Origin of the sequence: Kitasatospora sp. NPDC101176, from assembly GCF_044768035.1 — a bacterium.
Taxonomy (GTDB): domain Bacteria; phylum Actinomycetota; class Actinomycetes; order Streptomycetales; family Streptomycetaceae; genus Kitasatospora.
In genome coordinates this window covers 1-56,871 of the sequence record NZ_JBIWPA010000038.1, presented here as the reverse complement: position 1 = coordinate 56,871, position 56,871 = coordinate 1, and the positions used below count along the sequence as shown (strand labels likewise).

At 74.6% G+C, this 56,871-nt stretch carries 50 protein-coding genes and 2 pseudogenes (1 of these 52 only partly in view); 31 read left to right on the top strand and 21 right to left on the bottom strand.

All coding sequences use genetic code 11. The features are described from left to right. Positions 1-1,093, bottom strand: the 5' portion of a protein-coding gene (locus tag ACIRS1_RS34015; protein ID WP_402846101.1) for an FAD-binding dehydrogenase. It extends 563 nt beyond the left edge of the window; 1,093 of the gene's 1,656 nt are visible here — the first part of the coding sequence; its start codon is at positions 1,091-1,093; its stop codon lies off the left edge, out of view. Between the two features lie 343 nt (positions 1,094-1,436). Between ACIRS1_RS34015 and ACIRS1_RS34010 the strand changes: the two genes are divergently transcribed. Further along, a complete protein-coding gene (locus tag ACIRS1_RS34010; RefSeq protein WP_402846042.1) occupies positions 1,437-2,366 on the top strand; it encodes an SGNH/GDSL hydrolase family protein in 930 nt (309 codons plus the stop codon). A gap of 244 nt (positions 2,367-2,610) precedes the next feature. Here the strand turns inward: ACIRS1_RS34010 and ACIRS1_RS34005 are convergent, their stop codons facing one another. Continuing rightward, complete coding sequence (locus ACIRS1_RS34005; protein ID WP_360213032.1) at positions 2,611-3,711, bottom strand: HoxN/HupN/NixA family nickel/cobalt transporter; 1,101 nt, start codon at positions 3,709-3,711, stop codon at positions 2,611-2,613. 238 nt (positions 3,712-3,949) lie between these two features. On the opposite strand from ACIRS1_RS34005, the gene ACIRS1_RS34000 reads away from it, so the two are divergent. The 5 genes from ACIRS1_RS34000 (at position 3,950) to ACIRS1_RS33980 (ending at position 9,427) form a co-directional block, all read left to right on the top strand. Beyond that, the gene (locus tag ACIRS1_RS34000; RefSeq protein ID WP_402846040.1) at positions 3,950-4,909 is read left to right on the top strand and encodes a hydrolase; all 960 of its coding nucleotides are present in this window, start codon (positions 3,950-3,952) and stop codon (positions 4,907-4,909) included. Between the two features lie 224 nt (positions 4,910-5,133). Further along, on the top strand, positions 5,134-7,002 hold the full coding sequence (locus ACIRS1_RS33995) for a CocE/NonD family hydrolase (protein ID WP_402846038.1): 1,869 nt from the start codon (positions 5,134-5,136) through the stop codon (positions 7,000-7,002). Positions 7,003-7,049: 47 nt separating this feature from the next. After that, positions 7,050-7,754 carry an aspartate/glutamate racemase family protein gene (locus ACIRS1_RS33990; protein ID WP_402846036.1) on the top strand — a complete coding sequence of 235 codons (705 nt, stop codon included), beginning with the start codon at positions 7,050-7,052 and terminating at the stop codon, positions 7,752-7,754. Positions 7,755-7,881: 127 nt separating this feature from the next. Continuing rightward, positions 7,882-8,178 (top strand): hypothetical protein, encoded by a 297-nt coding sequence (locus ACIRS1_RS33985; RefSeq protein ID WP_402846034.1) that lies wholly within the window; start codon positions 7,882-7,884, stop codon positions 8,176-8,178. 34 nt (positions 8,179-8,212) lie between these two features. Next, complete coding sequence (locus ACIRS1_RS33980) at positions 8,213-9,427, top strand: DUF5958 family protein (protein WP_402846032.1); 1,215 nt, start codon at positions 8,213-8,215, stop codon at positions 9,425-9,427. A gap of 42 nt (positions 9,428-9,469) precedes the next feature. Here ACIRS1_RS33980 and ACIRS1_RS33975 read toward each other — a convergent pair whose 3' ends face one another. The 8 genes and pseudogenes from ACIRS1_RS33975 to ACIRS1_RS33940 all read right to left on the bottom strand — a co-directional run bounded on the left by ACIRS1_RS33975 (position 9,470) and on the right by ACIRS1_RS33940 (position 15,782). Beyond that, on the bottom strand, positions 9,470-10,141 hold the full coding sequence (locus ACIRS1_RS33975; protein WP_402846030.1) for a tetratricopeptide repeat protein: 672 nt from the start codon (positions 10,139-10,141) through the stop codon (positions 9,470-9,472). Between the two features lie 16 nt (positions 10,142-10,157). Continuing rightward, positions 10,158-10,487, bottom strand: coding sequence for a cupin domain-containing protein (locus ACIRS1_RS33970; protein ID WP_402846028.1), 330 nt, complete (start codon positions 10,485-10,487; stop codon positions 10,158-10,160). 158 nt (positions 10,488-10,645) lie between these two features. Next, positions 10,646-11,545, bottom strand: a complete 900-nt coding sequence (locus ACIRS1_RS33965) for an aminoglycoside phosphotransferase family protein (RefSeq protein WP_402846099.1) — start codon at positions 11,543-11,545, stop codon at positions 10,646-10,648. 173 nt (positions 11,546-11,718) lie between these two features. After that, the gene (locus ACIRS1_RS33960; RefSeq protein ID WP_402846097.1) at positions 11,719-12,111 is read right to left on the bottom strand and encodes a hypothetical protein; all 393 of its coding nucleotides are present in this window, start codon (positions 12,109-12,111) and stop codon (positions 11,719-11,721) included. 4 nt (positions 12,112-12,115) lie between these two features. Further along, positions 12,116-12,781, bottom strand: a complete 666-nt coding sequence (locus ACIRS1_RS33955) for an HAD family hydrolase (RefSeq protein WP_360213012.1) — start codon at positions 12,779-12,781, stop codon at positions 12,116-12,118. Positions 12,782-12,946: 165 nt separating this feature from the next. Then, positions 12,947-13,672 (bottom strand): annotated as a pseudogene (locus ACIRS1_RS33950) (putative Ig domain-containing protein); the annotation flags it as partial. A gap of 204 nt (positions 13,673-13,876) precedes the next feature. Next, a pseudogene (locus ACIRS1_RS33945) lies at positions 13,877-14,473 on the bottom strand (serine protease); the annotation flags it as partial. 337 nt (positions 14,474-14,810) lie between these two features. Next, positions 14,811-15,782, bottom strand: coding sequence for a hypothetical protein (locus ACIRS1_RS33940; RefSeq protein WP_402846026.1), 972 nt, complete (start codon positions 15,780-15,782; stop codon positions 14,811-14,813). A gap of 161 nt (positions 15,783-15,943) precedes the next feature. Here ACIRS1_RS33940 and ACIRS1_RS33935 point away from each other — a divergent pair, with 161 nt between their 5' ends. Beyond that, positions 15,944-17,065, top strand: coding sequence for an alpha/beta hydrolase-fold protein (locus tag ACIRS1_RS33935; protein WP_360213008.1), 1,122 nt, complete (start codon positions 15,944-15,946; stop codon positions 17,063-17,065). 173 nt (positions 17,066-17,238) lie between these two features. After that, positions 17,239-19,824, top strand: a complete 2,586-nt coding sequence (locus tag ACIRS1_RS33930; protein ID WP_402846024.1) for a glycosyltransferase family 39 protein — start codon at positions 17,239-17,241, stop codon at positions 19,822-19,824. 103 nt (positions 19,825-19,927) lie between these two features. Here ACIRS1_RS33930 and moaA read toward each other — a convergent pair whose 3' ends face one another. Further along, on the bottom strand, positions 19,928-20,923 hold the full coding sequence (gene moaA, locus ACIRS1_RS33925) for a GTP 3',8-cyclase MoaA (RefSeq protein ID WP_360213004.1): 996 nt from the start codon (positions 20,921-20,923) through the stop codon (positions 19,928-19,930). A gap of 146 nt (positions 20,924-21,069) precedes the next feature. On the opposite strand from moaA, the gene ACIRS1_RS33920 reads away from it, so the two are divergent. The 5 genes from ACIRS1_RS33920 to ACIRS1_RS33900 all read left to right on the top strand — a co-directional run bounded on the left by ACIRS1_RS33920 (position 21,070) and on the right by ACIRS1_RS33900 (position 26,102). Continuing rightward, positions 21,070-21,681 carry an NTP transferase domain-containing protein gene (locus tag ACIRS1_RS33920; protein WP_402846022.1) on the top strand — a complete coding sequence of 204 codons (612 nt, stop codon included), beginning with the start codon at positions 21,070-21,072 and terminating at the stop codon, positions 21,679-21,681. A gap of 161 nt (positions 21,682-21,842) precedes the next feature. Beyond that, on the top strand, positions 21,843-22,703 hold the full coding sequence (locus ACIRS1_RS33915; RefSeq protein WP_360213000.1) for a hypothetical protein: 861 nt from the start codon (positions 21,843-21,845) through the stop codon (positions 22,701-22,703). A gap of 201 nt (positions 22,704-22,904) precedes the next feature. Beyond that, positions 22,905-23,747, top strand: a complete 843-nt coding sequence (locus ACIRS1_RS33910) for a hypothetical protein (RefSeq protein ID WP_360212998.1) — start codon at positions 22,905-22,907, stop codon at positions 23,745-23,747. A gap of 167 nt (positions 23,748-23,914) precedes the next feature. Continuing rightward, a complete protein-coding gene (locus tag ACIRS1_RS33905) occupies positions 23,915-24,850 on the top strand; it encodes a (2Fe-2S)-binding protein (protein ID WP_402846020.1) in 936 nt (311 codons plus the stop codon). A 214-nt stretch (positions 24,851-25,064) separates the two neighbouring features. Next, entirely contained in the window at positions 25,065-26,102 is a 1,038-nt protein-coding gene (locus ACIRS1_RS33900; RefSeq protein ID WP_360212994.1) for a DUF2637 domain-containing protein, read from the top strand. Positions 26,103-26,229: 127 nt separating this feature from the next. Here ACIRS1_RS33900 and ACIRS1_RS33895 read toward each other — a convergent pair whose 3' ends face one another. Together ACIRS1_RS33895 and ACIRS1_RS33890 are read right to left on the bottom strand one after the other, a co-directional pair. Then, positions 26,230-28,530 carry a SpoIIE family protein phosphatase gene (locus tag ACIRS1_RS33895; RefSeq protein WP_402846018.1) on the bottom strand — a complete coding sequence of 767 codons (2,301 nt, stop codon included), beginning with the start codon at positions 28,528-28,530 and terminating at the stop codon, positions 26,230-26,232. A gap of 376 nt (positions 28,531-28,906) precedes the next feature. Further along, positions 28,907-29,422: an ATP-binding protein gene (locus ACIRS1_RS33890; RefSeq protein WP_402846016.1), complete on the bottom strand. Its 516-nt coding sequence runs from the start codon at positions 29,420-29,422 to the stop codon at positions 28,907-28,909. Between the two features lie 531 nt (positions 29,423-29,953). On the opposite strand from ACIRS1_RS33890, the gene ACIRS1_RS33885 reads away from it, so the two are divergent. The 4 genes from ACIRS1_RS33885 (at position 29,954) to ACIRS1_RS33870 (ending at position 34,203) form a co-directional block, all read left to right on the top strand. Next, positions 29,954-30,664 carry an urease subunit gamma gene (locus tag ACIRS1_RS33885; RefSeq protein WP_402846014.1) on the top strand — a complete coding sequence of 237 codons (711 nt, stop codon included), beginning with the start codon at positions 29,954-29,956 and terminating at the stop codon, positions 30,662-30,664. Further along, the gene (locus ACIRS1_RS33880) at positions 30,661-32,376 is read left to right on the top strand and encodes an urease subunit alpha (RefSeq protein ID WP_387904817.1); all 1,716 of its coding nucleotides are present in this window, start codon (positions 30,661-30,663) and stop codon (positions 32,374-32,376) included. The genes ACIRS1_RS33885 and ACIRS1_RS33880 overlap by 4 nt, the downstream gene beginning before the upstream one ends. A gap of 32 nt (positions 32,377-32,408) precedes the next feature. Further along, a complete protein-coding gene (locus ACIRS1_RS33875) occupies positions 32,409-33,455 on the top strand; it encodes an agmatine/peptidylarginine deiminase (protein WP_402846013.1) in 1,047 nt (348 codons plus the stop codon). 148 nt (positions 33,456-33,603) lie between these two features. Further along, positions 33,604-34,203, top strand: coding sequence for a TetR/AcrR family transcriptional regulator (locus ACIRS1_RS33870; RefSeq protein ID WP_402846011.1), 600 nt, complete (start codon positions 33,604-33,606; stop codon positions 34,201-34,203). Positions 34,204-35,046: 843 nt separating this feature from the next. On the opposite strand, the gene ACIRS1_RS33865 is transcribed toward ACIRS1_RS33870, so the two are convergent. After that, positions 35,047-36,825, bottom strand: coding sequence for a protein phosphatase 2C domain-containing protein (locus ACIRS1_RS33865; RefSeq protein WP_402846010.1), 1,779 nt, complete (start codon positions 36,823-36,825; stop codon positions 35,047-35,049). Between the two features lie 399 nt (positions 36,826-37,224). On the opposite strand from ACIRS1_RS33865, the gene ACIRS1_RS33860 reads away from it, so the two are divergent. From ACIRS1_RS33860 to ACIRS1_RS33840, 5 genes are all read left to right on the top strand, one after another. Beyond that, complete coding sequence (locus ACIRS1_RS33860; RefSeq protein ID WP_402846009.1) at positions 37,225-37,725, top strand: hypothetical protein; 501 nt, start codon at positions 37,225-37,227, stop codon at positions 37,723-37,725. Positions 37,726-37,828: 103 nt separating this feature from the next. Beyond that, entirely contained in the window at positions 37,829-38,494 is a 666-nt protein-coding gene (locus ACIRS1_RS33855; RefSeq protein ID WP_360212978.1) for a DUF3105 domain-containing protein, read from the top strand. Positions 38,495-38,598: 104 nt separating this feature from the next. Further along, positions 38,599-39,231, top strand: coding sequence for a DUF305 domain-containing protein (locus ACIRS1_RS33850; protein WP_402846095.1), 633 nt, complete (start codon positions 38,599-38,601; stop codon positions 39,229-39,231). Between the two features lie 190 nt (positions 39,232-39,421). Beyond that, positions 39,422-40,042, top strand: a complete 621-nt coding sequence (gene pth, locus ACIRS1_RS33845; RefSeq protein ID WP_402846007.1) for an aminoacyl-tRNA hydrolase — start codon at positions 39,422-39,424, stop codon at positions 40,040-40,042. 2 nt (positions 40,043-40,044) lie between these two features. Then, the gene (locus ACIRS1_RS33840) at positions 40,045-40,563 is read left to right on the top strand and encodes a hypothetical protein (RefSeq protein WP_402846005.1); all 519 of its coding nucleotides are present in this window, start codon (positions 40,045-40,047) and stop codon (positions 40,561-40,563) included. 92 nt (positions 40,564-40,655) lie between these two features. Here the strand turns inward: ACIRS1_RS33840 and ACIRS1_RS33835 are convergent, their stop codons facing one another. After that, entirely contained in the window at positions 40,656-41,441 is a 786-nt protein-coding gene (locus tag ACIRS1_RS33835; protein ID WP_360212972.1) for an alpha/beta fold hydrolase, read from the bottom strand. A 333-nt stretch (positions 41,442-41,774) separates the two neighbouring features. Then, entirely contained in the window at positions 41,775-43,349 is a 1,575-nt protein-coding gene (locus tag ACIRS1_RS33830; protein WP_402846003.1) for an MFS transporter, read from the bottom strand. Between the two features lie 178 nt (positions 43,350-43,527). Between ACIRS1_RS33830 and ACIRS1_RS33825 the strand changes: the two genes are divergently transcribed. Both ACIRS1_RS33825 and ACIRS1_RS33820 read left to right on the top strand, forming a co-directional pair. Beyond that, complete coding sequence (locus ACIRS1_RS33825) at positions 43,528-44,034, top strand: MarR family transcriptional regulator (RefSeq protein ID WP_360212968.1); 507 nt, start codon at positions 43,528-43,530, stop codon at positions 44,032-44,034. A gap of 142 nt (positions 44,035-44,176) precedes the next feature. Further along, positions 44,177-44,695, top strand: a complete 519-nt coding sequence (locus ACIRS1_RS33820; RefSeq protein WP_402846001.1) for a GNAT family N-acetyltransferase — start codon at positions 44,177-44,179, stop codon at positions 44,693-44,695. A 92-nt stretch (positions 44,696-44,787) separates the two neighbouring features. On the opposite strand, the gene ACIRS1_RS33815 is transcribed toward ACIRS1_RS33820, so the two are convergent. Both ACIRS1_RS33815 and ACIRS1_RS33810 read right to left on the bottom strand, forming a co-directional pair. Then, positions 44,788-45,297, bottom strand: a complete 510-nt coding sequence (locus ACIRS1_RS33815) for a methylated-DNA--[protein]-cysteine S-methyltransferase (RefSeq protein WP_402845999.1) — start codon at positions 45,295-45,297, stop codon at positions 44,788-44,790. Next, positions 45,294-46,865 carry a DNA-3-methyladenine glycosylase 2 family protein gene (locus ACIRS1_RS33810; RefSeq protein ID WP_402846093.1) on the bottom strand — a complete coding sequence of 524 codons (1,572 nt, stop codon included), beginning with the start codon at positions 46,863-46,865 and terminating at the stop codon, positions 45,294-45,296. Before ACIRS1_RS33810 ends, ACIRS1_RS33815 begins: the two co-directional genes overlap by 4 nt. Positions 46,866-47,059: 194 nt before the next feature. Between ACIRS1_RS33810 and ACIRS1_RS33805 the strand changes: the two genes are divergently transcribed. Beyond that, entirely contained in the window at positions 47,060-47,524 is a 465-nt protein-coding gene (locus tag ACIRS1_RS33805) for an ASCH domain-containing protein (protein WP_402845997.1), read from the top strand. A 46-nt stretch (positions 47,525-47,570) separates the two neighbouring features. Here ACIRS1_RS33805 and rsgA read toward each other — a convergent pair whose 3' ends face one another. Next, a complete protein-coding gene (gene rsgA / locus ACIRS1_RS33800; protein WP_360212960.1) occupies positions 47,571-48,719 on the bottom strand; it encodes a ribosome small subunit-dependent GTPase A in 1,149 nt (382 codons plus the stop codon). A 386-nt stretch (positions 48,720-49,105) separates the two neighbouring features. Next, positions 49,106-50,101 (bottom strand): cytochrome c oxidase assembly protein, encoded by a 996-nt coding sequence (locus ACIRS1_RS33795; protein ID WP_387904798.1) that lies wholly within the window; start codon positions 50,099-50,101, stop codon positions 49,106-49,108. A gap of 315 nt (positions 50,102-50,416) precedes the next feature. Here ACIRS1_RS33795 and ACIRS1_RS33790 point away from each other — a divergent pair, with 315 nt between their 5' ends. Further along, positions 50,417-52,051 (top strand): FtsW/RodA/SpoVE family cell cycle protein, encoded by a 1,635-nt coding sequence (locus tag ACIRS1_RS33790; protein WP_402845995.1) that lies wholly within the window; start codon positions 50,417-50,419, stop codon positions 52,049-52,051. 223 nt (positions 52,052-52,274) lie between these two features. Here the strand turns inward: ACIRS1_RS33790 and ACIRS1_RS33785 are convergent, their stop codons facing one another. Beyond that, on the bottom strand, positions 52,275-53,570 hold the full coding sequence (locus ACIRS1_RS33785; RefSeq protein WP_360212954.1) for a YihY/virulence factor BrkB family protein: 1,296 nt from the start codon (positions 53,568-53,570) through the stop codon (positions 52,275-52,277). A 177-nt stretch (positions 53,571-53,747) separates the two neighbouring features. Between ACIRS1_RS33785 and ACIRS1_RS33780 the strand changes: the two genes are divergently transcribed. From ACIRS1_RS33780 to ACIRS1_RS33760, 5 genes are all read left to right on the top strand, one after another. Then, positions 53,748-53,831 (top strand): putative leader peptide, encoded by an 84-nt coding sequence (locus tag ACIRS1_RS33780; protein WP_317621159.1) that lies wholly within the window; start codon positions 53,748-53,750, stop codon positions 53,829-53,831. A gap of 198 nt (positions 53,832-54,029) precedes the next feature. Beyond that, a complete protein-coding gene (locus tag ACIRS1_RS33775; protein WP_360212952.1) occupies positions 54,030-55,754 on the top strand; it encodes a nitrite/sulfite reductase in 1,725 nt (574 codons plus the stop codon). Between the two features lie 28 nt (positions 55,755-55,782). Further along, a complete protein-coding gene (locus ACIRS1_RS33770) occupies positions 55,783-55,965 on the top strand; it encodes a hypothetical protein (protein WP_360212950.1) in 183 nt (60 codons plus the stop codon). Next, the gene (locus ACIRS1_RS33765; protein WP_360212948.1) at positions 55,946-56,647 is read left to right on the top strand and encodes a phosphoadenylyl-sulfate reductase; all 702 of its coding nucleotides are present in this window, start codon (positions 55,946-55,948) and stop codon (positions 56,645-56,647) included. Before ACIRS1_RS33770 ends, ACIRS1_RS33765 begins: the two co-directional genes overlap by 20 nt. Positions 56,648-56,724: 77 nt before the next feature. Continuing rightward, positions 56,725-56,871, top strand: a 147-nt coding sequence (locus ACIRS1_RS33760; protein WP_402846091.1) for an adenylyl-sulfate kinase, incomplete at its 3' end; no start/stop codon positions are given.

Below are 56,871 nucleotides of genomic sequence, written 5' to 3'. Positions count from 1 at the left end.
CCGTCAGGTCGGGGTTCTGTTCCGAGCCGGAGAGGGTGAACTCCTTCTCGATGATGCGCTGGTTGAGCACGAACCAGGTGTGTTCGTGCCCGGTGGACATGATGTGCTCGAGGGCGCCGAGGGTGTCGAAGCCGGGGAAGAGCGGGACGGGCAGCCGCTCGCCGCGGGCGTCGAGCCAGAGCGAGGAGGGGCCGGGCAGGATGCGGATGCCGTGCCGGGCCCAGATCGGGTCCCAGTTCTCGATGCCCTCGGTGTAGTGCCACATCCGGTCGCCGTTGATCAGGTGGCCGCCGGCCTCGCCGGTGATGCCGAGCATCAGCCCGTCCACGTGCGCGGGGACGCCGGAGAGCAGCCTGGCGGGCGGGGTGCCGAGCCGGGCCGGCCACGCCTTGCGGACCAGGTCGTGGTTGCCGCCGATGCCGCCCGAGGTGACGATCACGGCCTGGGCGCGCAGTTCGAAGGTGCCGGCGGTCTCGCGCGAGCTGGCCTCGCCGCGGGCGGCCGGGCTGGGCACCAGCACCTCACCGGTGACGGTGTCGGTGACGCCCGCGGTGGCGGCGAGGCCGGTGACCCGGTGCCGGAAGCGCAGGTCGACCAGACCGCGGGCCGCCGCGGCCCGGACCCGGCGGACGAAGGGCTCCAGCAGGCCGGGGCCGGTGCCCCAGGTGATGTGGAAGCGCGGCACGGAATTGCCGGGCCCGTCGGCGAGGAATCCGCCGCGTTCGGCCCAGCCGACGACCGGGAAGAAGCGCACGCCCATGCCGTGCAGCCAGGAGCGCTTCTCACCGGCCGCGAAGTCGACGTAGGCCTCGGCCCACCGCCGGGGCCAGGCGTCCTCGGGCCGGTCGAATCCGGCGGTGCCGAGCCAGTCCTGCCGGGCGAGGTCGTGCGAGTCGCGGATCCGCATCCGGCGCTGTTCGGGCGAGTCGACCAGGAAGAGGCCGCCGAAGGACCAGTGCGCCTGGCCGCCGAGGGAGGCCTCGGGCTCCTGGTCGAGCAGGATCACCCTCCGTCCGGCGTCGGCGAGTTCGGCGGTGGCGGCGAGGCCGGCGAGTCCCGCTCCGATGACGATGACGTCGGCGTCCAGGGCCATTGCGCAGTCCTCCGTCGCGGTGGGCACGGACGGCGCTCCGGGGCGGGCGCCGTGGCGGGGCGGCGCACGGGCGGGCGGCGTCGCCGTGCGCCCGATACTGCGGCCTGCGGCGACGCCCGGTCAACCGGCGGGTAACAACCGACGGCGGCAATTCCGCTCCACGGCGTTTCGGAAATGCCTCCGATACGCGGTGGAGCGTAATTCGAAATACCACCTGACGGAATTTCGGGAATTTCTGCGCATGCCATGGACGTGCGCGAAACCTGACAGTAACTTACCTGTGAGTAGCTGTGGCCCGGCTGGCACGACCCCCACCCGTCGTTTCTCTCCCCCAGGAGGAACCGTGCTCCGCCCTGCCCGGAAACTCCGCCGCTCCACCGCGCTCGCCGCGGTAGCCGTCGGCGCCGCCCTCGCCCTCACCTCCACCAGTGCGCAGGCCGCGACCCCGGCGCCGAAACACATGGTGGCGCTCGGCGACTCCTACGCCGCCGGCGCCGGCGTGCCCGGCCAGTCGGCCGGCCTGTGCCTGCGCTCCGACCGCAACTACGGCCACCTCGTCGCCGGCGCACTCAAGGCCGCCGCGTACACCGACGTCACCTGCGCCGCCGCCAAGGTCAAGGCCATGACGCAGCCGCAGTACGACGCCTTCATCAGGGTCAACGACCCGCAGCTGGACGCGGTGACCCCCGACACCGACCTGGTCACCCTCGGGATCGGCGGCAACGACCTCGCGGCCAGCGACCTCGGCCTCGGCGAGCTGGTCGCCACCTGCATCGCCGGCGCCGTCGTCAACCCGCTCGGCACGCCCTGCAAGGACGTCTACCACCACGGCTACTGGGACTGGAGCACGTGGTCCTGGCAGTACGGCAACGACGACCTCGCCGAGCGGATCACCACCACCATCGCGCCGCAGATCGCCGACACGCTCAAGCGCATCCACGCCAAGGCGCCGGGCGCCCGGATCCTGCTGGTCGGCTACCCGTCGGTGCTGCCCGCCGACGGCTCGAAGTGCATCCTGCGCCAGCCCGTCACCCCGGGCGACGTCGAGTACATGCACGGCGTGCTCACCAAGCTGAACGCGGCCCTCAGGTCCACCGCGGCGGCGAACGGCGCCACCTACGTCGACACCGCGACGCCGACCCTCGGCCACGACGTCTGCTCGGACGACCGCTGGATCGAGGGCGCGCTGCCCGGCTCGCCCGCCGTGCCGTTCCACCCGAACGCCACCGGCGAGAAGGTGATGGCGGACGCGGTGCTCGCCGCGGTGCGGTAGGACGCCCGGAGGGCACCGGCCGCACCGGCCGCAGGGCCCGCCGCACCGGCCGCGGCGACCTGCCGGCGCACGGAGGCGACCCCCCGGCGCGCCGGCCGGCCAAGGCGCCGGGGCCGCGCGCTCTGCGCCTGGCCACCGGCGCCCCGCGTCCCGCGGCCCACGCCCTGCGGGGGCCCGTCCGGAAAGCCCCGAGGGGGCGGTGACCAGACCCCGGTCACCGCCCCCTCGGTCCGCGCGCCGCGGGCTACTCGGACTCGGCGGCCGCCGCGGCCAGCCCGGCCGACCACTTCTCCTCCACCTTGCCGAACTTCCAGAACGCGATCGCGCCGGCCCAGGTCACCACGAAGAGACCGACGATCGCGTAGCCGACGAAGTTGAGGTCCAGCTCGCCCACCCAGGCGATCGGCCCGCTGGTGATGTCCAGCTTCTCGCCGAGCAGGCCGACCAGCTCGACCAGGCCGATCACCAGCGCGACCAGCACCGACAGGCCGGTGACGGTCAGGTTGTAGTAGATCTTGCGGACCGGCTTGGAGAACGCCCACTCGTAGGCGAAGTTCATGAACGAGCCGTCGATGGTGTCCAGCAGGCTCATCCCCGCCGCGAACAGGATCGGCAGCGTGAGCAGCGCGTACCAGGGCAGCGAGAACGCCGCCGCGCCGCCCGCCAGCACCAGCAGCGACACCTCGGTGGCGGTGTCGAAGCCGAGGCCGAACAGCAGGCCCACCGGGTACATGTGCCAGGGCTTGGTGACGGCCCTGGTCACCCGGCCGAGGATGCGGTTCATCAGCCCGCGCTTCTCCAGCTGGCGCTCCAGCTCGGCCTCGTCGTACTCGCCGACGCGCATCCGGCGGAACACCTTGAGGATGCCGTTGAAGGCGCCCAGGTTGATCAGGCCGAGCAGCAGCAGGAACGACCCGGAGACGGCGGTGCCGATCAGGCCGGTGGTCGCGTGCAGGGTCGAGTCGTCCGACTCCACCTGGCCGGCGAGCGACCTGACGCCGAAGGCGAGCAGCGCACAGAGGCCGAAGACGATCGAGGAGTGGCCCAGCGAGAACCAGAAGCCGACCGACAGCGGACGCTTGCCCTGGCCCATCAGCTTGCGGGTGGTGTTGTCGATCGCCGCGATGTGGTCCGCGTCGAAGGCGTGCCGCATGCCCAGGGTGTAGGCGGTCATCCCCATGCCGGCGCCGAAGACCTGCCCGCCGACGTCGTAGTGCTCGGGCGCCACCAGGGCGAGCAGGGTGAACCAGCCGACCACGTGCAGCGCGAGGATGAAGCCGCCCATTCCGGCCAGGCGCATCCACTCGTCCCGGGTGAGCCGGTCACGCCATCTGGGGGCGGTCATCGTGGTGTTTCCTCTCGGCGGGCGGTCGAAGCTGGGCCATCTTTCCGCCTCGGCCTCCGCAGTTGCAAGTCATACGCAGGTACGGAATGTTCTCCCCCCTCCTCCGGAGATCGTCACGAGCCGTACAGGGCGCCGTAACCTCCCGGGGCTTCCGACCGCCGCCCGACCGGCGGATACTCCCGTTCTACGCGCGAAAACTCGAGCGCCGAAACCTCGACTCCCCACGGAGGAACGGCACATGACGATCCGCATGCGAGCCGCCACGGCCCTCGCCGGCACCGCCCTGCTCGCGGCCGGCCTGATCACCCCCACCGCCGTCGCCGCACCCGCCCCCACGCCCGCGCCCGCCTCGGCCGCCCCGGTCGCCGCCACCCCGCACCGGGTGCTGTTCGACAACAGCAAGGCCGAGACCGCCGGGAACGCCGACTGGATCATCAGCACCAGCCAGCCCGACCCGCTCGCCCAGAACGCCAACCCCACCACCGAGAAGAGCTGGACCGGCGCCCTCTCCGCCTGGGGCGTCGCCCTCCAGAGGACCGGCCAGTACAGCCTCAAGACCCTCCCCGCCGGCTCCACCATCAGCTACGGCACCGGCGCCGCCCTCGACCTCGCCAACTTCGACACCTTCGTCCTCCCGGAACCCAACATCCGGCTGACCGCGGGCGAGAAGAGCGCGCTGATCCGCTTCGTCCGCAACGGCGGCGGACTCTTCCTGATCTCCGACCACACCAGGAGCGACCGCAACAACGACGGCTGGGACTCCCCCGCGATCATCAACGACCTGATGACCGCCAACGGGGTCGACGACAACGACCCCTTCGGCTTCTCCGTGGACCTGCTCAACATCACCACCGACAACCCGCGCGCCGCCGACGCCCCCACCGACCCCGTGCTGCACGGCCCGTTCGGCACCGTCACCGGCTCCATCCTGCGCAACGGCACCACCTTCACCCTGAAGCCCGCCGACAACCCCTCCGTCAAGGGGCTCGTCTACCGCACCGGCTCCAGCGGCACCACCGGCGCCTTCTTCGTCACCAGCACCTACGGCAGCGGCCGGGTCGCCGTCTGGGGCGACAGCTCGCCCGTCGACGACGGCACCGGGCAGAGCGGCAACACCCTCTACAACGGCTGGAACGACCCGGCCGGCACCGACGCCGCGCTCGCCCTCAACGCCACCGCCTGGCTCAGCAAGGCGTGAGCGCGACCGCGGGCCCCGCCCGGGCCGGCCGGCGGGCGATGCCCGGCCCGGCCCACAGGGACCCCGCCCGCCGGGAACCCGCCCGCCGGGAACCCGCTCGTCAGGAAATCGGACGCTTCCTCCCCTAGGGTCGGAATGCCGACGCCCGCGGCGCGCCCCCACCGACCGGGAGCGCGCCGCGGGCCCGCCGGCAGTCACCGGCCCGGGACCCGATGGGAGCGGCCATGCCGTCGTACCCCTACCGCACCACCCGCGAGGACCTGCGCATCCCGCTGCCCGACGGCACCCGCCTCAGCGCCCGGGTCTGGCGCCCGGTCGGCGACGAGCCCGTCCCCGTCCTCCTGGAGTACTCCTCCGGCCGGCTCACCGACCGCACCGCCGCCGAGGACGCCCGCCGCCACCCCTGGTACGCCGGCCACGGCTACGCCGCCGTCCGGGTGGACACCCGCGGGCACGGCAACTCCGGCGGCCTGCCCGCCGAACCCGGTGGCGGCGCCGAGCTCGACGACGGCGCGGCCGTGATCGACTGGCTCGCCCGCCGGCCCTGGTCCACCGGCCGGGTCGGCCTGCTCGGTGTCGGCGCCGCCGGCACCACCGCACTGCTGCTCGCCGCGCGGGCCCCCGGCACCGTCGGCGCCCTGGTCACCGCCTGCCCCGAGGGCGGCCACCGCCTCGGCGGCGCCCTCCTCGCCACCGACCTCCACACCCGGCTCACCGCCCTCGTCGCCGGTGCCGCCCTGCCGCCCGACCCCCGGCACGTCGGCGACTCCTGGCGCAGCGAGTGGCTCGCCCGCCTGGAGTCCCTCGACCCGCCCGTGGACACCTGGCTCGCCGCCGGGGAGAGCAGCGTCCCGGTGCCCGTGCCCGCCTTCGCCGTCGCCGGGTGGGGCGACCCGTCCTGCTCCTTCGTGCTGCGCCTGCTCGCCACCTCCCCCGACGCCCGCGCCCTGCTCGGCCCCTGGCCGCACGGACTGCCCGAGGACGCGCTCCCCGAGACGCTGCGCTGGTGGGACCACTGGCTGCGCGACGTCGACACCGGAGCCCCCGAGGAGCCCGCTCTGCGCAGCTGGATCAGCACCCGCTGGGCCGGCGAGGAGGTCTGGCCCTCCCCCGACGTCCGGGAGATCCACTACGGCCTCGACGGCGCGCTGCGCACCGCCGGCACCTCCGCCGAGGACCGCCACGTCCCGGTCCGCTCGCCCCAGCACACCGGCCTCAACGCCGGGGCCTACGTCCCGCAGGGCCGCCCCGCGGACCAGCCGCCCGACCAGCGCGAGGAGGACGGCCGCTCGGTCTGCTTCGACTCCCAGCCGCTGCCCGAGCCCGTCGAGGTCCTCGGCGCGCCCACCGTGCGGCTGCGGCTGCGCGGCGGCGGGCCGCCCGCCCAGGTCGTCGCCCGGCTCTGCGCCGTCGGCCCGGACGGCACCTCCGCGCTGATCACCCGCGGCGTGCTGCTCACCGACGGCCGGGACGCCACCGTGGAACTGGCCGCCTGCGCCGCCACCGTCCCCGCCGGGCACCGCCTGCGGCTGGCCCTCTCCTCCGGCTACTGGCCCTGGGTGTGGCCGGAGCCGGACACCACGGGCTACGCCGTCGACCCGTCCGGCTCCGCGCTGAGCCTGCCGGTGCGCCATCTCGCCGCCGACATCGGCGCCGCGCCCGTCTCCTTGGGGACCCCCGAACTGCCCGAGCCGCTCGACGTCCACCTGACCGAGCCGCTGACGGCCCGGCCCGAACGCCTCACCGTCCACGACATCGGCCGCCACGAGTGGCGCACCGAGCTCTCCCCCGCCGGGGACGGCACCCGCACCCACCCCGACGGCCTGGTCCGCGACGAGCACACCGTCACCGCGTACCGGATCCTCACCAGCACCCCGCTCAGCGCCCAGGCCCGCACCGACCACACCGTCCGCCTGGAGCGGCCCGAGGCCGGCTGGGACGTCACGGTTCAGACCCGCACCCAACTGCGCTGCGACGCCGGGCACTTCCTCAGCGTCGTGCAGCTGCGGGCGCTGGAGGCGGGCTCGGTGGTGTTCACCCGGGAGTGGCAGCACCGGGTGCCCCGGGAGAGCACCCCCAGCACCTCAAAGTAATCCTTATGGCATTGCCGCAGAGCCGACCAATGCTTTATAACTTGCCCATGAAGACCCTCGGCCTGATCGGCGGCATGAGCTGGGAATCCACCGCCGAGTACTACCGCCACCTCAACGAACTCACCCGGGAACGTCTCGGCGGGCTGCACTCCGCACCGCTCGTGCTCTACTCCGTCGACTTCGCCACCGTCGAACGGCTGCAGGCCGAAGGACGCTGGGAGGAGGCCGGCGCCCTCCTGGCCGAGGCCGCCCGCGCGCTGCAGGCCGCGGGCGCCGAACTGCTGCTGATCTGCACCAACACCATGCACAAGGTCGCCGACCAGGTCGCCGCGGCCGTCCGGGTGCCGCTCCTGCACCTCGCCGACGCCACCGCACGGGCCGCCCGCACGGCCGGCCTGCGCCGGGTCGGACTGCTCGGCACCGCCTTCACCATGGAACAGGACTTCTACCGCGGCCGGCTGGCCGCCGGCGGCCTCGACGTCCTCGTCCCGGACCCGGAGGGCCGCGCCCTGGTGCACCGGGTGATCTACCAGGAGCTGTGCCTCGGCGTCGTCCGCGAGGAGTCGCGGGCCGCCTACCGCCGGGTGATCGAGGACCTGGTCGCCGCCGGGGCCGAGGGCATCGTCCTGGGCTGCACCGAGATCGAACTGCTCGTCCGCCCCGAGGACAGCCCCGTCCCGCTCTTCCCCACCGCCCGGCTGCACGCCGAAGCCGCCGTCGAGGCCGCCCTGGCCGGCGGGGGCACGGACTGACGGAGCCGCCCCGTCAGGCCGTGGCCCGGTCGCGCCCCGCCGCCAGGGCGGGCGGAACGGCACCGGTCGGCGGGGAGGCCGCCACCGCGCGCTCAGCCGCTTCGGCGCCCCGCGCTAGGCTCCCGCCGTGACACAGAGCGAACTGCTGGTCGACATCCGCGAGTACACCGTCGAGTCGCTGACGGACCTCCGCGCGGCACTCGTCGCCGTCAACCACGAGGCCCTGCACCACTGGCAGGGCCGCAGCCTGGACGCCCTCTGGGACATCATCGAGAACCGGGGCTTCTCCGACCTGCTCGACTCCCACGACGTCCTGGTCGTCCGGGCCCGCCGCAGCGCCTTCCTCTCCCCGGAGCACCCGCTCGGCCGGACCCTGCTGGAGCTGTTCCACGACGCCACCCACGCCCGGCTGGAACTCTGCTGACCCGGCTCGCGCGACGGACGAAGGGGGGCGGACCGTGACCCGGGAACTGCCCGAGCGGCACGTGGTCCTCAACGAGCTGGCGCAGGGCCTGCGGCCGCTGGCCCAGGGGATCGACTGGTTCGACGGGCTGCCCGGCGAGGAGCAGCGGCTCGCGCTGCGGGACCTCGCCGCGTTCGCCGTACAGGCCCGCGCCACCACCGAGGACGGCGTGGCCGCCGTCCGCCCGGCCGGGCTCAAACCGACCCACACCCCCTCGGTGCTGCTCTCCGGCGGGCGCATCGAGCACCGGCTGGGGGCGGTCGCCCGCCTGGAGCCGCCGCACGAGCGGCGCAAGGCCTTCCGCCTGCTGGTCCACGTGCTGGCGCTCGCCAACGCCCGGCGCCGGGAGCGCTTCTGCCGCGACGGCTGCTCCCACGCCTGGCACCGGCTGGGGCCCGCCCGGCCGCCGGGCGCCACGTCCGGCACCACGGACTGGTCGCGGCTCACCCACGCGTACGGCACCGCCGAGGACGTCCCGGTCCGGCTCGCGCGCCTCGCCGCCGACCCCACCCCGCAGGGCTGGGACGCCCTCTGGTCCGCCCTGTGCCCCGACGACACCGTCCACCCGGCGGGCTTCGCGGCGCTGCCGGGACTGCTCGACATCGCGGGCGGGCTCGACCAGCAGCGCACCCTGCCCGCCCTGGCCCTGGCCGGTGCCATCGTGGCGGGTGCCGACCAGCCCCACGGGGCCGGCGACGTCCGCGCCCGGTACGCCACCGAGATCGCCGCCCTGCGCGCGCTGGCCGAGGAGCACCGGCGGACGGCCCCCTGCGTGCGGGACTACGCCGCCTCCCTGGACGCGCAGTTGAGCCTCGAGGGCGGTCCGGCCTGGGCCGGGGAGCTCACCCTGGGGATCATCGTGCAGCAGTACGAGCTGACCTGCCCGGCGTGCGCGGCGGAGGTCCTGGTCGTCGTCGGCGACCGCGGCCGGTACTCCCGCCCCGGCGGCCGGGCCCTCGCCACCGCCGGTGCCGACGCCGGCTCGGCCGGCCACGCCGCGACCCACCCGCTGCGACCGGCCGACCCGGCGGCCCTCCGCGGCACCGCCCGCCGCCTGTACGACCTGGCGGTCGCCGACCACCGGCCGGCCGTCGCGGCCGTGCTGGCCTGCGCGTTCGGCACCGCGACCTGCCCGGGCTGCGGGGCGGACTTCCCGGTGGCCGAGCGGATCGCCGCGGCCGCCGGGGAACCGGGGACCGCACCGGCCTGACTCCCTGACCGCCCGGGGCCGCGCGCCGCGCCTTCGCCCGGGTCAGACCCCGTCCGAGCCCCGCTCGAGCCCGAGGTCCGTCCGGGCTCCGGTGATCCACCCGAGCACGCCGTACGCGTCGGCGTCCTCCGCGAGCGCGGTGGCCTCGCGCAGCAACTCGGCCGCTTCCGCACGCCGTTGCTCCTGCCCGGCGATGTAGGCGAGGCCGACCAGGTTGGCCGCGACGCCGGGGGCGAAGTCGGCGTCGCGCCGCAGGCGGGTCGACTCCTCCAGGTGGGCGCGGGCCTCCGGGAGGCGGCCGGCCATGTGGTCGAGGATGCCGAGATGACGCAGCGCGTAGGAGGCGGTGAGGGTGTCGCCGGCCCCGCGGGCGAGGTCCAGGGAGCGCCGGAGCAGAGGCTGGGCGGTGTCGTGGTCCCCGCGCACCACCTGGTGGTAGGCGGCGATCCAGAACAGCGCCTCGCCGCGGCCCCGGTCGTCGCCGAGCCCGGCGTAGAGCCGCTCCGCCCGTTCGAAGAGCGCCAGTTCCTCCTCCGGCTCCTCCTGCCGGGCCACGAAGCGGGCGTGGACCACCCGGCCGCGGGCCAGGGCGAGATCCGCCTCGACCGCGTCAAGGCACCGGTCGGCCCGGGTCAGTGCGCCGGTGTCGCCCCCGAAAACCGCTTGCTCGTAGAGCCGTTCGGCTTGCTGCACACGATCGTCGATTCCGGTCATGGGGCGATCGTATCGATCACCCCTCCCCCGGGCCCGCCGTCTCGACGATCAGCAGACTCCCCCGGCTCCCCGCCCGGACCGCGTGCCGCGCCCCCGCCGGCACCACCACCAGCTCTCCCGAACGCAGCGTCATGTCGGCCTCCTCGACGGACAGTTGCAGCACCCCGTCGACGACCAGCAGCACCTCGGCCGCGGCGTGCGACTCCACCGGCAGCTCCCGCCCGTCCATCCGCAGCAGCTTCACCTCGGCGGCCCCGACCAGCCCCAGCACCCGGGACTGCCAGGCCTGCGGCAGCCGGGCCGCGCACTCGTTCACGTTCACGTTCACCAGGTCGACCGGGTTCACGGCATGCCTCCCCGCGGTCCGCCCGCCCGGTGGGGGGAGGCGTCCGCGCATCGCGTTCAGTGGATGCCGACGACGCTACCCGCCCGGCGCCGCCCGTTGGTCGACCGTTCGGTAAAGACTGCCGGACCGCTCCGTGCGGCCCTCGCTCCCGCGAGGTGCTACGCGTGCCGGCCGACGGCCGGCGAGGCGTGCTCGGCCAGCACCTCCGCGATGACGTAGCGGGCGATGTCCGCCATGACGGGGTTGGTCTCCCGGTAGTAGTCCAGTTCGGCCACCGCGATCGACAGGGCCCAGCCCCGGCCGCGTGCCCAGGCCGCGTCGTCGGCCCCCACCGCCGCCCGGAAGTCGCCCCGGACGGCCGCCGGGAGCACGTACCAGGCCGGGATCAGGTCGACGGCCCCGTCCCCCAGCCCGGCGCACCCGAAGTCGATGACCGCGCTCAGCCGGCCACCGGAGACGAGCAGGTTGCCCGGCTGCAGGTCGGCGTGGATCCAGACGGGCGGGCCGGACGGCCCCGGGGCCTCCAGGGCCGCCTCCCAGGCGTCGGTCGCGGCGCGGGTGTCGACGATCCCGCGCAGCCCCGCGATCGCCGCCCGGGTCTGGCCGTCCCGTTCCGCGAGGGGCTCGCTGCGGTAGGCGGCGGGGCCGCCCGCCGGGTCCACCCGGTGCAGGGCACCGACGAAACCGGCCAGGTCGCCGGCCAGCAGCGCGGGCTCCTCGGCCCGGCCCGCCACCGGATTGGCCCCGTCCAGCCAGCGGAAGACCGACCACGGCCACGGGTACCCCGCGACCGGCCCGCCCACGCCAAGCGGTGCGGGGACGGGCACCGGCAGGGCCGGGGCCAGGCGCGGCAGCCACGCGTGCTCCTTGGCGATGTCCTCGGCGGCGGCCGGGATCCGCGGCAGGCGCACCACCATGTCCGCGCCGAGCCGGTACATGGCGTTGTTGGTGCCGGCCGAGTCGACCCGTTCGACCGGCAGGCCGGCCCACTGCGGGAACCGTTCGGCGAGCAACGCGCGCACCAGCGCCTCGTCGATGTCCCACTCGTCCGCGTGCATCGCGCCCATGCCTGTGGCTCCCCCTCGCTCGGTCCGGTCACGTGCCGGCGGCCGGGCTCACGCACCTGCGGGTACGGCCCGGCGGGCTCGGACCCCGTCCGGTGGACCGGGCCGGGCACGGGGCCCGAATCTTCCACCGGGGTGCCGGGCCCGCAACCGGATTTCGGCGGCCCTCACCCCCGCGCGGCGAGGTCCGTGCGGTCGGTGAGGCCGTGACGGCCGGCGAGGTCCCGGCCACCGGCGAGGTCCCGGCCACCGGCGAGGTCCTGACTGCCGGCGAGGTCCTGACTGCCCACCACCTTGAGCAGCCGCAGCGCCGCGTGCGAGGGCGTGCCGGGCGCCGCCGTGTAGAGGATCACCCACTGATCGCGGTGCGGGTCGTGCAGCGCCTCGCAGTCGAGGTCGAGCGGGCCGACCACCGGGTGGAGGATCCGCTTGCGGGTGGAGCGCCGGACCTCGACGTCCTGACGCGCCCAGAGCTCGCGGAACTCCGCGCTCGCGGCCACCAGGCGGTCGACCAGCCCGCGCAGCTCGCTGTCGGCCGGGTAGCGGGCGGCGTCAGGCAGACCCCTAGGCGGGCTGGACGGCCCCGGCGGCGATGAGGGCGGGCAGCCGGCGCATGTCGTCGAAGACGACGGTGTCCGGCCCCGCCAACCGCTCCGCGGGGGTCACGCCGCCCGCGTAGCCGAGCGAGCGCATCCCGGCGGCCCGGGCGGCCTCGACGCCCGGGCGGCTGTCCTCGACGACGATGCACGCGGCCGGGTCGACGCCCATGGACCGGGCGGCGTGCAGGAAGAGGTCGGGCCAGGGCTTGCCGCGTCCGACGTCGGTGGCGGAGAAGATCCGGCCGGCGAAGTGCCCGTGCAGGCCCGTCCGGCCGAGGGTGTGGCGCATCTTCTCGTGCGAGCCGCTGGAGGCCACGCAGGTGGGCAGGGTGATCGCGGCCAGCGCCTCGGGCAGACCGTCGACCGGGGTCAGTTCGGCGTCCACGGCCTCGGCGTGGAGCTCGACGAAGCGCTTGGCCCACACCTGCGCGGTCTCCTCCCCGAGCCGGTCGGCGACCAGCGTGTGGTTGGCCGCCTCGGAGCGTCCGACGAACCGCTCGATCGCCTCGGCCTCGGTCAGCGGCCAGCCCAGCTCCGCACCGAGGCGCAGCAGCACGCGCACGGCGATGACCTCGCTGTCCACGAGGACGCCGTCACAGTCGAATATCACCAGTTCGATCGGCTTGATCATCCCCACAGGATAGGCATCCGTCCGGACCGGCCACCGGGCGGCCCGGAGCCGGCCGGCGGTCGTTCGCCGACGTCACGGGCGCGGAGGGGGAGTTCACCGTCGATGCCGGGCCCGGCCCGCGGGGTCCGTGGACTCCGCGGGCCGGGCGCTCGAACCGGACGGGCCTCAGCCGGTCTGGACGGAGGTGTCGTCGATCACGAAGCTCGTCTGCAGCGAGGAGTCCTCGACGCCGTTGAACTTCAGGGTGACGCTCTGGCCCGCGTAGGACGAGAGGTCGAAGGTGCGCTGCTGGTAGCCGGCCGCGGCGTCCACGTTGCTGTAGGTCTTCAGCGTGGTGCCGTTGACCGAGAGGGTCAGCTTGTCGTAGGCGGTGGAGCCGGTCTCGGCGGTGTCGATGTGCAGCCAGAAGCTCAGCGTCGCCTTGCAGCCGGCCGGGATGGTGACGGTCTGGGCGAGCGAGTCGGTGTGGCTGGAGCCGTAGCCGTTCAGCCAGGCCTTCCAGGAGCCGCCGTGGGCCGCCTGCGAGGAGCTGTTGTCGACGACGCCGGAGCTGGTCGTCCACGGGGAGGCGCTGCCGGTCTCGAAGCCGGCGTTGCCGAGCAGCTGGGCCGGGGTGCAGGTGCCGCCGCCACCGCCGGTGACGGTCCAGGTGAAGCCCGCGGTGGCGGTCTTGCCGGCGGAGTCCGTGACCGTGACGGTCACGTTGGAGGTGCCGGCGGCGGTGGCGGTGCCGCTGATCAGCCCGGTGGAGGCGTTGATCGACAGGCCGGCCGGGAGGCCGGTCGCGCCGTACGACAGCGGGGCGGTGCCGCCGGAGGCGTTGATCTGCAGGTTGACCGAGCCGTTGAGCGCGGTGGACTGGTTGCCCGGGTTGCTCACGGAGACGGCGCTGCCGGCGGGCTTGGTGAGCAGGCAGCCGGCGACGTTGAGGTCGATGGCCCGGTTGGTGCCGAGGCAGGTGGTGAACCAGTAGGTCTCCTCACCGTAGCTCTGGCCCTTGAACGCCTTGGTGGTGCCGTCGGCGGCGACCTCGCAGGGGTTGTCGAGGGTGCACATCTCGCCGTTGTCGTTGCCGGTGTTGTTGATGCCGACGATCCGCCCGCTGGCGGAGTCGACGATCGGCGAGCCGGAGGTGCCGTGCGTGGTGTTGCAGCCGGAGCTGTAGCGCAGCGAGTCGTGCCAGGTCCACTGGTCCTCGCGCAGGGTGGGCACGAACCCGTTGACGGAGCAGTTCCACACCTGCTTCCAGTACGAGGAGGGTATGTACATGGCGGAGCCGTCGACCGGGTGGCTGTCGTTGATGGTCAGCGCGGTGGCGCCGTACTTGGAGCTGATCGAGGCGTAGGTGTCGGTGAGCTGGTAGAGCGCGACGTCGGTGCCGGTCATCGTCGCGTAGAGCACCTTGTCGGCCTGGACGGTGCCGAGGGTGTTGCCGGCGCCGTTGAGCAGGGTGCCGCTGCGGCTCGCGCTGGCGTTCTGGATGACCTGGCCCGCGGTGGGCATGGTCGGCAGGCAGTGGCCGTTGGTGAGCATGAGCGCCCGGTCGGCGGACACGGAGCTGGGGTAACGCACCAGCGACGCCGAGCAGTTGCTCAGGGCGATGGTGGAGGTCAGGTCGCTGGCCTGGACCGCGTGCGCGGGGGCGGCGGCGAGGGTCAGCCCGCCCGCGACGACGGCGCTCACACCCGCCATCGCGACAACTCTCTTCAGCATGGCTCTCCTTGTGGGGGATCGCGGGGTGTACGACTGGTCGCCGAGGCCCGCGCCGCACGAAAGTGCCATGGTCACTTCAAGCGGTCAACCGTCCTGACCGAACTCGCCACCGCCGATCGGCGGTCGTGCCACCCGGCGGGGGCCATCCGCCCCGGTATGCCCGTTACGCGCGCAGCCGACGGCACCCCCGGGCACCGCGGGTGCCAGGAGGTACCGACGAGAAGTCAGGACGCTTGCAGCGAAGACGAGTCGGGAGAATCCGTCCGACGGCCAGGACACCCGGCACCCCGACACCCCGGCACCGACGCCTGCGGGGCTACGGCTGCGGGAAGGAGTCCGCGTCCACGCTGTCGGTCTTCGCGTTGCCGCCCGCCGTCGGCTGGAGGGTGATCGACCAGGACGTCGCGGTGCGGCCGGTCTCGAACGCCAGCGTGTCCTGGAACTTGGTGAAGCGGCAGCTCTGCGTGAAGGCCTTCGCGTCGGAGTCCCAGTCCACGCCGCCGGAGAAGAACACCTCGTAGGTGCCGTCCTCGACGCCCTCGATGCTGGCCTTCGCCCCCTTGGCCACGTACACCGAGTGCACCGACTTGCCGTTCAGCGCGAGCGAGACCACCGCGTCCGACTTGCCGCCGTTGTCGACCTTGAACACGCCCTCGCCGCGCAGCCTCCCCTCCCGGACCAGGGTGCCGTTGTCCAGCGAGCGGGACTGCTGCTTCGGCGTCTGCGGCGCCGCGAAGGTCGTCTGAAAGCCCAGCGCCGCCATCTTCGCCAGGGCCGAACCCACCCCTGCCAGGCCCTCGGAGGCACCGAGCTCGGCCTGGGCCGAACCCAGCGCGCAGACCCCCTTGTTCTTGATGTCCTTGCGGACCCCGGCCGCGTCGGAGGAGAGCTTGGTCAGCGAGGCCACCAGCTCGGCCCGCGCCGTGGCGGCCTCCGGCGGCTCGCTCGCCCAGCGCAGGTCGGTGCCCGCGGTCGTCGCGGCGGTGTCGATCCTGCCGAGCAGGGTGTCGAACTCGCCCAGGGTCTTCGCCGTGGCCACCTGGGCCAGCGCCTTGGCGAGCGGGTCGATGCCCTTGGCGAGCACCGGGCCGTACGGCGGCCTGGTCGGGGTGGGGAGGGGTGTCGGGGTCTCGGCCTGCACCGGCACCGCGGTGACCGTCGCCGTGGACGGCCCAGCGGCCGCCCCGCCACCACCACCGCCACCACCGCCGCCCCCGGAGCACGCGGCGCACGCGGCGAGCAGCAGCGCGGTACCGACGGCCAGACCTGTCTTGCTGATGGACTCCATGGAACCCCGCCCCGGTGACGTCTCGTGCACACTGCGTGCACGACCCCGCCGCCATGGTGCCGACCCCGCCCAGGCCGGTCAACCGGATTCGCGGTTTCCGGCGGAAGGGCTACGTCAGGGGGCGTACGGGGGCGCCGACGGAGGTCAACTACGATCGGCCCGTGCTCAGTCTCACCGGCCTCCCGCTCCAGATCGCCGCCTCGGTCATCGCGATCCTCGTCTTCGCCGCCACCATGTGGCTCTGGCCGCGGTTCGGCGGGAAGGGCTGGAAGTCCTGGGCGGGCCGGATCGGCGCCTTCCTCGCCGCCCAGGTCTCCGTGCTGGTCGCGATGGGCCTGATCGCCAACGGCTACTTCGGCTTCTACAGCTCCTGGACCGACCTGCTCGGCACCAGCGGCGGCCTGGGCACAGTGGTCGACCACTCGCCCAACGCCTCCGGGGTGTCCGTCACCGGCGAGCAGAAGTTCTACTCCGCCCAGGGCTCGGAACCCGACCGCTCCGGGCTGATCCAGAAGGTCGACGTCAAAGGAGCGGGCAGCGGCCTGAGCAGCGAGGCCTACGTCTACCTGCCCCCGCAGTACTTCCAGCCGGACTACGCCAAGCAGCGCTTCCCGATGGCCCTGGTGCTCACCGGCTACCCCGGCACCCCGGAGAAGCTGATCTCGCTGATGCAGTACCCGGCGTCCACCCTCTCCGCGATCGAGCAGAAGAAGCTGCCGCCGACCATCCTGGTGATGACCCGCCCCACGCTCGTCGGCAACCGGGACACCGAGTGCGTCGACGTCCCGAACGGCCCGCAGGTGGAGACCTTCTTCACCAGCGACCTGCCCAAGGCCCTCGCCACCTCCTACCGGATCGGCACCGACCCGGCGAACCGCGCCGTGATCGGGAACTCCACCGGCGGCTACTGCGCCCTCAAGTTCGCGCTGCGCAAGCCCGACTCCTACCGCGCGGCGGTCGCGCTCTCCGGCTACTACAGCGCGGCCCACGACGAGACCACCGGCGACCTCTTCGGCGGCAGCGACCGGCTGAAGCAGGAGAACGACCTGCTGTGGCGGCTGAAGAACCAGCCGCCGGCCCCGGTCTCCCTGCTGCTGACCACCGCCAACGACGAGAACAACTTCGGCGAGACCCAGGCCATGGTCGGCGCCTTCAAGGCCCCGACCAAGATGTCCACCATCACCCTGGACACCGCCGGCCACAACTTCCACACCTGGACCCGGGAGATCCCCCCGGCCCTGGAGTGGCTGGGCAAGCACCTCTCGATGCCGCCCGCGGCGTAGCCGAAGCCCGGACCCGACAGGGGGCCGGCAGGGCTCCGGCCAGGTTCCGGCAGGGCTCCGGCAGGGCTCCGGCAGGGCTCCGGCAGGGTCGAACGGGGCGCGGTCCCGAGATCACACCCACCTCACAGCCGCGTCTCACGCTCCTCTCAGCCGCGCCACGCAGCGTATGGCGCATGACCACGACCAGCTACTCCACTCCGGCCGGGGACCCGTGGCCCGAGGCCGCGAACTTCCCGCCGCCGGAGGTGCCGCAGCCGGACCCCGCCCAGCCGGACCCGGCACCGCTCTTCCCCGAGCAACCCCTGCCGCCCACCGGTCCCAAGGGCGTCGCCTCCTGGTCCGGCCGGCTGCGCACCCTGCCCGCCCGCACCTGGCGCGGGCGGGAGGACGACCCGCGCTGGGTGCGCCCGGCCCTGCTGGCACTGCTGGCCGCCACCGCCGTCCTCTACCTCTGGGGCCTGAGCGCCTCGGGCTGGGCCAACGCCTTCTACTCGGCCGCCGTCCAGGCCGGCAGCCAGAGCTGGAAGGCCCTGTTCTTCGGCTCCTCCGACGCCGGCAACTTCATCACCGTCGACAAGCCTCCGCTGTCGCTGTGGCCGATGGCCCTGTCGGCGCGGATCTTCGGGCTCTCCTCCTGGTCCGTCCTGGCCCCGCAGGCGCTGATGGGCGCCGCCACCGTCGGCGTGCTGTACGCGACGGTGCGCAGACGCTTCTCCCCGCTCGGCGGTCTGCTCGCCGGGGCCGCGCTGGCGCTCACCCCGGTGGCGGCGCTGATGTTCCGCTTCAACAACCCGGACGCGCTGCTGGCCCTGCTGCTCACCCTGGCCGGCTACGGGCTGGTGCGGGCGATCGAGGCGGCCGGCACCCGGTGGCTGCTGTTCACCGGGGTGATGTTCGGCCTGGCCTTCCTCACCAAGACCCTGCAGGCCTTCCTGGTGCTGCCCGCCTTCGCGCTGGTCTACCTGGTGGTCGCGCCGACCGGCCTGTGGCGCCGGGTGCGCCAGCTGCTGCTGGCCGGCGCCGCGATGGTGGTCGCCGGCGGCTGGTGGGTGGCCGTCGTCGAACTGCTGCCGGCCTCCGCCCGCCCGTACATCGGCGGTTCGCAGGACAACAGCTTCCTCTCCCTCACCTTCGGCTACAACGGCCTCGGCCGGATCAACGGCGACGAGACCGGCAGCGTCGGCGGCGGCGGCCGGCTCCCGGCCGGCATCGAGGCACCGGCCGGCGCGATGCGCGGCGGCCGCGGCTGGGGCGAGACCGGCATCACCCGGCTGTTCGACGGCGACATCGGCGGGCAGATCGCCTGGCTGCTGCCGGCCGCACTGATCCTGCTGGTCGCCGGCCTCTGGGCGACCCGCCGCTACGGCCGGACGGACACCGCGCGCGCGGCGTTCCTGGTCTGGGGCGGGGCGCTGCTCTCCACCGCGCTGGTGTTCAGCTTCATGTCCGGCATCTTCCACCAGTACTACACGGTGGCGCTGGCCCCGGCCGTCGCGGCGCTGGTCGGCATGGGCGTGGACGGGCTGTGGCGGGCGCGGCACCGGTTGCCGTGGGCGCTGGTGCTGGCCGGCACCCTCGCGGTGACGGCGGTCTGGGCGTTCGTCCTGCTCGGGCGCAGCGGGGACTTCCTGCCGTGGCTGCGCTGGGCGGTGCTGGTCGGCGGCCTGGCCGCGGCGGTCGCGCTGGTGGCCGGGCAGTTCGCGGGCCGGGTCGACGGCAGGCGGGGGGCGCGGATCGCCTCCGTGTCGGGCCTGGTGGGCCTGGCGGCGGCGCTCGGCGGTCCGGCGGCCTACGCGGTGGACACCGTCGGCACGCCGCACACCGGCTCCATCGTGACGGCCGGACCGGCTGTGCAGGGCGCCTTCGGGCCGGGCGGCGGCGGCCGCGGCGGCAAGGGCTTCACCGGCAACGGCCGGATGTTCCTGCCGGGCGGGCAGAACGGCGGCGGGCAGAACGGCGGCAACGTCAACGGCGTCCCGCCGCAGGGCGGTGCCGGCGGGTTCACCGGCGGCGGCCAGAACGGCGGCGGGTTCCCGGGCGGCGGCTTCAACGGCGGTGCCCAGGGCGGCAACGGCGGCTTCCCGGGCGGCGGTTCGGGCAACGGCTCGGGCAACGGCAACGGCTCGGGCGGCTTCCCGAACGGCGGCGACGGCGGTCACCGGGAGCGCGGCAGCGGCGGCGCGAACGGCACCGGCAGGTCCGGCGGGGGCACCGGCGGCTTCAACGGCGGTGGGCAGAACGGCGGCGGCTTCAACGGCGGCAACGGGTTCAACGGCGGCCAGAACGGCGGCGACCGCTCGGGCGGCTTCCCCGGCCCCGGGGGCACGGGCGGCCCCGGGGGCATGGGCGGGCTGCTCGGCGGCACCAAGGTGAGCGACGAGGCGGCCTCCCTGCTGGAGGAGAACGCCGACCACTACACCTGGGCGGCTGCCACCAGCGGCTCGCAGAACGCGGCCAGCTACCAACTCGCCACCGGCAAGCCGGTGATGGCCCTCGGCGGCTTCAACGGCACCGATCCCTCGCTCAGCCTGGCCGGCTTCCAGAAGTACGTCCAGGACGGCAAGGTGCACTGGTTCATCGGCGGCGGCTCGGGCCGGGGCTTCGGCGCCGGCGGTGCCAACGGCGCCGAGGGCGGCCGGGGCGACGGCCGGGAGCAGGAGTCCGAGACGGCCCAGATCGAGAGCTGGGTGGCGAGCCACTTCACCGCGAAGTCGGTCGGTTCCACCACCTTCTACGACCTGACGGCCCCGCTCTCCTGACCGTCCCGCGCCCGGGGGCGCACCGCCGGCCGGCGGTGCGCCCCCGGGCGTGTTCGCGGCGGTGTTCCCCGGGTCCTCTCCCCGGGTCCTCCGCGGGGGCTCGTCAGCCGCCGATCGCGGACATCGGGCGGTCGGGCCGGACGAAGTCGGCGGAGTCGATGGCGTGCCCGGGCCCCTTGCGCCCGATGGTGGCCCGCCAGGCCTCCTCGATCCGGTCGTCGTCGGCGCCGCCGCGCAGCAGGGCCCGCAGGTCGGACTCCTCGGTGGCGAACAGGCAGTTGCGCAGCTGGCCGTCGGCGGTCAGCCGGACCCGGTCGCAGCCGCCGCAGAAGGGGCGGGTGACGGAGGCGATCACCCCGATGACGGTGTCGGTGCCGGCGATCCGCCACTCCTCGGCCGGGGCGTTGCCGTGCCGGCCGACCGGCACCAGGTCGAAGCGGGTGCCGAGTTCGGCCAGGATCTCGTCGGCGGTGACCATCGTCGCCCGGTCCCAGGCACCCTGGGCGTCCAGCGGCATCGACTCGATGAACCGCATCCGGTACCCGTGCTCGAGGGCGAACTCGGCCAGCGCGACGATCTCGTCCTCGTTCACGCCGCGCACCGGCACCGCGTTGACCTTCACCGGGTCGAGGCCGGCCGCCCGGGCGGCCGCCAGCCCGGCGAACACGTCCGCGATCCGGTCCCGGCGGGTGATCCGCGCGTACCGCTCGGGGCTCAGGGTGTCCAGGCTGACGTTCACCCGGTGCAGCCCGGCCTCGCGCAGCGCCACCGCCGTACGGGCCAGGCCGATCCCGTTGGTGGTGAGCGAGACCTCCGGCCCGAGCGCGGTGATCCGCCCGACGAGCGCCGGCAGGCCCCGGCGCAGCAGCGGCTCCCCGCCGGTCAGCCGCACCGAGGTGATCCCCAGCCGGCCGACGGCGATCCGCACCAGCCGCAGCACCTCGTCGTCGCTCAGCACCTCGGCCTTCGGCAGCCAGTTCAGGCCTTCGGCCGGCATGCAGTAGGTGCAGCGCAGGTTGCAGCGGTCGGTGAGCGAGACCCGCAGGTCGGTGTGGACCCTGCCGAAGCGGTCCAGCAGCGGGCGCGGTGCGGTGTTCATCGACCCAGTACAGGGGCTGGCGGGCCGCAGGGCCAGCGGCCGAACCACCGGGGACCGTCCCCGACCTGCGGGTTCGCCTTGTGCATTCGTACAACTGTGGCTTCCTACGGCTGCGGGCGGGCCGCCCGGGCGGGCAGGCTGGGTCCATGCAGACCACCGAGACCCCACCCGGCCCCGTCACCGCGCTGGTGCTCGCCGCGGGCGGCGGCCGGCGCCTGGGCGGGCGGCCCAAGGCCCTCGTCCGGTACGCGGGCCGGCCCCTGGTGGAGCACGCGGTGGCCGTGGTGCGGGCCGGCGGCTGCCCGGACGTGACGGTGGTGCTCGGCGCCGAGGGCCACCGGGTCCGTTCGACGGCGCACCTGCCGGGCTGCCGGCTGGTGGACAACCCGGACTGGGCCGAGGGCATGGGCTCCTCGCTGCGGGCCGGCCTGGCGGCGCTGGCACCCGGCACGTCGGCGGTGCTGGTGATGCTGGTGGACACCCCCGGCGTCACCCCGGCCGCGGTGGCCCGCCTGCTGGCCGCGCACCGGGCCGGTGCCGAGCTGGCCGCCGCTGCCTACGACGGGCGGCGCGGACACCCCGTGCTGATCGGCGCCCGGCACTTCGCGGAGGCGGCCGCGGGCGCCCGCGGCGACGCCGGGGCCCGCGCGCTGCTGGCCGCGCACCGGGCGGCCACCACGCTGGTCGAGTGCGCCGACGTCGCCGTCCCGGACGACCTGGACACCCCCGCCGACCTGGCCCGCTGGGCGGCCGGCTGACCCTCCCGCCCCTCCGGGTGCCCGAAGCACCCGGAGCCCGCACGGACCGGGCGCACACCCCTGATCCATCCCGGAGGATTGCCCCATTCCGCGCCAAGCGCCCGCTGTTTCGGGGAGCATGGAAACGTCCCACCACCCGACTCGAACGGACGGAGCCCGCGATGGCCGGACTGCCCGACGACTTCACCGGACACGACCCCGCCCTGCCAGGGCCAGGGGCGGGCGGTGGCGCCCGGGCGATCCGCTGCCCCGCCTGCCGCCGGGAGCACCTGTACGAACCACCCTCGCTGCCCTGTCCGTGCGGCGCCTCCCTGAAGGTGCCGCTGCTGCGCGGCGGGGTGCCGGTGCAGGTCCGGTTCCGCTCCTGGGAGGACTCCTGGCTGAGCATGCGCTGCCCGCACTGCGGCCGCTCCGACCAGTGGCCGCAGCCCGAGTTCACCTGCAACTGCGGCGCCACCGTACGGCTCCCCGTGGACCGCACCACCCGGCTCGGCGGCGGCACCGCCGGACCGCTCGCCGCCCCCGGCCCGCAGACCTCCCGCCCGCACCCCGCCCACCCGATGGGCGCACCGGTGCCCGCCCCGCCCGGCGGCTCCGCCGGCCCCGGCGGCCGGCCCAGGCCGTTCCGGCACCGCGCGCCGTTCCGCCCGCACCCGGTGCGCACCTCGCAGGACGCGGTGTTCACCGCCGCCCGCTACCTGGAGTGGCTCGGCTTCGACGACCTGGAGCTGACGGAGGCCCAGGAACGCGACGGGGTGACCCTGTTGGGCAGCCGGATGGTCGCCCAGGTGGACACCTGGACCGAGCCGGCCGACGTGAAGTCGGTGGAGTGCCTGTGGCTGCAGACCCTGCACGCCGAGGAGATGGCCGCCGCCATGTTCACCCTCGCCGGCTACTCCCACCAGGCCACCGTGCGCGGGGAGCAGCTGCTGGTCGCCCTGTTCAGCCTGGACCTGGCCGGGGTGCCGCAGCCCGCGAACGGCGCCGCCGAGGCGCTGATGGAGACCGGCTGGACGTCCTGACCCGACCGGAACCCCTCTAGATCATTTCCTCCGCCGACGCAAGAACCTCCGCTCGTGATCTGGTGCACAAGCTCACCCCCGTGTTGAATTGCCGCCACAGCGCGGGCCTTCGCGCTGCCGTCGCCATGCTGGCGGGAGTTGACGGCAGCGCAGCTGGGGCAGGCCCGTGCCCTGCTGGATGGCGCACACAAGGAGGTGGCGTTGTCGGAGCACGGATGGAACCCGAGCGGCCCGGACGAACGGGGGCGGGCGGCAGCGGAGGAACCGGGCGACACCGTGTGGCGGCTGAGGTCACGGGGGTGCTGGCAGGAGGCGGCCGAACTGCTGCGCCCGGCTGCCGAACGAGACCCGGAAGCGGCCCTCGCCCGAGCCGAACTCCTCATCGAACAGTGCCTCTTCACCGCCGCGCACTGGGCCCAGGCGGAACAGGCGCTGCGCCTGGCCGAGGCCCTGGCGACCGGCACCGAGCAGCGCGCGGCCGCCGCCTGCGCCCGCGGCTTCCTGGCGTACCTGGCCAGCGTGCTCGGCCCGCGGGACCGCCTGGACGAGGCCCAGGCCGCCCTCGGGCGCACCTCGGCACTGCTGCCGCCGGACGCCCCGGGCCGTCCGCTGCTGGACTTCCGGCGCGGGCTGGTCGCCGAGAACCTGCTGCGCGACCGCGGCGCGGCCTGGATCGCCTACCGGCGCGCGCACGACGGCGCCGGCGAGCGGGGGGACGAGCTGCTGCGCTCCTACACCTGGCGCCACCTGGCCGCGCTGGCGCTGGCCCGCGGGGACCGCGGCCACGCCCGCGAGGGCTTCGACGCCTCGCTGCGGCTGCGCGAGCAACTCGGGTTCACGGTGGGGGTCGCGCCGGCGCTCGCGGCGCTCGCGGAGGTGTCCGAACCCGCCGAGGCGGCCCGGCTGCGCGCCGAGGCGGCCCGGCTGGTGCACGCGCTGGGCGGGGTGCCGGTGTGGCTCGCACGCCAGCTGGGCACCGTCCACGCGCCGGGGGCTCCCCCGGACGGACGCATCGTCCGCGAGACCCGGGGAACAATCAGCTAAGGTGAGCCTAACCTGGCCGGGGCGAGCAGTGCCCCGGCCGGGTCGCCTTGCCGTTCCCCGGGCACCGCCATGCCCCCCTCCGGCCGGGCCCGACGGGGCGCCCCGCCCAGCCGGGCGGCGCCGGGCGGTCCACGGGCGGTCCCCGGTCGACCCGATGGGGCCCGCCCATGTCCGCGAGCAGCACCCGGCCCGGCGTCGCGCCGCGCGCTCCCCGTACCACCGAGGCGCACGCCCACGACCCCGTGCCCGACCCGGCCGCCCCCGGCACCGCCGCGTACCGTCGGCTCGCCGTGCTCGCCCCCGTCCTGCGGGTGCGCTGCGCCCCGCCGCGGCGCGACGACGGCTGGATCCCGGCCGCCGACCTGGCCGCCCGCCCCGAGGCGCTGCGCGAACTGATCACCCACGACGCCCGGCAGGGTTCCGCCCGCTACGGCCGGCCGCTGCGCCCGGACGTCGCGGCCGGCTTCGCGCTGCACCGCTTCGTCTGGCCGGCCTCCCTGCTCTTCACGGTGCCGTGGTTCCTGGAGCGGCGCGTCCCGCTGCTCACCCCGGCGGACGTCTCGGTGCGCCGCGAGGCCGGCTCGGCCGAACTGACCGTCCGTCCGGGCGCCTTCGCCTGCCTCCCGGACGACCCGGTGGCCGGGGCTCCGCGGGCCCGCCCGGTACCGGACGAGGCCGCGTTGGCCGCCGAACTCCGCTGCGCCCTGGGCGCGTTCCTCACCCCGCTGCTGACCGCCTTCCGTCCGGAGGTGCGGCGCGGTCCGCGGGTGCTGTGGGCGATGGCCACCGACGCGGTGGTGGAGGGGCTCTGGTACGTCGGCGGACGGCTCGGCGAGCAGGAGCGGGCGCGCGACGAACTGTCCGCGCTGCTGCGGCCCCCGTCCGCCGACGGGGGCCCGGAGGCACCGGCGCGCACGCCCGGCGCGGCGGACTGCGCCGCTCCGGCTCCGGCCCCCTTCACTCCGAACGCCGGTTTCGCGGCGGCGGAAGCCGGGTGCACCGGCGCTTCGGACACCGACCGGGCCCGGGCCAGCTGCTGCCTCGTCTACACCGTGCGGCCCGAGGAGATGTGCGGCGGCTGTCCGCGCGTCACGCGGGGTTGACGCACGCCCGTACGACGCCGCACCCGAAAAGCCTGGAATTCCGGGAACAATCCGCATCGAATTCATACGACAATGCGAATTCGCTGGGGTCAGAAATCCCTCTACTCAGCGCATTGACACCGAATCGGTCATTCCTCCGCCGAGCATCCGCCATGATGGTCCCCGCCATCACGACGCAGGAACGCGACGCAGGAAAGTGAGGCTGGTTCCGGCGATGAAATTGTCCGACATACCGCTCGGCTGGGCCGTCACCGCAGGCGTTGGGCTGCTGGTCAGCGCACTCCTGGTGGCCCTGGCCCGGACCAGGGGAGGCGCCCCCGCCGGCGGGGCGGACTCCTGGGAGCGCTCCGAGGAACGGCGCCGCCGCAAGGAGTCCCTCTACGGCGCCGCCTCGTACACGCTGCTGTTCTGCTGCGCCGCCGTCGCCGCCGCCCTCTCCTTCCACGGACTGGTCGGGTTCGGGGTCCAGAACCTCAACCTCTCCGGCGGCTGGGAGTACCTCGTCCCGTTCGGCCTGGACGGCGCGGCGATGTTCTGCTCGGTGCTCGCCGTCCGCGAGGCCAGCCACGGCGACGCCGCGCTCGGCTCCCGGCTGCTGGTCTGGCTGTTCGCCGGAGCCTCCGCCTGGTTCAACTGGGTGCACGCCCCGCGCGGCTTCGGCCACGCCGGCGCCCCGCAGTTCTTCTCCGGCATGTCCCTCTCCGCGGCCGTCCTGTTCGACCGGGCGCTCAAGCAGACCCGCCGGGCCGCCCTGCGCGAGCAGGGGCTCGTCCCCCGCCCGCTGCCGCAGATCCGCATCGTCCGCTGGCTGCGCGCCCCGCGCGAGACCTACGCGGCCTGGTCGCTGATGCTCCTGGAGGGCGTGCGCAGCCTCGACGAGGCGGTGGACGAGGTGCGCGAGGACAAGCGGGAGCGGGCCCTGGACAAGGAGCGCCGGCGGCTCGCCGGGAGGCGCGAGCGCGCCGAGATCCGGGCGATCAGCCGCAGCACCAGCGCCTGGCGCCAACGCGGCGGCGGCGCACGCCAGTTGGAGTCCGGCTCGGAGCCCGCCATAGCCGGCGGGCCGGAGCCGGAGCAGCCCGCCGGACCGCCGGCGGTCGAGGCCGCCGAGGGCGCGGTGGTGCAGCCCGGCCTGCCGGCCCGCCCGGAACGGCGCACCATCGACCTGACGCTCGACGAGGACACCGTGACGCTGCCCCGGCTGGACTCGCTGGAGCGCAAACTCAAGGACCTGGAGCAGCAGTTCGGGTAGCGGCCGGTACCCCGCGTTCGGGTGCGGTGCGGCCCGGTGCGGTCGGGTTGCCCCGCGGTCCGGCGCGTCCGGGCCGCGGGTGCCCGGGCCGCGGATGCCCGGACGCCCCTGGTCGCCCGGTGGGTGCTCAGGCGGCCGGCGTGCCACTGAGCTCGAACCACATCCGCTTGCCGGACCCGCGCGGCTCCACGCCCCACGCGTCCGCCAGCGCCTCGACCAGCATCAGCCCGCGCCCGGAGGAGGCCTGCTCCCCCGGGGTCCGGCGGGTCGGCCAGAGGTCGGACTCGTCCTCCACCTCCACCCGCAGCCGGGCCCGGCCGCCGTCCGCGTCCGGCTCCCGGTAGAGCCGGGCGGTGAACATGGCGTCGCGGTCGGTGTGCCGGATCGCGTTGGTGACCAGCTCGGAGGAGAGCAGCTCGGCGGTGTCGATGAACTCGGCGACGCCCCAGCGGCGCAGCGCGTCCCGCAGCTCGGCCCGGACCTCGGCGATCCGCGCCAGGTCGGCCTGGCCGATCCGGCGGCGCAGCTGCTGGGCGGCCAGCCCGCCCGCCGGGCCGTCCCAGCGCAGGAGCAGCAGCGCTATGTCGTCCTCGCGCTCGCTGGAGTCGGCGGCCTGCGAGGCGATCCGGTCGGCCAGCTCCTCCAACGGGTCGCGGGCCGACTCGGCGGCCGCCGGCAGCGGCCGGGCGAGCGCCCTGGTCAGCCGGGCGACGCCCTCGTCCAGGTCCATGCCGCGCGCCTCGACCAGGCCGTCGGTGCAGAGCAGCACCGTCTCGCCCGGGTCCAGGCTGAACCGGGTGACCCGGTACTCCTGGTCCGGGTCGATGCCCAGCGGGAGCCCGCCGGCCACCGGCACCACGGCGGCGGTGCCGTCGGCGCGGCGCACCACCGGGTCGAGGTGGCCGGCCCGGACGGCGTAGACCACGCCGTAGTCCACGTTGACCTCGGCGTAGGTGCAGGTCGCGAAGTGGTCGGTGTCCAGGTCGGCGAGGAACCGGGAGGCCCGGGCCATCACGGCGGCCGGCGGGTGCCCCTCGGCCGCATAGGCGCGCAGCGCGATCCGCAGCTGGCCCATGATCCCGGCGGCGTGCACGTCGTGGCCCTGGACGTCCCCGATCACCAGGCCGACGTGGCCGCCGGGCAGCGGGACCACGTCGTACCAGTCGCCGCCGATCTGCAGGCCCGAGCCGGCCGCCAGGTAGCGCACCGCGGTGGTCACCCCCGGCACGGACGGCACGGTGCGCGGCAGCATCACCCGCTGCAGGCCGGCGGCCAGCTCGTGCTCCGCGTCGTGCAGCCGGGCCCGGGCCAGGGACTGGGCGACCAGCCCGCCCAGCGTGGTCAGCAGGGTGCGCTCGTCCGCGTCCAGCTCGCGCTCGTCGTCGAAGCTGACCACGCAGACGCCGATCGCCCGGCCGCTGGCCACCAGCGGCAGGTACGCCCAGGCGCCGCGCCCGGTGCGGCTGGTCGGCTCCCACACCTGCGGGTAGTTCTCCCGGAACTCCTCGCGGGTCGCGATGAAGACCGGCGTCCGGTGGCGCAGCGCCTCGGCCGCCGGGTGGCCGGCCGGCAGGACCGTGCGGTCCCAGACCGCCAGCGCGTCCGCCCGGTAGCCGGAGGCGCCGAGGATCCGCGCCCGGCCGGCCTCGAAGGAGGCCAGCACCAGGCCGTCCGGAGGCAGTCCGGGCAGCGGGAGCTCGGTGAACACCCGGGCGACGTCACGGACGGTGACCGCCTCGGAGAGGGCGCGCGCCGCCTCCTTGATGAAGCGCGAGCGCTCCTCGCGCAGCAGCGCCATCCGGTCGGCCCGGTCGCGCTTGTGCAGCTCCACGGTGGCGTCCCAGACGAAGCCGACCATCCGGGAGGCCCGGCCGAAGGCGTCCGCGAGCACCCGGCCGCGGAAGCGCACCGCCCGCATGGACCCGTTCGGGCCGACCGTGCGGTAGTAGGCGCCGCACTGGCCCAGCTCGGCGACCGCGCGCTCGACCCGGCGGCGCACCACCGGCGCGTCCTCGGGGTGCAGCAGGGCGAGGAAGGAGCCCGCGGTGCGGTCGAAGCGGCCCTGGTCCATGGTGTCCAGGCCGATGATCGTGCAGGCCCGCTGGTCGCCCTCCAGGACGTCGCGGCGGATGTCCCAGTCGAAGGAGCCGATGCCGTTGGCGGCCATCGCGGGCTCCAGCCAGTCCGGCATGGAGTCCGCGGAGGAGGGCGGCAGACCGCCGGACAGCACCGGCGCCAGCCGCCCGGCGGCGATCCCGGGCGCCGTCCGCAGCGAGTGCCGGCGCGCCGCCTGCGCGGGCGGCTTCGCCCGGCCGGTGCCGGCCGTGGTGGGGCCCGCGGGGGCGGTGGTGGCGGTGGTGGCCTGGTGCTCGACGGCGGACGCGCCGGGAGGAAGCGCCGGCCCCGACGACTCGGGCTCAGTGGGCATGCTGCTCCTGCCGCTGCCGTGGCGGACCGCACCGACCGTCCGGACGGGCCGCGTGGCGATGTGAGGGGTGGTGCTGGATCGGACGGTGTCGACGGACGGTGTTCAGTCGAGGTTCGGTCTCCCCGCTGCTTCCCGCACGTGGACACACATTCCCACCATCCTGGGCGATGTTCGGCCCAGCGGCAATGGCAACGGGCCGGAAATCTTCCGTTCCGCCTTCTGTTCAGGGCTTCCTTCGACGGCGAATGAATCGCCGTCGAACGGGTTGCCGACGGGGGCGGTGGGCCGGGTGCGCGGGAGCCGACGGGCGTGGCCGCCGGGCGGGTCGGTGAGTGCGGCCGGTGGGGCCGGCGGGCCCGGCGGCGGGCGGGCGGGCTCAGGGCAGGGTCAGCTCGAACCAGGTGACCTTGCCCTCGCCGCGCAGCTGGACGCCCCACGCGTCCGCCAGCGCCTCCACCAGCATCAGGCCGCGCCCCGAGGTCGCGTACTCGGCGTCCGGATCCCGGCGGCGGCCGGGAAGTCTGCTCGCGCCGTCCTGCACCTCGATCCGCAGCCGGTGGTCCGACCCCAGCACCGCGTCGAACACCGCGCCCTTGCCGGTGTGCAGCAGGGCGTTGGTCACCAGCTCGGAGGAGAGCAGCTCGGCGGTGTCCGACAGCTCCGGCACCCCCCAGTGGTCCAGCGCCGTCCGCAGCCGCCGCCGGACCGAGCCGACCGCGACGAGGTCGGCCGGGTCGAGCGTCAGGTGGAGCCGGCGGTGCAGCGCGCAGCCGGGGGCCGGAGCACCCGGCAGGGTCGTCCCGGTGCCGGCGGCCGGGCCCCGCGCCGGCCCGGACCGGTAGGCGTCGCCGGAACTCGTCCGCTGCCGCGGGAATCGCGACTGACCGTCCATCACCACATGCCCCCGCCCTCGAAACCCGGGCCCCCGCCTCCGGATCCCCCGCCGGCCGGGTGGCCCTTCCGATCTGACCACTCATCCTCATGCCCAGCTGACGGCGTTTGCAACAGTGTGCGTCCGATCACGTGGGGTGAAAGGGGCACGGGAGGGTTCACGTGATCCAACTGCCCGCGCCGGACGGGTTTGCGAAGCGCAGAGGCTGTTTTCGAACCCGCCCCCGCCCGATCCCGCGCACACCCGGCGCCCGCTGCGACCGGGCGCCCCGCCCCACGCCCCCGGCCACACCCCGCCGCGCGCCCGGCCCCGCGGCGGACCGGGCGCCCGCCCGCACCCCGCCACCCCGGCCTCACCCCCGCCGCCCCCGGCCTCACCCCCGCCGCGCGCCCGGCGAGCCGAACCTCTCCGGAGGAGCAACGCTGGACAGGGCGGCGTGCTCCGGGTTCAATGACCCGAGATGTTTGAACGACGTTCTAACATCGTTCCGAAGCCGACCCCCCTCCCCCCGGCGACCGCGAGCGAGGAACCGTGCGACTGACCCCCACCGAGCGGGACCGGCTGCTGATCTTCACAGCAGCCGAGCTGGCCCGCGCCCGCCGAGCCCGCGGCGTACGCCTCAACGTCCCCGAGGCCACCGCCCTGATCGCCGACACCGTCTGCGAGGCCGCCCGCGACGGCCGGCGCCTGGCCGAGGCCATCGAGGCCGGCCGCAGCGTGCTCACCGCCGCCGACGTGCTGCCCGGCGTGCCCGACGTCGTCACCGTCGTCCAGGTCGAGGCCGTCTTCGACGACGGCACCCGGCTGGCCGTGGTCAACGACCCCTTCAAGGGCGCCGGCTCCCTCGGCGACGAGGCCCCCGGCGGCGCGCTGATCGGCGACGGCGCCGGCTACGACCCGGTCGAGGAGACGCTGGTGCTCCCCGTCCACAACACCTCCGGGGTGCCGATCTCCGTCACCTCGCACTTCCACTTCTTCGAGGCCAACCCGCGCCTCGCCTTCGACCGCGCCGCCGCCTACGGCACCCACCTGGCCGTCCCGGCCGGCTCCTCGGTGCGCTTCGACCCCGGCGCCACCGTCGAGGTCGGCCTCGTCCCGATCGGCGGCGACCGCGTCGCCATCGGCTTCGCCGGCCTGGTCGACGGCCCGCTCGACGCGCCCGGCGCCAAGGAGGCCGCCCTGGCCAAGGCCCGCGCCACCGGCTACCTGACCGGCTTCGACGACTCGGAGGTGCCGTCGTGACCGCGATCACCCCCCACGACTACATCGCGGTGCACGGCCCGCGCGCCGGCGACCGCATCCGGCTCGGCGACAGCGGCCTCATCGTCCGCGTCGAGTCCGACTCCCAGGCACCCGGCGAGGAGTTCCTGGCCGGCTTCGGCAAGACCGCCCGGGACGGCCTGCACCTCAAGGCCGCCGCCGTCCGCGACACCTGCGACGTGGTGATCAGCAACGTCCTGGTGATCGACGCCGTCCAGGGCGTCCGCAAGACCTCGATCGGCCTGATCGGCGGCCGGATCGCCTCGATCGGCCGGGCCGGCAACCCCGACACCCTCGACGGCGTGGACGTCGTCGTCGGCACCGGCACGACGATCGTCTCCGGCGAGGGCATGATCGCCACCGCCGGCGCCATCGACACCCACGTCCACCTGCTGTCGCCGCGCATCATGGAGGCCTCGCTGGCCTCCGGCGTCACCACCATCATCGGCCAGGAGTTCGGCCCCGTCTGGGGCGTCGGCGTCAACTCCCCCTGGGCGCTGCGGCACGCCTTCAACGCCTTCGACGCCTGGCCGGTCAACATCGGCTTCCTCGGCCGCGGCTCCTCCTCCGACGCCGCGCCGCTCGTCGAGGCCCTCGCCGAGGGCGGCGCCTCCGGCTTCAAGGTGCACGAGGACATGGGCGCCCACACCCGCGCCCTGGACACCGCGCTGCGCGTCGCCGAGGAGTACGACGTGCAGGTCGCCCTGCACACCGACGGACTGAACGAGTGCCTCTCCGTCGAGGACACCCTCAAGGTGCTGGAGGGCCGGACCATCCACGCCTTCCACATCGAGGGCTGCGGCGGCGGACACGTCCCCAACGTCCTCAAGATGGCCGGCGTCCCCAACGTCATCGGCTCCTCCACCAACCCCACCCTGCCCTTCGGCCGGGACGCGCTCGGCGAGCACTTCGGCATGATCGTCTCCGCGCACGACCTCAAGGTCGACCTGCCCGGCGACGCCGCCATGGCCCGCGACCGCATCCGCGCCGGCACCATGGGCGCCGAGGACGTGCTCCACGACCTCGGGGTCATCGGCATCACCTCCTCCGACGCCCAGGGCATGGGCCGCGCCGGCGAGACCGTCCGCCGCACCTTCGCCATGGCCGGCAAGATGAAGGCCGAACTCGGCGCCCTCGACGGCGGCTACGGCACCGTCGAGAGCGGCGACGACAACGAGCGCGTCCTGCGCTACATCGCCAAGCTCACCATCAACCCCGCCATCGCCCACGGACTCGCCCACGAGGTCGGCTCGATCGAGGTCGGCAAACTCGCCGACATCGTGCTCTGGCGCCCCGACCACTTCGGCGCCAAACCGCAGCTCGTCCTCAAGGCCGGCTTCCCCGCCTACGGCGTCGTCGGCGACCCCAACGCCTCCACCGACCGCTGCGAACCCCTCGTCCTCGGACCGCAGTTCGGTGCCCACGGCGCCACCGCCGCCGACATCTCGGTCGCCTTCGTCGCCCAGGCCGCCGCCGACGGCGCCTACCTCGACCGCCCCGCCGACGGACTGCCCACCCGCCGCCGCCGCGTCGGCGTCCGCGGCACCCGCGGCATCGGCCCGCGCGACATGGTCCGCAACGCCCGCACCGGCCACGTCGAGGTCACCGAGACCGGACTGGTCTCGCTGGACGGCGCGCCGCTGCGCTCCGAACCCGCCGACAGCGTGTCGCTCAGCCGCCTCTACTTCCTCTGACCCGCCCCCACCCTCCCCTGAAGGAACGCCAGATGACCACGCCCACCCCCGCCTCCCTCGGCTACCGGATGCCCGCCGAGTGGCACCCGCACGACCGCACCTGGATGGCCTTCCCCACCACCAACCCCACCTTCGACACCCCCGAGAACCTGCACGCGGGCCGCGAGGCCTGGGCCGCCGTCGCCAACACCATCGTCCGGTACGAGCCGGTCACGCTGATCGTCAACACCGGCGAGAGCGCCGAGGCCCGCAAGTACGTCTCCGAGCAGGTCGAGATCGTCGAACGCCCGCTGGACGACGCCTGGATGCGCGACATCGGCCCGTCCTTCCTGATCGACGGCAAGGGCTCGCTGGCCGCCGCCGACTGGATCTTCAACGGCTGGGGCGCGCAGTCCTGGGCGCGCTGGGACGACGACCAGCACATCGCCGAGCACATCAGCGAACTCACCGGGGTCCAGCGCTTCGCCTCCCGCCTCATCAACGAGGGCGGCGGCATCCACGTCGACGGCGAGGGCACCGTGCTCGTCACCGAGACCGTCCAGCTCGGCGAGGGCCGCAACTCCGGCTGGACCAAGGAGGAGGTCGAGGCCGAGCTGCACGCCTTCCTCGGCACCACCAAGGCCATCTGGCTGCCGCGCGGACTCACCCGCGACTACGACGAGTTCGGCACCCGCGGACACATCGACATCGTCGCCTCCTTCGTGCGCCCCGGCGTCGTCGTCGCCCACGTCCAGCCCGACCCGGCGCACCCGGACCACCAGGTCTGCCAGGAACTCGTCGCCATCCTGCGCGACTCCACCGACGCCCAGGGCCGCCCCCTGGAGGTCATCGAACTCGCCGCCCCCACCGTCCTGCTGGACGAGGACGGCGAACCGGTCGACTACTCCTACATCAACCACTACGTGGCCAACGGCGCGGTCGTCCTCTGCGCCTTCGACGACCCGCGCGACCAGGAGGCCGCGGCCGTCCTCGGCCGCGCCTACCCGGGGCGCACCGTCGAACTCGTCGACGCCCGCGGGATCTTCGCCAACGGCGGTGGCATCCACTGCATCACCCAGCAGCAGCCGAAGGCCCTCTGACGCACGGCTCCGGCCGGCTGAGCGCCACCGGAGCGCGGCCCCCGCGGCCCGCTCCGGTGGCGCACCGGCCCGTCCCAGCGACACTTCCCGGCGACACTTCCCGGCGACACTTCCCAGCGACCCGTCCCACCTAGGGAGAGCGACTCACATGGCGGACCCCCGCCCGCGCCGGCCGGCACGCCCCCGCGAGGAGGTCTTCGCCACCGCCAGGGCCGCGATCGCCGAACACGGGCTCGCCAAACTCACCATGGCCGGGCTCGGCAAGCAGCTCCAGATGAGCGCCGGACACCTGCTCTACTACTTCGGCAGCAAGGACCAGCTGTTGCTGGAGACGCTCCGCTGGAGCGAGGACCAGCTCGGCACCCGCCGCCGCGACGCCCTCGCGGACCCTTCCTGCGACCCCTGGCAGCGGCTCGACGCCTACCTGCGGCTCTACCTGCCCGAAGGGCCAGGGGATCCGCGGTGGATCCTCTGGGTCGAGGTGTGGGGGCGCTCGCCCGCCAGTGCCGAGATCCGCCAGGGGCAGCAGGAGATCGAGGCGCCCTGGCAGGCCGACCTGGTCGCCCTCATCGAGGACGGCGCCGCCACCGGCCACTTCACGCCCGGCCCCACCGCCGACCGCGCCACCCAGATCCGCGCCCTCCTCGACGGCCTCTCCGTCCCCCTCGCCATCGGCCTCCCCGGCCACCACCACCCCGCCACCCTCACCCAGGCCACCGCCGTCACCACCATCCTCCTGCGCAACTGACCGCACACGGGGCCCCTGACGCCACGGCGGCAGCTCCGTGGGAAAAAATATGTCGCCCGGTCTACAGATTCGCTAGGACCGCAGGCGCGCAACACAACCACCACACGCGAAGTCGGCCAGGCCGACTTCCTACGCACCCACCCCACCGCCACCCGAGCCCGCGGGCACCTCGCCGACGAATATGTCGACCGGTCTACAGGTTCCATCGCGGACACGATCAGATGCCTGGCACGCCAGAAGTCGACCCCGCCGACTTCCTGCGCGACGACCCACGCCAAGGACACCCGAGCCCGAAACGGGCACCCTCCCCGCGCTCGGCATGAATATGTCGACCGGTCTACAGATGCCGCGTCCGCGCGGGGCATGGGAGCTGGAGCCGGCGCACGAAAAGTCGGACCCGCCGACTTCCTGTGCGGCTGCGCCCCGGGCATCCGAGCCCGCGCGAGCGCCCTGCCTCCCTGAATATGTCGACCGGTCTACAGATTCAGTCCCAGCAGGGCCGTGGTCGGCGCGCAGGAAGTCGGCTGGGCTGACTTCCTGCGCTGAAGCCGGGCTTGAGACCGGCGCCTGGGCCTAAGCCGTCCCGCCTTGGCGGCGCCGTCGGCCTGGGAAATATATCGACCGGTCTACATATGCTGCGTCGGCGCGGGGCGTGGGAGCTGGAGCCGGCGCACGAGAAGTCGGACCCGCCGACTTCTCGTGCGACCGTGTGACCGTGGCGCGGGGGCGGGCGCGGGTGCGGGTGTGGTGTCGGGCGGCCGCGGCTTGGGGTCCATGTCGCGGCCGGGAAGAATATATCGGTCGGTCTACTGATTTTTCCGGAGGCCCGTGGCCTCGGGCCGGTCATTCGGTCCAGATGGCTGCGGCGGTGCGGTCGTCGGCGTAGCCCTTGGCACGGACCTGGACCTGGCGGAGGAAGTCGACGGTGCCCGGTGGGTGCGGGTGTGCCCAGTGGCCGGCCAGGAAGTGGGCGACGGCCGGCTCGTCGGCGATCGGACGGGCCAGGCCGGGGGTGCAGAGCAGCAGGACGTCGCCCGGGGTCGCGGGGACGAGCCGGAAGCGGAACGGTCGCGGTTCCTCCGGCGGCTGCTGGCCCTCCGGATGGTGCAGCAGTCTCGCCGCATAGGCGTCGATCCAGTGGCCGGCGCGCAGCAGGTAGAGCCCGCCCGGGCCGATCCCGAACGCCGCCCGGTAGGCGGCCGCCGGGTCGAGGGACATCAGCAGGCAGTGCAGCGCCGCCGGGGACGGCGCGTCCGCCCCCGCGTCCCCCTCCTCCCGCGGCGCCAGGGCGCGCAGCGGGGCGACGGCGCTGGTGGCCAGCCGCTGGAGGCCGTAGCGGAGCCGGTCGCGGGCGCAGTCGCGCAGGTCGGCGGCCAGTCCCTCCCGGCTGCGGCCGATCGCGGCGGCCAGCTGTCGGCACGCCTCGCTCGTGGCGGTGGCGACCGCCTGCGCGGAGACCGCCTCGTCCGCGGCAGTGCCCGTCCGCTCGAAGCCGCCGAGCACCGCGAGCAGCAGCCCGTCCGGGCCGTCCCCGAACCTGGTGATCAGCAAGGTGTCCCGGCGCGGCTCGCCCCGGTAGCGGGCTGAGTCGCCGCGTACGGAGACCGCGCGCAGCACGGACTGCCCGTACTGGGCGCCCTCCAGGGCGGTGTCGGGCACGAGCGCACCGAGCGCACCGGGGTCCGTCTCCGGCACGGCGGTCGGTTCCGGGCCGTAGGTCGGCGGGCGTTCGCCGATGTGCGGCACGGTGGGCCGGTCATGGGCGCGGGCGGGTCGGGGGGACGGGTGCAGGTCCGGGATGGTCGCGGTGGCGATGGCCGTGGCGAGGGTGTCGGGGCCGGGGTCGGCTTCGGGCCCGGGTTGGGGATCGGGCTCGGGTTCGGGTTCGGCGGCGTCGGCCGGCTCGGACTCCGGCTCCGGCTCCGGCTCTGGAGCGGGGGTCGGCTCCGGCCCCGGGGCGAGCGTTTGGACGGGCTGCGGTTCGGGTTCCGGGACGGGGTCGTGGGCGGCGTGGTCGGCCCCGGTTCGGGGTTCGGCGGGTTCGGGGGCCGGCTTCTCCAGGGTCACCGTGGGCGGCGCCGGTTCGGATGCCGGCGCCGACGCGGGGGTGTCCCGGGCGAAGGCCGGGGCGGGGAACCGGTGGGTCTCGGCCGGGGTGCGCGGCTGGCCGATCACTCCGATCGCGGTGTCGAACCAGTCGTCGATGCTGTCCCGCTCCAGCAGCTCGTCCGGGGCCGGGTCCGTGACCGCTTCGGTCTCGGGCTCCCGGACGGCTTCCGGTTCCGGTTCGCGACCCGCGGTCGGAGCCTCGACCGACTCCGCCGCGGCTGCCACCGTCGCCACAGGGACTCGCTCCGGCTCGGGGTCCGACTCGGGCGCCGACGCGGGCGCCGACACGGAGGCCGGCAAGGCGTCCGACGCCGCAGTCGGTTCCGGCTCCGGCTCGGCGGTGCGCTGGTGTCCGATGAGGCCGGCCGCCGTGGCGAACCAGTCGTCGACGCTCCCGGCACCCGCGTCCGCCCGCGGGGTGTCGGGGAGGGTGCCCGCGGGGCCTTCGTAGACCTCGTCCCACCAGCCGTCCTCCGGCCGGTGCGGCTGTGCGGGTGCACCCTGCTTGCTCATCTGGCGGCTCCTGGTCGGTCCGTGGTCGCGCCGCCCCCGGCGGGGCCGGACTCGACGTCATTGTCTCCGAGTGCAACGACGCTGTCCGGGTTTCGACGACAACCGGTCAGCGACCGGAGCGTTCCCGGCCACCGCGCTCACCAGCATGTTCATGGCGGTGTCGACGGCACGGGGCGCAGCCCTCCCCCGCGCCGTCGCCGGAGGCGCCACCAGCGGTTCACCAGCGGGTTCGGCGACGGGTTCGCCCCGGGGTTCACCACTGCGTCCACGACCGTTCCGTCCGCGCTTGCCGGATGTGCCCGGAGCAGGGCGTTTCCGGGGTGTTCGGGTCCACGGACGGCCGAAAATGGGGACCGAGGAGGGGCATCGCTTCACTCGTTCGGCTGATTAAATGTGCGCATGACCGCGTCGGCCCCCAGCTCGCCCCGACCGGGGAGGGCCGCACCGGCGGGCCGCCCGGTGGGTGCGCTGTGGGTTCTGGTGCTGGTCGCCCTGCTCACCGTGCTGCCGTGCGCGGGCCAGGCCAAGGCGGTCGGCGCGGGCGTCCATCCGGCGCCGTCGACGGTCACCGCCGCGGTCACCCCAGCCGTCTCCGTCGACCGCGCCCCGCACACCGGCCCGGCCCCCACGGCCGCCGAGCAGCGCCAGCGGGCCGAACAGCAGCGGCACTGGACCTGGTGCACGGCCGACGGCGAACCGCCGCACCGCGACAACGGCTGCTCCAGCCACCCGTACTGCGCCCAGGACGCCCAGCTGCCGAACCCCCCTCCGCAGCCGCAACCGGCCGTGTCACCGCTCACGCCGGCGCCCGAGGCGCTGCCGAGGGTGGTGCCCGCCGGGCTGCTGGACGGTCCGCATCCGGCGCCCGATCTGCACGAGCTGCAAGTACACCGGTCCTGAGCGGAACCCACCGCCCGGCACCCGCCGGCGGATCCGCCCCTCCTCCCCTCTTCAGCTGACCGCCGTGCCCCAGCAGCGCGCGGCGGGGACAAGGACAACCACCATGGGTTCCGCCTCGAAGCAGTCCAACAAGACCTCCGGCAAGGCCGGGACGACCGACCGCCGCGCCCGGATAGCCGAGCTGCGCGCCGCCGAGCAGCGCCGCGAGCGCCGCAACAAGATCATCGCCTCGGTCGCCGCCGGCGTCCTGGTGATCGGCGCGATCGCCACCGGCACCTGGATCATCATGGACGCCAACCAGTCCAAGAAGGACAAGGAGGCCGCCGCCAACGCGGACATCCCGGGCGTGCAGACCTTCGGCGACCTGAGCCGCAACCACGTCAAGGAGAAGGTCACCTACCCGATGACCCCGCCGGTCGGCGGCGACCACAACGCGGTCTGGCTGGACTGCATGGGCCACGTCTACGACCAGCCGGTCGAGAACGAGCGCGCCGTCCACTCGCTGGAGCACGGCGCGGTCTGGGTGACGTACAACGGCAAGGCCACCCCGGAGGACGTCAAGACCCTCTCCGACAAGGTCAAGGCCACCCCGTACTCGCTGATGAGCCCCTACCCGGACGAGAAGGGCACCATCACCCTGAACGCCTGGAGCACCCAGCTGGTCGTGGACAGCGCCGGCGACCCCCGGGTGAACGAGTTCTTCACCAAGTACGTCCAGGGCAAGCAGACCCAGGAGCCGGGCGCCTCCTGCACCATGGGGCAGATGTGACCGCCGCCGGCTCGGACCTGCCCGAGGGGGCGGAGCCGTCCGAGGCGACCGGGCCGTCCGCGGAGTCCGCGGACGGCGCCGGGCAGTCCCGCGCGGGCCGCCGGCTGTGGTGGCCGGCCGCGCTGGCCGCCGCGCTCGCGCTGGCGCTCGGCGTGCCCGCCCTGGTGGCGAGCGGCACCTCGGCGTCCGGCACCTCGTCGGTGGCCGTCCCGGCGAACGACTCGCCCGAGGCCGGGTTCGCCCGCGACATGGCGACCCACCACCAGCAGGCGGTGGACCTGTCGTTCATCGTCCGGGACCGCACCGGCGACGACGCCACCCGGACCCTGGCCTTCGACGTCATCAACACCCAGGCCAACCAGCGCGGGATGATGATGGGCTGGCTCGACCAGTGGGGGCTGCCGCAGCACTCGACCGACAAGCCGATGGCGTGGATGCGGATGAACCACGACTACCAGGCCCACGACGGTTCGCTGATGCCCGGCATGGCCACCAACGCCCAACTGGCGAAGCTGCGTTCGCTCAGCGGCCGGGACGCCGAGGTCTACTACCTGCAGCTGATGATCGAGCACCACAAGGGCGGCGTCGAGATGGCGCAGGGCTACGTGGACGTCGCGCGGAACGACTCCGAGAAGCGGCTCGCCCAGTCGATGGTGACGGCGCAGAGCTCGGAGATCCAGCTGATGACCGACATGCTCAAGGAGCGCGGCGCCGCCCCCGGCGTCCCCGCCTCCTGACCCACCCGCTCGCCCCCGGACGGCCGGGGTGCGGCCGACGGTCCCGTACCGTCCGGACCGCGCCCCGGCCGTCCGGCGTCCGCGACCCCACTGTCCGCGACCCCGGCGTCCGCAACGCCCGGCAGCACGACCGCCCGGCAGCCGACCGGGCCTGCCACGACGACCTCCGTCACCCCCTGGAGAAGACCGGATGACCACCGACACCCCCTGGCTGATCGCCGGACTGGGCAACCCCGGCCCGTGGTTCCGCCTCACCCGCCACAACGCGGGCTTCCTCACCGTGGACCGGCTGGCCGAACGGCACGGCGCCCGGTTCCGGCGGCGCGGGATCGGCGTCCAGGTCTCCGAGATCGAGGTGGACGGCCGCCGGGTGCTGCTGGCGAAGCCGCAGTGGTTCATCAACCTGTCCGGCCGCCCGGTGGCCGCCCTGCTGCGCCGCCACGGCGTGCCGGCCGCGCAGCTGGTGGTCGTGCAGGACGACCTGGACTTCGCGTTCGGCGCGGGCAGGCTCAAGCGCGGCGGCGGCCCCGGCGGCCACAACGGGGTGCGCTCGGTGGGCGAGGTGCTCGGCACCCGCGACTTCGTCCGGCTGCGCTTCGGCATCGGGCGACCGCCGAAGGGCCAGTCCGTCGGGGACTTCGTGCTGAAGAGGTTCTCCGACGAGGAACAGGCCGCACTGCCGGGCGTGTTGGACCGCTGCGCCGACGCGCTGGAGACGCTCGTCCGGCTCGGCCTCAACCGCGCCCAGGACGCCCTGAACGTCCGGACGGACGCCCGGCTCCCGTCCGGGCGTGAAAGCCCGGTCTCCTAGGCATGGCCGAGGGGCTCGTTCACGAGGGAAGCGCGTTCGTCAATTTCCGGCACCACCTCCCGGATCCGAAGGACCACGGGTTCCGGTGGGTCGACATCAAGCGGTTCGGCTTCTCCGCGGAGTGCCCGGACGACAGCGGGTTGCTCGCCGCGCTGATCGGGCACGAGCAGTTCCGGGACGACTACGCGGGCGGTGGAGTTCTGCCGGACGGGCTCCGGCACGGTCCGTACTGGCTGCGGTCGATCACTCCGGACCGCTACGACCCGATCCGCGAGCAGCAGGCCGTGCGGATCCTGCAGGAGAGGGTGGGCCCGGCCCGCGGCCGGCCCGCAGGGCTGGAGGCGGCCCTGCGGCGGGAGGTGTTCGACCGCCTGGCCACGGCCGACGGCATCCACCACCTCGGCGAGCTCGGTGCCGGGGCGATGCACGACTGGGGCGGCGTGCACGGCGAGTTCCACGAGTTCGTGCTCGTCGACCGCTCGGCCGGGCGGATCACCCTCGTCGTCGCAGCCGACGACTGAGCCCACCACCGCCCACCCGCGGTGCCGGCCGGGGCCTGGGGCGGCCACCCGGGGCTGGTCGGCCGCCCCGCCGGTTGCGGGGCGGCGCGGTGTCAGCGGGCGAGGAACGGCTCCAGTGCCGCGGCGAGTTCGGCGGGGGCGTCGAGCGCGACGAGGTGGGCGGCGGTCGCGAACTCGACCAGGGAGGCACCGGGGATCCCGGCCGCGTACCGGCGGGCGATGTCCTGGAAGTCGGCGACGTCGAGCCGGCCGACACCCACCAGTGCGGGGACGGCGAGGGTGGCGATGTCACCGTTCGAGGGGCCCCGGGAGTGCGCGCCGACGGCCTCCTGGTTCACCAGCGAGGTCCGCAGCGGGCCGCGGAGCCGGTCGGCCAGCCCCTCCGCGACCTCGTCCCACCCGCGGGCGGGCCCGCGCAGCCACATGTCCAGGTTCACCTCGACGGCGGCGTCCACGTCGCCCGCGGCCAGCGCCGCGGTCTCGGCCTCGTCGTAGCGGACCATGTCCTCGGACCAGCCGTACCGCGGCCAGGGCGCGGAGAACAGGGCGAGGGAGTGCACCCGGTCCGGGTGGGTGAGGGCGAAGTCCACCGCCACCCGGCCGCCCCAGGAGGCGCCGACCAGCCGGACGCGCTGGTGGCCGAGGTGGTCCAGCAGGCCGAGCAGGTCGTCGGCCTCGCTGAACGGCCCGCTCGGGATCGCGGACTCGCCGAAGCCGCGCAGGTCGTACCGGATGACGGTGTGCCGCTCCGCGAGCGCGGGCACGACCGCGTCCCACATGTGGTGGTCGGCGACACCGGCGTGCACGAGCACGACGGGCGGACCGTCACCGTCGACGGTGTAGAACAGGTGGCCGAGCTCGTCGGCGATGATCGACATCCGCAGATGATCTCAGGACACCTGCGCAGGTGTCACCCGGTTACCACGGGCACGCGAACGCGGGGACGGGCACGGGCACGCGGGGACGGGCACGGGCACGGGTACGGACTCGGGCACAGGCACAGGCACGGACTCGGACTCGGACGCAGGGGACGGGCCGCCGGGGCGTGTCTCCTTCGTCGCGGCGACCGGATGAGGACGGCGACGAGGTGGGGTGCGGCCTGGAACCGTTCCACGGCCCCGCGCAGCGGCCGTCCGTCATCGACGACACAACGGGCCGGCCGCGAAGGACCGGTGCCGGTCGCGGGGGCATGACGAGCGGGGCAACACGCCTCAGGCGACGCGCGCGGGGCGGGCGGGGCGGGCGGGGCGGGTCAGGGCGGCGGCGGCCACGGCGACGGCCGCGAGGGTGAGCAGCACCGCCCGGCCCCCGGAGGCCGTACCGGCCAGGTGGACGCCGAGTACCGGTAGCGCGGTGCCGAGCGCGGTGCCGAGGCTGCGCGCCATGTTGACCATCCCGCCGCCGACCGCCGAGCACTGGGCGGGGACGGCCCGCATCACCAGCGCGTTGTTGGCCGGCAGCAGCAGGCCCAGCCCGTAGCCGGCGAGCAGCAGCGGGACGGCCGCGCCCACGGCGGTGGTCGGCAGCAGGCCGAACAGCAGCAGACCGGCGCCGGCGAGCAGCGCGCCCGCGCGGCAGCGGCTGACGTCCGACCAGGTGCGCGGCAGCAGGGCGCCGCCCACCGTCGCCGCGACGGCGAACGCGGCGGGCAGCAGGGTGATCACCAGGCCCGCCCGGGACACCGGCACGCCCGCGCCGGTGAGCAGGACCGGGCCGAGCACCAGCGGGCAGAACAGCAGCAGGTAGCCGATCAGCGAGACCACCAGCCCGGACCGCACCCCCGGGGTGTTGACCAGGCCGGGGGCGAGGATCGGCCGGGAGGCCCGCCGTTCCTGCCGGACCAGGGCGAGGGCCAGGACGGAGGCGGTGAGCAGCAGCGCGGCGGCGGCCCAGCCGGGCAGCGGCAGGCCGGAGGCGGTGGAGAGGGCGAGCAGCAGGGCGGTGGTGGAGCCGGTGAGCAGCAGCAGGCCGAGCAGGTCGAAGCGGCCGTCCTCGGGGCGCGCGGACCGCTTCGGACGGCGCCGGCCGACGCGGGGCCGGTCGGCGACCGGTCCGCCGACAAGGGGTCGGCCGGCAACGGGTCGGCCCGCGCAGGGGCCGGCGGCGCGGGAGCGGGACGCCGTCCCGGGGTCCGGGGTCGCCCCGCTCCCGGTGCCCGTGCTCCGCGTGCGGGGCAGCAGGAACCAGCCCGCGAGGATGCCGAGCACGCCGATCGGCACGTTGATCCAGAACACCCACCGCCAGGAGGCGTGTTCGACCAGCAGCCCGCCGAGACTGGGGCCGAGGGCCAGGCCGAGGCCCTGGGCGGCGGCCTGGATGCCGAGGGCGCGCCGCATCGCGTGTTCCGGGACCCCGCGCGCCACCAGGGCGACGCTGTTGGCCTGCATCATGGCGCCGCCGACGGCTTGGACGCCCCGGAAGGCGACCAGCTCGCCGAGGCTGCCGGCGAGTCCGGCGCCGAGCGAGGCCAGGGCGAAGACGGCGAAGCCGCCGAGGTACATGGTCTTGCGGCCGACCAGGTCGGAGAGCCACCCGATCGGGGCGAGCAGGGCGACCAGGACCAGGAGGTAGGCGAGGGCGACCCATTCGACGGCCGCGAAGTCCGCGTGGAAGTGCTGGCCGAGGGCCGGGAAGACGAGGGCGGTGACGCTGGCGGTGAGCTGTCCGAGGAAGGCGCCGAGGCAGACGGTGCCGACGGCCAGCCAGTGGGCGTGGCGCCAACCGGCTATGCCCCGGGGCCGGGGCCGCTCGGTGAGCAGCCGCGCGGCGAGGGCGGTGGCGTTCATGCCACGAATATATCGGACGCAGACATGTTCCCTGAGCGAGCCGATCGCCCTGCGACAGACACCGGGACGACACACCGGACGGCGCCCCGGAGGGCGCCCCGCGCGCCACCCCGGCGCCGGCGCCCGACGTCGGACAGCGCTGCCGGACCCCCTCGTACCAGGGGATACGCTGTCCGCCATGCCGTCGTCACCACACGTTCCCGACCCCGCCACCGAACCTCCCGGAACGGCGGTCGAACACGCCCGGCGGCTCACCGACACCGTCACCCGGCTGCGCCGCGCCCTGCGCAGCAGCATCCGCACCGACTACCCGTGGGAGTCCCTGCCGATGGCGCAGGTCGAACTCCTCCAGACCCTGTCCGCCGCACCCCTGCGGGTCGGCGAACTCGCCGCCCGGCAGCGGCTCGCCCCCAACACCGTCAGCGGGCTGGTCGGCAAGCTCCTCGACGCCGGGTTCGTCGACCGCCAGGCCGACCCCGGCGACCGCCGCACCGCCCGGATCGCCCTCACCCCGGCCGGGCGGCGCCAGCTCGACGACTGGCAGCGCGCCCACGAGCGCCGCATCGCCGCCGCCCTCGACGTCCTCGCCCCGGCCGACCGCGAAGCCGTCGTGCACGCCCTGCCCGCCCTCGAACAGCTCGCGCTCGCCCTGGCCGACCCGGGCGCCGCCACCGACCAGGGCTGAACCGGGTCGGCCCCCGCGGGGGCCGGACGGGGCCGGGCCCGGGCCGGACGGGGCCGGACGGCGGGCGGGGCCGGACGGCGGGCGGGTCGGGGCCGCGAAAACCGCTGGTCGGAACGGTCCGCGGCGCACTACGGTGCCCGGCATGACCACGGCACAGGTCCTCATCGAACCCTGGACGGACACCGACCTGGCGCTGCTGCGCCGCGTCAACACCCCCGAGATGAAGCGGCACGTCGGCGGCCCGGAGACCGACGAGCAGCTCCTCGTCCGGCACCGACGCTACCTGGACTTCGTCCCGTCCGGCCTCGGCTGCATGTACCGGATCGTGCTGCTCCCCGAGGGCGAGGCCGTCGGCACCGTCGGCTACGGCACCCGGACCTGGCGGGGCGAGACCGTCCACGAGATGGGGTGGAACGTGCTGCCCGGGCACCAGGGCCGGGGCATCGCCGTCGCCGCCGCCCGCGCCGCCGTCGCGGCCGCCCGCCGCGAGGGCGCCCACCGCCACCTGCACGCCTTCCCCTCGGTGGACAACCCCGCCTCCAACGCGGTCTGCGCGAAGGCCGGGTTCACGCTGCTCGGCGAGACGGACTTCGAGTTCCCGCCCGGGCGGTTCATGCGCAGCCACGACTGGCGGGTGGACCTCCGGAGTCCGGAGGACTGAGCGGCCGGACGGCGGGACGCCGACGGCCGGACGGCGACGGCGGGAAGCGTCGGCCCGGCAGGAGCGGGACACCCGCAGCCGGGCGGGCCGCGTCAGAACAGCGTGCCGCTCTCCAACTCCAGCAGCCAGCGCTTGCGGTCCACACCGGCGGCGAAGCCGGTCAGCGAGCCGTTGGCCCCCATGACCCGGTGACAGGGCCGGACGATGAGCAGCGGGTTGGAGCCCACCGCCCCGCCGACCGCCCGGACCGCCCGCGGCGACTCCCCGGCCAGGTCGGCGAGCCGGCCGTAGGTGACGGTCTCGCCGTAGGGGATCTCGTCGAGGGCCGCCCAGATCCGCCGCCGGAACTCGGTGCCCACCGGGGCGAGCGGGAGGTCGAAGCCGGTGCGCTCGCCCGCGAAGTAGGCGGTCAGCTGGGCGACCGGCTCGGCCAGCGCCTCCGGGTCGAGGACCCAGTCGTCGGCGGGCTCGGCCAGTGCGTACTTCTGGCCGGGTGCGGTGACGGTGGCCAGCGCGGCCGGCCCGCCGTCCTCGGGCAGGACGCCGCTCAGCAGCAGCCGGCCGAGCGGGCTCTCCATGGTGGTGTAGACGGTGGTGCTCATGCCTGTGCGTTCTCCGTTCCGGTACTGGTGGTGCTCACGGGCCCGGCCCACAGCCGGTGGACGGCGTAGGAGCGCCAGGGCGCCCAGGCCTCGGCCGCGCGGGCGGCGTTCTTCGGGTCGCCGGGGGCGCCGAGCCGGACGAGTCCGTGCCTGACGCCCGCGTCGCCCGGGAGGAAGACGTCCGGGTCGGCGAGGGCCCGCATCCTCAGGTAGCCGACGGTCCACGGGCCGATGCCGGGCAGGGCCAGCAGGCTCGCCGCGGACTCCTCCCGGTCCACTCCGCCGTCGAGCCGGACCACGCCCTCGGCCAGGGCGGCGCAGAGGCCGGTGAGCGCCCGGCGGCGGGCGGCGGGCATCGCGAAGTCCTCCGGGTCCGCGGTGGCCAGGACCGCTGCGGTCGGGAAGAGCAGGTTCAGCCCACCGCTGGGTTCGGGCAGCGCGGCGCCGTACTTCCGGGCCAGCCGGCCGGCCAGCGTACGGGCGGCGCCGACGGTGACCTGCTGGCCGAGGACCGCGCGGACGGCGAGCTCGTGCGGGTCCACGTGGCCGGGCGAGCGAAGACCGGGGCGGGCGCGGACCAGCGGGCCGAGCACCGGGTCGGCGCCCAACTGCTCGTCGACCGCGTCCGGATCGGCGTCGAGGTCGAACAGGCCGCGCAGGCGCTGGACGGCGGTCGGCAGGTCGCGCAGGTCGGCGAGCAGCAGGCGGCAGTCCAGCCAGCCGCGGGTGCGCGGCTCGCCCGGCGCGAGGCCGTCGACCTCGGCGATGCCGTGACCGTACGGGAGGGCCAGGGTGCGGCGGTAGGTCCGGACGCCGGGGCGCTGCCCGGGGACGACCTCCTCGACGCCGGGGACGGCGCGCAGGGCCAGGAAGTCGATCAGGTGGTCGCTGTCGAGCGCGCCGCGGTAGGCCAGCCGGAGGGTGAGGCCACCGGCCGGGGCCGCCGTGCGGCGGCCGGCCGCGACCTCGGCCCGCAGGCCGCTCGGGGTGCGGTCGTAGACCTCGCGGACGGTGTCGTTGAACTGCCGGACGGAGGCGAAGCCGGCCGCGAACGCCACGTCGGTGACCGGCAGTTCGGTGGTCTGGAGCAGCAGGCGGGCGGTCTGGGCGCGCCGGGCGCGGGCCAGCGCGATCGGGCCGGCGCCGAGTTCGGCGGTCAGCTGGCGCTGGAGCTGCCGGGAGCTGTAGCCGAGGCGGCCGGCCAGGCCCGCCACGCCCTCGCGGTCCACCACGCCGTCGCCGATCAGGCGCATCGCGCGGCCGACCAGGTCGGCGCGGTGGTTCCACTCCGGCGATCCCGGCACGGAGTCGGGCCGGCAGCGCCGGCAGGCGCGGAAGCCCGCGCCCTGGGCGGCCGCGGCGCTGGGGTAGAAGACGCAGTTGACTCGTTTGGGGGTCACGGCGGGGCAGCTCGGTCGGCAGTAGATGCCGGTCGAGGTGACGGCCGTGAAGAAGACACCGTCGAAGCGGGCGTCGCGGCTGTCCACTGCTCGGTACCGGATGTCGTCGTCGATCACGCTGTCCAGTCTGCGGCACCGGGGAGGGGGTGACTGGCGGGAATCGGACATCGCCATGGGGGGCCCTCCCCCTCCCCCCTCCCCCACCCCACCCGCCACCCGCCACCCGCCACCCGCCACCCGCCACCCAGGGCCCACGGCCCACCCAGCCCGGACCACCCCGGCTCTCTGGGTCGCCGGGTGACCCTCGGCCACCGCCCGATAATCCCGGGCCCGGAGCAGCTGCGGCGGATACGCTCGCCCGAATGAGCGATCTGAGCACGCAGCCCTACACCGGCCCGGACGACCCCAGGATCGTCGCCATGCGCCCGGCCGAGTTCGCCTTTCCCGGTCCGCTGCGGGACGCCCTGGTCACGGCCGTCCTCAGCGGCGCGAAGACGAGCACCACCGGTCTGCTGACCGAGTACGAGGTCGCGGACGAGCCCCTCCCCCTGGTCGGGGAGCTGACCGCGGTGCTCGACTCGGCCGACCGCCGGATCGCCGTGATCGAGACCACGCACGTCCGGATCGTCCCGCTCTCCGAGGTCGACCTGCAGCACGCCCTCGACGAGGGCGAGGGGTACGACACGGTGGCCGCCTGGCGCTCGGCGCACGAGCGCTTCTGGCACGGCCCCGAGCTGCGCGGCGCCCTCGGTGACCCGGGCTTCACCGTGGACGACACCACCTCGGTCATCCTGGAACGCTTCCGCCTGCTGGCCGACCTCCGCTGAGCCGAGTGGCCCGCGCGGAGGCCGGTCACGGCCGGCGCGGGCCTGGTCAGCGCTTCACCGGACCTCCCGAGGCGCGCATCGACTTGGTGATCGTCTTCCACTTCTTGAGCCGCGCCGAGGCCAGGCGGGCGTCCGAGCGGGAGGCGATCCACTCGTTCTCGCGCTGGAGCTTGAGGTAGCTGTCCATCCGGCGCTGCGGCAGCGTGCCGTCGGCCAGAGCGGCCTGCACCGCGCAGCCGGGCTCGGTGTGGTGCCCGCAGTCGTGGAACCGGCAGTCCTCGGCCAGTTCGGCGATGTCGCCGAAGGCCATCTCCACGCCCTCGCCACCGTAGAGGCCGACCTCGCGCAGCCCGGGGGTGTCTATCAGCACGCCCCCGCCGGCCAGCGGGAACAGCTCACGGGTGGTCGTGGTGTGGCGGCCCTTCTGGTCGCCCTCGCGGGCTTCCTGGACGGCCATCACGGCGGTGCCCGCGAGGGTGTTGGTGAGCGTGGACTTGCCCACGCCGGACTGGCCGATCAGGGCCGTGGTGCCGGGGATGCAGGCGCGCAGCACGTCCATGCCCTCGCCCGTCTCGGCGCTGACCACGAGCACCGTCACGCCGGGCGCGATCGCCTCGACGTCGGCCCGGATGAACTCGGCGTCGTGCACCAGGTCGGCCTTGGTGAGGACGACCAGTGGTTCGGCGCCGGACTCCCAGGCCAGGGCGAGGAAGCGCTCGATCCTGCCGAGGTCGGGGTCGGCCGCCAGCGAGGCGGTGATCAGGACGGAGTCGACGTTGGCGGCCAGCACCTGACCGTCGGAGCGCTTGCCCGCCACCTTGCGGATGATCGCGGTGGAGCGCGGCAGCAGCGCGGTGACGGCGGCCATCGGCCGGGCGTGGAGGTCCACGGCGGCCCAGTCGCCGGTGCACGGGCAGTTGATCATGTCGGCGTCGCCCACCGGCCGGGTGTCGAGCCGGACGGTGCGCGGCTCGCCGGTGTCCGGGTCGGCGAGCACGGCGTCGCACTGGCCGCGGTCGACCCGGACGATCCGGGCCGGGAGCAGCCCGGCCTCGACGTACGGGGCGAACTGCTCGGCGAGGTCGGACGTCCAGCCGTACCCGGCCAGCGGCGCGTCACCGGAGGACGGCGACGAAGAAGGGGAAGAAGAGGAAGAGGAAAGAGGGAACGACGAAGTGGAGGCAGCGTTGAACAACGCAGTGTGCCCTTCGGGAGGAGATGGTCCCGGCGGGCTGCGGCTGGCGCGGAGAGGTCAGCCGGCGGCCGGGATGAGGAGGTGAACGCGCGTACTGCCCAGGGCAGCTATCGGGGCAACGACAACCACGGGGGCCACCTCCTGCTCTCTACTCCTCGGGCGGCCTCTCGGCGCCCGAACCGGACGTGCCAAACGCTAGCGGAGCGGGGCGCTCCCGCCAACGGGTTTTTGACCTGCACGAATGCGGGGGCGAGGGCGGGATGAACCCCACGAGGGGCAAAGTTTGGCCCTGCCTGCGCCCTGCCTGCGCCCCGCCGGCGCCCCGCCTGTGCCCTGCCTTCGCCCCGCCGAGCCCCGCCCGCCGGACCCCGGCGTCCCGCCCGGCCCTACCCGCCGTACCGGTGCTTGAGGTTCGGGTCGTCCAGCCACCAGGGCCGCATCCCGGCCTCCTCCTCGGCCGGCCGCCCCTCCTCCAGCGCCTCCGCCGCGGCCGCCTCGAAGCGGGCGTCCAGCTCGGCGTCCACCGCCTCGGTCTCCTCCCGCCCCTGCACCACCATCCGCCGCACCAGGGCGGCGAGGAACGGCAGCCCGACCAGGTCGCCCAGCACCCACAGCGCGTTGCCGCCCCAGGTCTGGTCCTGCGCGAGGCTCGGCCCCCACGGCCGCCCGAGCGCCACGTAGTAGTGCTCGGCGACCAGGTGCCCGCCGTAGATCAGCACCAGCCCGAGCGCCGCGTCGAAGATCACCTCGGCGAAGGTGATGAACAGCCCGACCAGGTGCGGGTACTCGTGCCCGACCGGGTCGATCTGCAGCCGCGGCCAGAAGTACGCCAGGCCGAGCAGCACCAGCGCCAGGTGCAGCAGCACGTTCCCCGCCGCGCTGGACACCGACTCCTCGTACCAGGGCGTGCAGTACAGCAGCCACGGCGGCGCCATCAGCAGAGCGGTGGAGACAGCCGGGAACATCAGCACCTTGGACGGCCGGCTGCGCAGCGCCCGCAGGACGCGCTCGCGCCGGGCCGGCGGCGCGGCCGCGACCAGCAGCGAGACCGGCGCACCGAGCGCGAGCAGCAGCGGCACGACCATGAGCAGCAGCACGACCTGCACGGCCCGGTCGGTGAACAGCACGCGTTCGTAGACGCCGAGCCCGGAGCAGGTGCACCAGATCCAGAGCAGCAGCCCGCCGAGGAAGGCGGCGGTGCGGGAGGGCTGCCAGCGCGGGCCCCCGGCGCGGCGGACGGAGCGCACCGCGGACAGGTACCAGCCGGCGAGCAGCACGGAGAGGCCGAGCACCAGCGGTTCGGCCGTCCACGAGGTGGCGAGGTCGGACCACTGCCAGGGGGGCGGGCCGCTGTAGGCGAGTTCCCGCACCGCGCCGTCCATCCGTCCACCTCGTTCGCCCGCTGCCGGTCCGCCGCCGCACCGGCGTCCCGGATCGCGGCCCCCGCTCCGGAGGTCGCGCGGGCCCGGCGCCGTGCCCGGCCATGATGGCCCCCCGGCCGACCCCCGCCCGCGCCCGGGCCCCACCTCTATACCTGCACCAGGACAAGGCTTTACCAGGCCCCGGACAAAGCCTTGCCCGGGCAAAGTTCTGGTCTGGTCACCCGCCTCCGCGCAACCGCCGGGGCGCCCGTCCCGTCTGGCAGGATGCACCGTCGGCGGTAGCGGCCACGGGGTCATGACAAGGGGACGACAAGGGTGCTCAGCACTGCACGCAGCGAGGGCCGCCGCCTGGCGGGGCGCCACCGCAACATCGAGCTCGGTCTGCTGGCGCTCGCGGTGGCCGTCTGCCTGGCGGGCCACGTCGACGCCGATCTGGCGCTGACCGGGGCGATGCCGCACGGTCTGCTGGTGCACGCGCTGGCCCTGGGCGGGCTGGCCGGGGCGGCCCACCTGGCGGTGCGCCGGTTCGCCCCGTACGCGGATCCGCTGATCCTGCCGCTGGGCGTCTTCCTGACCGGCTTCGGCCTGATGCTGCTCGACCGGCTGGACGTCTCGTACAAGGCGGTGCACGCCGCGAAGGGCGACTACCAGAAGCTGCCGGCCGCGCCCTCGCAGTTGATGTGGGTGTTCATCTCGGTCGCGGTGGCGATCGGGCTGATCGTGCTGATCAAGCACCACCGGTTCTTCCAGCGGTACGTGTACCTGCTGATGACCGGCGCGCTGATCCTGCTGGCGGCGCCGGCCTTCTTCCCCGGCCGGGCGGAGGACTTCGGCGCGAAGCGCTGGATCCGCCTGTTCGGGCTCTCCTTCGAGCCGGACGAGTTCGTGAAGGTCGCGATCACGATCTTCTTCGCCGGCTACCTGATGGCCTCCCGGGACGCACTGGCGCTGGCCGGCCGGAAGGTCTGGGGGCTGACCCTGCCGCGCGGACGGCACGCCGGCCCGGTGCTGGCGATCTGGGTGGTCAGCCTGCTGGTGCTGGTCTTCGAGCGCGACCTCGGCACCTCGCTGATCTTCTTCGGCGTCTTCGTCGTGATGCTGTACGTGGCGACCGAGCGGACCAGCTGGGTGGTGCTCGGCGTCCTGATGGCCGTCGGCGGCGCGGCGGTGGTCGGCACGGTGGAGCCGCACGTGCACGGGCGCGTCGAGGCCTGGCTGCACCCGCTGGACATCTACAAGGAGCACCACGACCCGGCAATCATCTCCGACCAGCCCGCGGAGGCGCTGTTCAGCCTCGGCACCGGACACCTGACGGGGACGGGCCTGGGCTCGGGACGCCCCTGGCTGATCGGGTTCGCCGGGCGCAGCGACTTCGTCTTCACCACGATCGGCGAGGAGCTGGGCCTGGCCGGGGTGACGGCCGTGCTGCTGGTCTACCTGCTGCTGGTCCAGCGCGGGCTGCGCACGGCGGTCGGGCTGACCGACCCCTTCGGCAAGCTGCTCGCGGCCGGGCTGTCGACGGCGCTGGCGCTGCAGGTGTTCGTGGTGGTCGGCGGGGTGAGCGGGCTGGTCCCGCTGACGGGCAAGGCGCTGCCGTTCCTGGCGGCGGGCGGCTCGTCGCTGCTGGCGAACTGGCTGATCGTGGCCCTGCTGATCAAGCTGAGCGACTCGGCCGGGCGCACGGCGCTGGAGCCGGCCCAGCCGGGCCCGGAGCCGCTCCCGGTCCAGGCCGGCCGTCCCGACCGGTCGGCGGCCCCGGGCGGACCGGCGACGGGCACCCCGCCGGTGGGGACCCCGACACCCGGCACCCCGACCTACGGGACGCCGACGCCCGCGGACCCGGCCGGCTCGCACGCCCCTGCCGAGGCGTCCCCGTTCGGCCACCCCCCGGCCCCGCACGGGCCGCGCGCCCCGAACCTCCCGTTCCCGCCGAACCCCGCCACCGCCTGACCCCGTCCCGCCCGCGCAACCCCGGGAGGGGCCCGGGCCGGCACCGGACGACGACAGGGCCTCCCCGCACCCGCGGGAGAGGCCCTGCCGCACGTCCCGGCCTACGAACCAGCCCCACGGACCAGCCCGACGGGCCGGGCCCTGCCGACCCCGCCCTGCCGTGCTCCCGGCCCCAGCCGGACCCCGGCCCCCACCGGCCCCCGCCGGCCTCCGCCGCCATTCCCTACTGCTGCTCCCACGGCGGCTTGGGCGGGTAGCTGGGCGCCGGCCGCTCCGGCGGAGGCCCGGCCGGCCGGTCGCTGTCCGGCGGCGGTGGCCCGGGCCGGTGGTGGGGCCCGCCGCGGGCGGTGAGCCGGCCGCGGACGTTGTCGGCGGCCAGCACGTCGGCCCAGCGTTCCGGGTACTCGGAGGGGACGTCGGCCTCGGTGTCGTCGCCCTCGTCCTCCCACTCCTCCTCGGCCCCCTCGGCGAGGCCGAGTTCGCGGGCGCGCCGGGCCCGTTCGACGGCGCGCCGGGCGGCGACCTCGCGCACGACGGCGGCGGCGGCCTCCTCGTGGGCGCGCTCGTTCTCGGCGCGGGCGTCGGCGGTCTCCAGGGTGGGCCAGCGGCGGTCTATGGCGGCGTTCATGGCGGCGCCGATGAGGACGGCCAGGGCGACCACGAAGATCCACAGCAGGACGGCCACCGGCGCGGCCAGCGAGCCGTACACCGTGGGGCCCTCGACCGAGCTGACCAGGTAGATCCGCAGCGCGACGCTGCAGACGACCAGCACCACCAGGGCGACCAGGGCGCCGGGGATGTCCTCGCGCCACGGGGTGGAGACGGGGACGGCCAGGTGGTAGAGGGTGGTCAGGGAGACGATCAGCAGCAGGATCGCGACCGGCCAGTAGGTGGCGCCGACCAGCCCCGCGACGCCCGGCACGGCGTTCTCGATCAGGCCCGGACCGGCCATCAGCAGCGGCAGCACGAGGGAGCCGATGACGAGGGCGCCGAGGTAGAGGCCGAGGGACATCAGCCGGGTCTTGACGATGCCGCGCTTGCCGTCGAGCCCGTACATGACGGTGATGGTGTCGATGAAGATGTAGAGCGCTCTGGAGCCGGACCACAGCGACAGCAGGAAGCCGATCGAGATGAGGTCGGGCCGGGTGTGGTCGAACACCTGGTTCAGCAGCGGGACGACGACCTGCGTGACGGAGGAGTCGGACAGCACCGTTCCGGAGGCCGAGACGATGTCGTGCTTGAGCCGGTCGATGGTGCCCGCGCCGAGGAACTCGTCGAGGTAGCCGAGGGTGCCGGCCAGGCCGAGCAGCAGCGGTGGGATCGACAGCAGGGTGAAGAAGGCCGCCTCCGCGGCGAGGCCGGTGACCCGGTACTCGACGCAGGTGTTGGTGGTGTCCCTGACGAGTTCCCACGCCGTGCGGCGCCAGGTGGCCTGTTTGGCCGCGCGCCGGGAGCCCTTGCCCCGGCGCCGGGACGGCCGTTCGGGGGTCGGTCTGCTCGTATCGCCTGCTGCTTGCACAGGGCTAACGGTATCGGGCCGGGCCCGCGCGGTTGATCTCCCCCGGGGTACGGTCGCACGGGAGGCCCCGGGGCCGGGAGCGGCGGGAACCTCCGCGAGTCTCACATGACGAAACCTCAGCGTCCACAATGCGGATGTTAGTGGACCGCGAGTCCCACGCCGTGCGAATCTCTTGCCATGTCTAGCGCCGGAACCACCCTGGTAGGTCGACTCCACGTCGACCTCCTCCGCGTGTCCAGCGCCATCTGTCCGGTGATCTGAGCCCACCCCGCCGCACCACCGCACCCGGCGCCATCCACCTCGCCGTCCCCGCTGAAGCGGACGCGCAGGCGCCCGCCCGGCCACGGTCACTGCTCTCTCCGGCCCTGGGAAAACCCGCAGGTCACAGCAGCCCCGCCCCGCCGAGCACGCCCAGCGACCAACCCGGCGTCAGAGCCACCTGCCCCGAAGGACTTCACCATGGCCACCACTCCCGAGACCACCGAGCCCGCGGCCGACCGCGCGCCCGCGCGCCGCCCCGCGGCGCCGCGCAAGGTGACCCGCCACCGCGGTGAGGGCCAGTGGGGCATGGGCCACCACACCCCCCTGAACGCCAACGAGCAGTTCAAGAAGGACGACGACGGTCTCAATGTGCGGACACGCATTGAGACGATCTACGCGCACCGGGGCTTCGACTCGATCGACCCGGCGGACCTGCGCGGCCGGATGCGCTGGTGGGGCCTGTACACCCAGCGCAAGGAGGGCATCGACGGCGGCAAGACCGCGATCCTGGACCCGCACGAGCTCGACGCCGAGTACTTCATGCTCCGCGTGCGCATCGACGGCGGCCGGCTGACCGTCGCCCAGCTGAAGGCGATCGCCGAGGTCTCCGAGCAGTACGGCCGCAACACCGCCGACCTGACCGACCGCCAGAACGTGCAGTACCACTGGATCCGGATCGAGGACGTCCCGGCGATCTGGCAGAAGCTGGAGGCCGTCGGCCTCTCCACCACCGAGGCCTGCGGTGACACCCCGCGCGTCATCCTCGGCTCCCCGGTGGCCGGCATCGCCGAGGACGAGATCATCGACGGCACCCCCGCCATCGACGAGATCCAGCGCCGCTTCATCGGCAACAAGGACTTCTCCAACCTGCCGCGCAAGTTCAAGTCCGCCGTCTCCGGCTCCCCGCTGCTGGACGTGGCGCACGAGATCAACGACATCGCCTTCGTCGGCGTCGTCCACCCCGAGCACGGCCCCGGCTTCGACCTCTGGGTCGGCGGCGGCCTCTCGACCAACCCCCGCCTCGGCGTGCGACTGGGCGCCTGGGTCCCGCTGGACGAGGTCGCCGACGTCTACGGCGGCGTCATCGGCATCTTCCGCGACTACGGCTACCGCCGGCTGCGCAACCGCGCCCGGCTGAAGTTCCTGGTGGCCGACTGGGGCCAGGAGAAGTTCCGTCAGGTGCTGGAGGACGAGTACCTCGGCCGCCGCCTGGTCGACGGCCCCGCACCCGCCGAGCCGGTCGCCCGCTGGCGCGACCACGTCGGCGTCCACAAGCAGAAGGACGGCAACTACTACATCGGCTTCGCGCCGCGCGTCGGCCGCGTCGACGGCCGGCTGCTCGGCCAGATCGCCGACCTCGCCGCCGCCCACGGCAGCGACCGGCTGCGCACCACCGCCGAGCAGAAGATGCTGATCCTCGACGTCGCCGAGGACCAGGTCGAGTCCGTGGTGGCCGGCCTGGAGGCGCTCGACCTGCGGGTCACCCCGTCGCCGTTCCGCCGCGGCACCATGGCCTGCACCGGCATCGAGTACTGCAAGCTCGCCATCGTCGAGACCAAGGAGCGCGGCCGCACGCTCATCGACGAGCTGGAGAAGCGCCTGCCCGACTTCTCCGAGCCGCTGACCATCAACATCAACGGCTGCCCGAACGCCTGCGCCCGCATCCAGGTCGCCGACATCGGCCTCAAGGGCCAGCTCGTCACCGACGAGGACGGCAACCAGGTCGAGGGCTACCAGGTGCACCTGGGCGGCGCGCTGGGCCTGGAGGCCGGTTTCGGCCGCAAGGTCCGCGGCCTCAAGGTCACCAAGGAGGGCCTGCCGGACTACGTCGAGCGCGTCCTGACCCGCTACCAGGCCGACCGCGCCGAGGGCGAGCGCTTCGCCCAGTGGGCGGCCCGGGCCGGCGAGGAGCAGCTGTCGTGACCGCGCACCGGGAGAAGCGGGGTGCCCGATGAGCGAGCGTGCCGCGCCGTTCTTCTGTCCCTACTGCGGGGACGAGGACCTGCGCCCCTCCGAAGCCGGGCACGGGGCCTGGGAATGCCACGGGTGCCGCCGCGCATTCCAGTTGAAGTTCCTCGGCCTGCTGTCCGCGACCAACCACGGGGGTCCGTCCGATGACCAGCGCAACGACTGACTACGAGGCGATCGCCACCACCGCCGCACGGGAGCTGGAGGAGGCCACGGCGCAGGAGATCCTGCGCTGGGCCGCCGACACCTTCGGCAGCCGGTTCTGCGTCACCTCCTCGATGGAGGACGCGGTGGTCGCCCACCTCGCCTCCTCGGTGTTCCCCGGCGTGGACGTCGTGTTCCTGGACACCGGCTACCACTTCGCAGAGACCATCGGCACCCGTGACGCGGTGGCCGCGACCATGCCGGTCAACGTCATCACGCTCCAGCCGCTGCGCACGGTGGCCGAGCAGGACGCCGAGCACGGACCGCACCTGCACGACCGCGACCCGGACCTGTGCTGCGCGCTGCGCAAGGTCGAGCCGCTGAACCGCGGCCTCGGCGGCTACGACGCCTGGGCCACCGGCGTACGGCGCGACGAGTCCCCGACCCGGGCGAACACCCCGGTGGTGGCCTGGGACGCCAAGCGCCGCAAGGTCAAGATCGCCCCGATCGCCCGCTGGACGCAGGAGGACGTCGACGCCTACGTCGCCGCCAACGGCGTGCTGCTCAACCCGCTGCTGTGGGAGGGCTACACGTCCATCGGCTGCTCGCCGCTGTCCTGCACCCGCAAGCCCGCGGAGGGCGAGGACGCCAGGGCCGGCCGCTGGTCCGGCTCGGGCAAGACCGAGTGCGGCATCCACCTCTGACCCACCGCCACCGCCGTTCCGGCACCGCACCCTCCCCCTCTCCGACCCACCGCCACCTACCGACGAAGGACTCCACCGTGACCACAGTTCACACCCCGGCCGCCGCGGCCGCAGCCGCAGGGGCGGCCCGCGCGGCCGGCCCCTGCGAGCGCGGCGCCACCGTGTGGCTGACCGGGCTGCCGAGCGCGGGCAAGACCACGCTCGCCTTCGCCCTGGCCGGGCGG

Coding starts and splice junctions, on each gene's coding strand:
- ACIRS1_RS34005 (WP_360213032.1), bottom strand. CDS start 3,711: ATGACCGCCCCCAGATGGCGTGACCGGCTCACCCGGGACGAGTGGATG.
- ACIRS1_RS34000 (WP_402846040.1), top strand. CDS start 3,950: ATGACGATCCGCATGCGAGCCGCCACGGCCCTCGCCGGCACCGCCCTG.
- ACIRS1_RS33995 (WP_402846038.1), top strand. CDS start 5,134: ATGCCGTCGTACCCCTACCGCACCACCCGCGAGGACCTGCGCATCCCG.
- ACIRS1_RS33990 (WP_402846036.1), top strand. CDS start 7,050: ATGAAGACCCTCGGCCTGATCGGCGGCATGAGCTGGGAATCCACCGCC.
- ACIRS1_RS33975 (WP_402846030.1), bottom strand. CDS start 10,141: ATGACCGGAATCGACGATCGTGTGCAGCAAGCCGAACGGCTCTACGAG.
- ACIRS1_RS33965 (WP_402846099.1), bottom strand. CDS start 11,545: ATGCACGCGGACGAGTGGGACATCGACGAGGCGCTGGTGCGCGCGTTG.
- ACIRS1_RS33955 (WP_360213012.1), bottom strand. CDS start 12,781: ATGATCAAGCCGATCGAACTGGTGATATTCGACTGTGACGGCGTCCTC.
- ACIRS1_RS33940 (WP_402846026.1), bottom strand. CDS start 15,782: ATGGAGTCCATCAGCAAGACAGGTCTGGCCGTCGGTACCGCGCTGCTG.
- ACIRS1_RS33930 (WP_402846024.1), top strand. CDS start 17,239: ATGACCACGACCAGCTACTCCACTCCGGCCGGGGACCCGTGGCCCGAG.
- moaA (WP_360213004.1), bottom strand. CDS start 20,923: ATGAACACCGCACCGCGCCCGCTGCTGGACCGCTTCGGCAGGGTCCAC.
- ACIRS1_RS33920 (WP_402846022.1), top strand. CDS start 21,070: ATGCAGACCACCGAGACCCCACCCGGCCCCGTCACCGCGCTGGTGCTC.
- ACIRS1_RS33915 (WP_360213000.1), top strand. CDS start 21,843: ATGGCCGGACTGCCCGACGACTTCACCGGACACGACCCCGCCCTGCCA.
- ACIRS1_RS33905 (WP_402846020.1), top strand. CDS start 23,915: ATGTCCGCGAGCAGCACCCGGCCCGGCGTCGCGCCGCGCGCTCCCCGT.
- ACIRS1_RS33900 (WP_360212994.1), top strand. CDS start 25,065: ATGAAATTGTCCGACATACCGCTCGGCTGGGCCGTCACCGCAGGCGTT.
- ACIRS1_RS33895 (WP_402846018.1), bottom strand. CDS start 28,530: ATGCCCACTGAGCCCGAGTCGTCGGGGCCGGCGCTTCCTCCCGGCGCG.
- ACIRS1_RS33890 (WP_402846016.1), bottom strand. CDS start 29,422: ATGGACGGTCAGTCGCGATTCCCGCGGCAGCGGACGAGTTCCGGCGAC.
- ACIRS1_RS33875 (WP_402846013.1), top strand. CDS start 32,409: ATGACCACGCCCACCCCCGCCTCCCTCGGCTACCGGATGCCCGCCGAG.
- ACIRS1_RS33870 (WP_402846011.1), top strand. CDS start 33,604: ATGGCGGACCCCCGCCCGCGCCGGCCGGCACGCCCCCGCGAGGAGGTC.
- ACIRS1_RS33865 (WP_402846010.1), bottom strand. CDS start 36,825: ATGAGCAAGCAGGGTGCACCCGCACAGCCGCACCGGCCGGAGGACGGC.
- ACIRS1_RS33860 (WP_402846009.1), top strand. CDS start 37,225: ATGACCGCGTCGGCCCCCAGCTCGCCCCGACCGGGGAGGGCCGCACCG.
- ACIRS1_RS33855 (WP_360212978.1), top strand. CDS start 37,829: ATGGGTTCCGCCTCGAAGCAGTCCAACAAGACCTCCGGCAAGGCCGGG.
- pth (WP_402846007.1), top strand. CDS start 39,422: ATGACCACCGACACCCCCTGGCTGATCGCCGGACTGGGCAACCCCGGC.
- ACIRS1_RS33840 (WP_402846005.1), top strand. CDS start 40,045: ATGGCCGAGGGGCTCGTTCACGAGGGAAGCGCGTTCGTCAATTTCCGG.
- ACIRS1_RS33835 (WP_360212972.1), bottom strand. CDS start 41,441: ATGTCGATCATCGCCGACGAGCTCGGCCACCTGTTCTACACCGTCGAC.
- ACIRS1_RS33830 (WP_402846003.1), bottom strand. CDS start 43,349: ATGAACGCCACCGCCCTCGCCGCGCGGCTGCTCACCGAGCGGCCCCGG.
- ACIRS1_RS33825 (WP_360212968.1), top strand. CDS start 43,528: ATGCCGTCGTCACCACACGTTCCCGACCCCGCCACCGAACCTCCCGGA.
- ACIRS1_RS33820 (WP_402846001.1), top strand. CDS start 44,177: ATGACCACGGCACAGGTCCTCATCGAACCCTGGACGGACACCGACCTG.
- ACIRS1_RS33815 (WP_402845999.1), bottom strand. CDS start 45,297: ATGAGCACCACCGTCTACACCACCATGGAGAGCCCGCTCGGCCGGCTG.
- ACIRS1_RS33810 (WP_402846093.1), bottom strand. CDS start 46,865: ATGTCCGATTCCCGCCAGTCACCCCCTCCCCGGTGCCGCAGACTGGAC.
- ACIRS1_RS33805 (WP_402845997.1), top strand. CDS start 47,060: ATGAGCGATCTGAGCACGCAGCCCTACACCGGCCCGGACGACCCCAGG.
- ACIRS1_RS33795 (WP_387904798.1), bottom strand. CDS start 50,101: ATGGACGGCGCGGTGCGGGAACTCGCCTACAGCGGCCCGCCCCCCTGG.
- ACIRS1_RS33780 (WP_317621159.1), top strand. CDS start 53,748: ATGTCTAGCGCCGGAACCACCCTGGTAGGTCGACTCCACGTCGACCTC.
- ACIRS1_RS33775 (WP_360212952.1), top strand. CDS start 54,030: ATGGCCACCACTCCCGAGACCACCGAGCCCGCGGCCGACCGCGCGCCC.
- ACIRS1_RS33770 (WP_360212950.1), top strand. CDS start 55,783: ATGAGCGAGCGTGCCGCGCCGTTCTTCTGTCCCTACTGCGGGGACGAG.
- ACIRS1_RS33765 (WP_360212948.1), top strand. CDS start 55,946: ATGACCAGCGCAACGACTGACTACGAGGCGATCGCCACCACCGCCGCA.